Raw genomic sequence first — 55,923 nt, forward strand, 5'->3', positions numbered from 1 at the left:
CCGCGCAGCTTTCCTTGCCTTGCAGCACCTTTGCGCCACCAGCCTCCGGGAAGGGAAGCATGCCTCGGATGTTGTCGCCATCGAGCGGTTCGATCTTGATCACCCGCGCACCGAGGTCAGTAAGCAGCGTGGCGCCGTAGGGCCCGGCGAACATCGAACCGAATTCGAGGATCGTCACCCCATACAGGGGAAGCCCCGCGGCGACGTCGTCAGCAGCAGCGAGGCTGGGCGACTCCCGGCGCAACCCCCACACTGACGCATTGTGCTGCCCGACGCGCGGAGCTGGACGCAACGCCGTGAGTGGCTGGCCATCGGAGTGGATCAACGTCGACGGCTGGCGCACCGGGCCAAGCTCGGGGTCGTCCACAGTCACAGCGCGGCCTTGATGAAGAGTCTGGGGATGATTCAGTGACTCGCTGGGTGTGCGGAAAATCTCGGCACTTAGATTCTCGTTTGCATCGAAAGCCTGCTGCCACTCGGCAAGAGTGCGCTGTCTGACCCGTCCGATCATCAGGTCCCAGAATTCCGTGCGCAGTTCTTGCGTGGGCAGCATGGGAAAGCCCTCCCACTTCGGGTCCGCAAGTTCGGTCAACAGGTCGAGCTCGGTCAGCCACGCATGCATCAACCGGGGCGATACCTGGGCGAACTGCAACCAGCGACCGTCTTTGGTCGGGGCCACCAAGACCGAATACACCAGATGGATCAGCGGGCGGCTCTGTTCGTCGTACACGGCGCCCATTGGTTCGAAGGCGCCCGGGTACCGGTTGAGCACCAATTCGTTGAACCAGTTCCACGTGTCGTTCGCACCCACCCCCGTTACGAGATTGGATTCGACGACTTGACCGCGACCGCTGGAATCCCGCTCGATCAGTGCTGCCAGAATTCCTTGCACGGCGGCGTGCGCCGCTCCCCAAGAGGCATAGGTGGCCGAAACGTAGGCAGGCCCCTTTCGTGGTGTGACGCCACGCTTCTCGTGCATGATTCCGATTTTGGCCAGGACCAACGCTTCCCAGCCCTTGTAGTTCCGCCACGGCCCTTTCGATCCCCACCCGGTAATTGACGCGTGCACAAGTCTGGGGCAGCGCTGCGTCAGCAAATCGGGCGTGAGTCCGAGGCGGCCCCCGTCCGCCGGGCGCGCCGTTGTCACGAGCACGTCGGCGCTCTCTAGCAGCTGCCACAGTCGTCGACGGTCGGCAGGTTCGTGGACATCGAGCGTGACTGAACGTTTGCCGCGTAACAGTGCGGGCCATCCGGGGAGCTGCCGGACGGAGCTGCCGTCGGGCGGTTCCACCAGGATCACCTCGGCGCCGCAATCGGCGAGGAACTGCGAGGCGTATGCGCCCGCCAGGGTGGTGGACAAATCGACAACCAGCAAATCAGCGAGGGGCCGCTCCTGTGCCGGACTTGCTGCTGTCATAAACGCTCCTCAAGGGACAAGACGCATGGTGTGACATGTGTCATGCCAGCGTGGCACCCCAGAAGGTTAATGTCAAAGCATTATTAGTGGGCCTCTCCGGCCCCCCGGGACAGCGCCGTCGGAGGTCATACTGCAGGTCGAACGTCGCAGCCGATGGGCGTACAGCCCGCTCGCTAGTGATGTTTCTTTCACGACGAAATGCTAGCGACCGCAATATATCTCGATCTGCTCTTTGACATGCATCACTTGGACCATGCCTTGAGAGTATCTGGATCTCGCGGCACTGACCGTCTTCTTCGGCGACGTATGCCAGCCAGACTTTAGTCGTCGCGCGGATCCGATAGCAGGCCACGGGTTTCATATGACACCGGCGCGGTCAGCAAGCCGACCCATCCGTCGACATAGTTGTGCAACTGCGCATCGCCGAGGCGGCCGGATCGCGCCGCTTCCGCCAAAACGTTTATCACGCTGATATACAGCTGGAACGTGCGACCGCGGCGGACACGGTGCGGGATGTCCTGAAGCGCCGCTTCGACCAATTCTTCGAGCTTATCTTGCGTCCAGTCGTCGTCAACGTGATCGGGCCACAGGTCGGTCTTTGCGCGGGGATCCTCGGCAAGCCGCGCGAGGAACGGCGCAAACATCTCGCCCGCCTGGATACTGTCCGCCATCGGTCGGACGATTAACCACACCACTGCGCGCGGGTCCGCCTCCTTCCTTTCCGCCCGCATCTGCGCAAGCATCTTCTGCCGCAAAGCCCCGAGTCGGCTCTGACGGTGTGTGATGAGTGCGCGGATCAGCCCGTCGCGCGAGCCGAAGTGATAGCGAATTACCGATGTGTTCGCTTGGCCGGCGGCCTCCTGAATCTCGCGCAACGTCACTGCCTCAATGCCACGCGTGGCAAACAGCCGCTCGGCCACCTCCATCAGCATCACACGCGTCGACTCGCCCGACGCGTTACGACGCCGCGGCACCCTGGGTACGTCCCTATCGAGACTTGCCATCGTTCTCCTCTGCGGCGTCAAAGCGTCTTGCGCCGAACCATCTTTTGTCAGTTATCTCAGCATTCAATAATGTCCTATCATTAAAAGTAGCGTCGTTGGCATAGGTATATGCCCGCCATTAGAAAAGAGAACCCTTGCGGGGAAACGACGAAGACCTGAACCACTCGTGCGAATCCGCTATCCGGACCTGAAGTCAGGCAATGGCTTCCAAGCGGCGGCCGAACACATGTTCGGCACGAACAAGAACGCCGAGGGCGAAGGCGAAAACCCTCCATGTCGACTGTCACGTGGCCCAACGCGGACCACCGACGTCGCCGGACGGATCCCTCCGATGCGCCACGACTCGGCATCGACGTTCACGCACACCGGCGTCTGGAGAGGTCTCCAGTTCGCACGACCACATGACCGATGAGTGACGTGGTTCGCTGGGTTTGCTCGTGCTCGCCGCGGAAATGAACCGCGCGGGGTTCTCGGTCACCATCGGCGTGACATCATTGGTCGGCGCGGCGGCGCGCATTCGACGGCATGCGACCGTCCCTGTCTGCGGCCGCGACGGCGATGAAGAGACGACGCGCCTGTCGAGCCAGGCCATAAAGCTTTCGTCGTTGCCTTCGATCGACTTGAACGTGCCGCGCCGTCTGGCACGGTGTGAGCCGCACCACGGATGCTACGTGTAGCGGCCGAAATAATAGAACTGTTTTGATAATTTCAGGCACGACGCAGTCCGGCGGACCGGATGTGCGAGCACTCAGCGAGGAGCGAATCGCTGTGCGCCGTCAAGACGCATGACTTCACCGTTGACATACCCGTTGGTGAGCAGGAAGACCGCCGCGTCGGCGAACTCAGCAGGAGTCCCGAGCCGTTTGGGGAACGGCACATTAGCGGCAAACTTCGCGATCGCCTCTTCTCCGACCGACTCCATGATCGGCGTCTTCATCGTCCCGGGGGCGATTGTGTTCACCCGAATGCCGACGGAGCTGAGGTCTCGCGCGGCGGCGATCGTCAATCCGATCACACCGGCTTTCGCCGCAGCGTAAGCGCTTTGACCGATCTGACCCTCATAACCGGCGATGGATGCCGTGAGCACCAATGCGCCTCGTTCGCCGTCGGCCTGGGGTTCCGCGGCCGCGATTGAAGCGGCGACCAGCCGAGCGACGTTGTAAGTCCCGTTGAGATAGAGATCGATGGTCTTGGCGAAGGCGGCGAAATCAGCCGGGCTGTTGTCGCGTTGCACGATGCGTTGGGCGACGCCGAATCCTCCGTGGGCCACGACGGCATACCGCAGCTGGCCCAGTTGGTGGGCCTGTTCGATGGCTTCCCCGATCGAGTCTTCGCTCGTCACATCGGTAGTAACGAAGCTCGCGCGGCTGCCCAACTCGTCGGCGAGCGCCTTGCCCTTGTCGACGGCCAGGTCGGCGATCACTACACCGAGGCCTTCGGCGTGCAATCGCCGCACCGCGGCCTCACCGAGGCCGCCCGCGCCGCCGCTGACGATCGCGGACGCACCGTTGAATTTCTCGACTGTCACTAGTTCTCCTTTTAGTTGACTGCGCGGTCATAAATTGCCGATCACTAGGTCCCACGGATTGGCAGCAGTAAGGGCCATCCGGCCGAGCCGACGCTCATGCTCTGCGCGCGCGGTGTTACGGGCAACGGATGTTCAGCGGTGACGCCGATCGCGGCGCCATCGGCTGCGGCACGCACCGCAATCTCGCGCCCGATGCGACGGGTGGCACCGGTCACCACCAGCACGCGGTCCTTCAGAGTGCGAGAACCTGAACTGTGCACGGTCTTGGGCTCCTCTCGCCCGCTGGTACGGACGCACCGGCTCTTAAATGCTATAACTATATATCTTATTTGATCTACGATCGCGACGGTCCCGTCGCCCAGGAGCAAGGAACCATGAGCAACGTCATCTCGATCGGCACTTATGCCCCGACATGGTGCAAGGGCGACCGGCGCGTTAAGGGATTCGACGAGGACGCGCTCACCATGGCCGTGGCGGCCGACCGGGCCACCGACGCTAATGCTGTTGCCCGTCGCGTGGTCCTGGTCTCCCGCGACTTTCCTCTCATCGAAGGCGGCACCGGCGCTGTCCATGTTCGGCCGCCTCATCGAGGATCAGGTGGCGCGCACGTTTCAGATTCACGAGGCCCGCACCGTCTTCCTCAGGGTGATCAACTTCGCGAAGCCCCTGGTCTGCGCGGTCAACGGGCCGACGGTGGAGCTGCGCTGTCCGATCGCTCTGTTGTCCGACCTGCTGGTGATGCGGGAGAACAGCTACTTGGCCGACCCGCACGTCGCGGTTGGGCTCACTGCCGGGGACGACGGCGCAGCCATGCTGCCCTTGCTGATCGGCATGATGAAAGCCAAGGAGTGTGTGTCGCTTGGCAATCGGATCACGGCGCCGTTCGCGGAGAAGCTGAATCTGGTCACAAGGTCGTGCTCGGAGACACGGTGCTCGAGGAGGCGCTGGCACTCGGCGAGCGGTTCGCCGCACTGCCGCCGCAGGCTCTGCGGTCGTCGAAGGTGGCGCTGAATATGCACCTTGCCCAGGCTGCTCAAGGTGTCCTGGAGTACGCGCTCGCCGATCAATTGACGTCGTTCTCGACAGCCGAGTTCAAGGAACGAGTGCCGCATTCCTTGCTCGATCCAAGAAGTGGCCGCTAGTGGTCCGTCGGCGATGTGATCTGGCCGAGGGCGTCGAGTGACACGACGCCGGCTAGAACCGCGGCAGCGGCGTGAAGAGCTGCTCGACGCGGCAGCCGCATTGTTCGCGGAAATGCCGTATGAAGACGTCTTAATCGAGGACATCGCCGCGCGCGCGGGTGTGTCCAGGGCGTTGATGTACCACCATTTTCCGAGCAAGCGAGACTTGTACGTGGCAATATTAAAGCGCGCTAGCGACCGGTTCCTGGCACGCGTGAGCCCTGATCCGCTACTGCCGCTGGCAGAGCAGCTTGCCACCGGACTCGAGGCCCACATCCAGTCGTTTCTCGATCATCCCTTTGAAGCCATCGCGATCAACCGCGGCGTATTGTCGTATGACCCGGCAATTCAGGCGATCATCTCCGAGGAGCTCACCGTTGTGGGCCAACGCCTGATCGATCAACTCGTCGCGCAGGGACAGGCGCGCAGTGCCACCGAAATCGCTGTGGAGGGCTGGTTGGCGTTTGTTCGGTCAGCCAGTGTGAAATGGGTTCAGTCGCAGAGTATCTCGCGGGCTGAGCTTACCGACATGTGTTTGCGCGCATTCGCCTGCGTTCTTGGGCGCCCCAACACGGCGCATGTCCGACCGAAGGCATTCACTAGCACGCGCCTGCGCCGCAGAGCGATCGCAAGCGTCGCCAAGCTCACCACGGCGATCACCGCTGGGAGTGAGCATCGGAACGGCGACGCGTCGCTATTGGTGTGGAAGGCCACTGCCGACGACATCATTGCCAAAGTCCAACGCAGCCGCAATACGCTCCGCCAGGTCAAGGGGCCGACGGACCGCTAGCGGTAGGCGGTGACGCGCCCCGTCACCGCGGGCCTGCCGTCGTCTCCGACCGCACGTGCGTCGGCGACGGCAGTGCCGCGTCCGATGCCCACCGGACCCGCTACGCCACAAGACCGATTCTGCCGTCGATGACGCCAACGGCATTGTTGAGGAACGGGTCTACGTTCTGGCACAGGACTCGCAAAACGTCGGCAGGCGGCATGGGATCCACGGCCATCAGTTCTGCGAGAGAGGCATTTGACTCGGTCGCTCGCTCGCTTCTCTAGGGGTCAGTTCGATGCTAATTCGGTGGACACCGTCCACTCGGTGTCGCGATGCCGGAAGCGGTTGGACAGTCCGCTGACCGCATCGATGAGCACGCCCAGAGGGCCGACGGTCGGCAGGTTAGTGAAAGGATTGCCCATGTCCGCGAGCGGCATCCGCATCTCCACGACGGCGGACTTTCGATGAGCGATCAATACCTCGATCCCGAACCGCCGTAGGAGATGGATCGGCGTCTCGATGTCGTGGCCGGCTTCCCGGCTGACATCTGTCATTCGAGAAGGTCGACGACGGTGGACAATTCGGAACCCGACAGCACGAATTCCTCCGCCTTCTGCAGGTGCTTTTTCCACAGCTCGCCGGCCTTCTCGGCCTCGCCCGCCTTGATCAGGTCCAGCACCATGCGGTGTGTCTTCGCGGACCGGCGGACCGCCTGCTCTGCGCGAGCACCTTCGGTGGGCTGCAGCGAGCGATTCGCCTTCTCGACGATGTGGTGCAGCATATCGCTGACGATCTGCAAGGTCCTGTTGCCCGACAGCCGTGCGATAGCGGCGTGGAAGTCCGTCAGTTGGACCACGGCGTCGCTGCCCGGTTTCAACTGCTCCTCGGCTTCGACGATCTTCTCCAACTCCGCGATCACTTTTGCGTTGCGCTCTTTGGCCAGCTGCACGACCATCGGCGTCTCGAGAGCAATTCGCGCGTCGTAGACGTCTTTGAGCGTCACGCCCTCGTACTCGAGAATCACCCCGGCATAACGGGCAAGCGTCTCGCGTCGCGGTCGGGTGACACGGGCGCCGCCACGCACGCCACGCTGCACGACGATGAGTGACTCCGATTCGAGAACGCGGAATGCCTCGCGCAGCGTCGGCCGCGACACGCCGAACCGCTCCATGAGTTCTGACTCCGGAGGGAGCATCGTCCCTTCGGCGATCTCGCCGCGGATGAACATCCTGCGCAGCACCGTGGCCACGCGATCGGCCATCTTCGGCTCGCGAAGGCTGGTGACCTCCATATCGACCCTCCACCGTAGTCGTAATCAACTAACTGTTTGAAGGTTAGCCGAACGGCCCTGCTCAAACCGCTAATGCGCCCACTCAGTGAGCAAACTCATCGTCAAAAGCCCATCGCCCGACCCATCAGGTCTTTCATGATCTCGGTGGTGCCCGCATAAAGCCGCTGCACCCGCGAGTCGCGCCACCGCCGCGCCACCTCGTATTCGTTGATGTAGCCGTAGCCGCCGTGAAGCTGCCGGCACCGGTTCGGTGATCTCCCACTGCTCCTCGGAGGTCCACCATTTCAGGCCCGCCGCGGCGGCGTCGGAGAGGTGCCCTCGTTGATCGCAGCATGCACTGGTCGAGATACGTCCAGCGTCGGCGAGTGGGGCGTTCGTATCGGCGATTGCGAAGACGGTGGTCCAAGAAGGCACGGAACTGCGATTGCAGAGCCGCAATGTCGTCGGTCGGCCTCGTGAACCATCGATGCGTCAGCTGGCGTCGAGGTACGTGCCGTATTCGTCAAGGATCGATTCGATCTCGTGAGAAGGATGATCCCCGGATGGAGTCAACCTGGATCTTGTCAAATTCAAAAGGGTTTGTTTATTCCGCAAAAATATAGCGACCGGTTCGACGCTTGAGCAAGGCGACTGCGCAGTAACGCCAGGTGGCACGCGGAGGAAATGGACCCGAAGCTGCAAGGGGTGGCGGTGTGATTCGTTGCGGTCGTTTCCATTCTGGTGATGACGGCCGCGGCTCGGGACGACGATGGGCGCGTTGCCAACGGTGGCCCCGTCTCGGTGACGACGGTTATGTGGGCCCACTTCTCTCACGTGCAAACGTCCTGGCGTAATGGCGAGCTGCATTATCGACCGCCCGCAGGCGCGCGCTGCCGTGGCTGCCGCGATGTACTTGGGGATCCGGTACGCGATCAGTCGAGTCACTGTGGATCAACGCCACATCGACGTTCTGTCCGGTGGCCGTCTGATTGGAAAGCCGGCCGCGACAGTGCGCATTCCGACCGGAACAAGATGGCAGGCCGAGATAGCTTGCGGGATAACGAATCTTGCATGCCACGGGGCGTCGGCTGCGGGAGCGGTGTCTGCCGTCGTCGCTGTGCGGTGTTGGGTTTGCGGGCCCTGCGGATCACCTTGGGGACGAGATTATCCGCGTCAAGGTCGAACGCGCCCTGCATCGGGCGATCATGCCCCGACGGACCGACCCGATGACAAGGAGGATGTGATCAACTGGGAATCAAACAGTTCGGTGACCTCGCCGAAGTCGACGGAGACACCGTACGGCGATGGCGCGGGGCCTGCTCGGTCATCGCGTAGGACGACGCCGGGAACTTCGCCGCTGCTTCACTGCGCTCATACGGACTCATCCCGCTGGAGTTTTCCGAAATCGAAACCCGTGCGTCGCTCAATGTCGACACGAACAGCTTTGTCGACGAAGTTCGGGTGGCCGTGCACTATTACGCCTCGAATCTCGTAGTAGCTCTGATGCTCGTCGGCGACACAGCAGAGCTGTTGGCGTGCAACGGCATTTACGGCGACGGGATCAATCGGGTCCAAGCGCAGCAGCAGCGTTCTTGTGTGAAACTCACTATGAGTGAGGGTGGCCGTCGGCCAGCCATCGGCGTCGACGGTGCCGACCGCCATGATTTCGCATCGCGACAGAAAATCGTCGATCTCCTTCGCGTCCATGCGGATATCAGGCTTCGGCATTGGCGGCGACCACCCTCCGGGAGGGTCGGGACTGATCGACTTCGATTCGGTACACGACTCGCTTACCATCTTGCAATCGCTCGCGAACGGTGTCTATTACGGCATCGGGCACCTCTGTCGGGCCCGCTTTGGGTCGTGCGGGAATGAACGCGGTCGGATCAATAAGGCGGCTGCGGCCCCACAAGGCAACGCCCTCGGCGGGATCGTCGTAGTTGACGATGACAACGCAGACGCGATCGTCCGCTGCCAGATAGCGGGCTTTCGCGGCCCTGCGATAGGTCGTGAACTCGATGGCTCCGTCACGTGGAGTGCCGGTCATGGGGTATCCGATCACCGTGTCGTCGGGTCGCCTCATGAAGAGAAACATCGAAACCGGTTGGCCGTTCACGCACCATTCGGGGAATGCGACCGTCAATTGTTGGCCTCGGCGGGGTAGGTTGCGCTTGGTATTGCCTGAGTGGCCGAAGAATTTCTCGGAGTTCTCGTCGGTGATCCGATGCGTCGAATGCGTTGCGCTGCAATGCCTAGCGCCTTCAGGAGAGTTGGGGCTTTCGACAGGTTGTTGCCAGAGCTGGACTGATCGAGACGTCTTTCATGACGCTCACCGAACGCGATCTCCAAGCGAAGCCGCTGGCCTGCCTCCCCGAAATTCAATAGGTCGTGGTCGTCCTCGTCGAGCTTTTCGCGTGTTCGGACGGCCGGCGCTCTGTCGTCGCTTGCCATGGTCTTCCTTTCGGCGGATGGCAATTTGTGATGCTCAACTTACCTGGCACGAGGGCGGCCCGGGCACTTCAGGCGGATATCACGCCGATCGCGATGGGCGGGATTGCCCTCGCCTGACACGAAACCTCACGTGAGCGATTGCCATGCATTGCCTCATATGTGGGGGACTGGATGCTGTCGCGCGAGGAGTCAAGCGGGGTCGGTGTCCGATGGGCTTAAATGGCGATCCATTATTTTGTGAGAGCGCCGGGCTCTGCGACCGAGGCGAGGACGTCCCTTGGGTCGATGCCCGTCCGCTGTGGGGTGTCGGGGCTCCACGCCAGTGAAAGGACGTATGGCGGCGGCGGTTGGCGGAACCGGCGCACGGCGAACGCCGGGTCGTCGAATACCCGCCACGGCCCGCCGGCTTCCAGGCTCAGCGATGGAATCACACTGCGATAGGTGCGGATTCGGCTGGCCATCGCGGCAACGTCGAGGCTGTCGATGCGGTCGAATTGTGTGACGCCGTGGCAGACCATGAAGTCGTGCAGGTCGTTGAGCACTGAGGGAAATGGCGTATCAGGTGGCAGTGTCACGTCACGTCGGCTGATATCCGCCCAGTCGACGTGTTGACAAGCGGCCAGCGGGTCGTCGCCGCGCATGACAAGCACGTAGTCCAGTACGGCGATCGGCTGGTGCGGCAGGTGGTCGCAGTCGGGCGTCGGGTTCAGCAACGCGAAGTCCAGTGTGCCCGCCGCGAGCCGGCGCGGCAGCTGGCCCGGTTCAACGAGCTCAATTTTGACATCCCACATTGTTAGGTTGCGCAGAGCAACCACCGTGCGGTCGAGCACGGCTGGCGGCGAAAGATGGAATGCACCAATCGTTATAGCACTCGCACGATGCCGGAACGATCGTGCGTAGTCGCTCAGGGAATCAGCGTGACGCAGTATTTCCGCGGCGCGTTCGCGAAGCGCCGAGCCTGCGGCGGTGAGGCGCACGTTGTGGTGGCCGCGGATGAACAGGGCCACCCCGAGCTCGCTCTCCAGCGCCCGCACCGCTCGGCTGACCGGTGCCGGACTCAGATGTAGACGCTGGGCTGCCCGGCCGAAGTGCCGCTCCTCGGCAACCGAAACAAAACAGCGCAGGTGGTGAAGTTCCACTGCGCCAGTTTGACACTCGATACGCCTTGCGCGTTGCGGTTCGGGCAACGTCGTGATGTGCAAAACGCACTGGACAACGGTGGCGGCGGTTTCGACGATATGTGCCATGCCAACGCCATTGACGTTCGATGTGACGGCCGGGGTCGGGACCGGTGAGCGGCTGGTCCAGTCGGCATGGGTCTTCCTGCCGCCGCGGCCCGCCGATGCGGTCGCCGCCCTGTTGTGTCTGCCCGGCGGACTCTATGACAAGCACTATTGGCACATGCAGATTGACGGGCACCCCGGCTACAGCTTCGGAGAGCACCTGGCCGAGGCTGGCTTTGTCGTCATCGCCCTGGACCATCTCGGTGTCGGCGAGAGCACTGACCCGACCGCATCCGGCCAGCTAGGGCTGGAGTTGCTGGCCGCCGGCGACGCGGAGGTGGCCCGGCAGGTCCGTGAAGGCCTGCGTAACGGCGACCTCATCGACGGCGTTTCGCGGGTGGCTGCTCCCCTGGTCGGTGTGGGCCATTCAATGGGCGCATGCCTGACCACGATGGTGCAGGCCAACACCGGTATCTACGACGCGGTGGCGCTGCTCGGCTACGGGGTGCAGATCGCCAACGTCTTTCAAGAAAGGATTGATGCCGCCGATCTCGAGAGCCGTGTTAAGCAATCGATGTCGCTGGCTTGCCAGCTCTCGGGTGCCAGTCCGCTGGACAGTCACATGAACGTTCCGCGGTTAGATCTTGAGGACATGTTCTATGCCGGGGAGGTACCACAGCGGGTAATCGACGCCGACACCGCCGCGCAGAGTCGGGTGCCGGTGCGCGCAGGTGCAGAGGTCGCCACGCCGGGGTTCGTCGAGCGCTACACGCCACAAGTGAATGTTCCGGTGTTCCTCGCATTCGGCGCAGCGATTGACGTGTCGCCCAATCCATACATCGAACCTGCCAACTACACCGGCTCTGCCGATGTGACACTGCACCTGGTGCCAAAATCGGGCCACTGCCACAACTTCGCCAGCCACCGGCGCGAGTTGTGGGATCGCATCGCCGCGTGGGTTCCTACAGTGACTTGAGGGTCGTCTCATGCCTGGGACGCCCGGCTGGCGGAAGCGCGCTGGGCGAAAACGTCGGACGGGCTATTCCCTCTTACCCGCTGCGACATCGCGGCCGGTGCGAATCCACGCGGCCACGGTGAGCAGATAGTTGCCGGTGGCGCACCCCTCAGGGTCGCATGCGCGGGCACCCCAGTCATTCCGACCAGTCCGGTGACCGCCTCGTGATTAGCCCCTTCGAGGCTGCCTGCGTATGGGCTGCCGACATCCGACCACTGCACACCCACATCGCGAAGCGCGCGGCCGATCGCAACAGCGCCCATCTCCACCGCAGACCGGCCCTCGTAGCGACCGAAAGGACGGAGCCCGACGCCGATGATCGCGGTCTCTGACGTGCTGCTCGTGGTACTCGTTCGACGGTCCGGTTTGGACTCTTGCAGACAGGAAGTCTATAACTATATATCGGATTCGAAAGGGTCAGGGCGTTGAGCATTGCACTACTGCTGGAGATGGCCGTTTCCGGCGATCCCAATCGTCTGGCCGTGGTCGGCGGTGGTACACGGCTGACCACGTCGGAGTTGAGCCGGCTCGCGAGCGGGGGGGCCGGAGTCATCGGCGCGTCCGGCGTTCAGCACGTGGCCTATGTCGGCACCGGCGGGCTCACGCTGCCGTTGCTGATCTTCTCGTCGGCGCGGGCCGCAGTTCCGTTCACGCCGTTGAACTACCGATTGAGCGCGGACGGTTTGCAGCAGTTGATCGAACGTCTGCAGGCGCCGCTGGTGGTCGCGGACCCGCCGTATGTGGAACTGGTCGCGGGTGCGGGTAAGCGGGTGGTGACGTCGGAGGAGTTCATCGAAGCCGCTCGCGCGGGCGAACCCCTTGAGGAGTTCGCCGATCCCGATGATGTGGCGATCGTTTTGTTCACCTCAGGTACCACTTCTCAGCCCAAGGCCGTGGAGTTGACACACAGCAATCTGACCGGTTACGTCACGGGCACGGTCGAATTCGGTTCCGCTGACGCCGACGATGCGGCACTGGTGTGTGTGCCGCCCTATCACATCGCCGGCGTTGGTGCGGCGCTGTCGAATCTCTACGCAGGCCGACGGATCGTCTACCTGTGTAAGTTCGATCCGCGGGAATGGTCACAGTTGGTGCGCGACGAGCGAGTGACGACTGCGACGGTGGTGCCGACGATGCTCGACCGCATCATCGCCGAGTTGGAGGCCAGCCCGACGGATCTCCCGACGCTGCGCACTCTCGCGTACGGGGGCTCAAAGGTTGGGCTACCGCTGGTCCGTAAGACCATGGACCTGCTGCCGCATGTGGGCCTGGTCAACGCATACGGACTCACGGAAACAAGCTCGACCATCGCGGTTCTCACACCGGAGGACCACCGCACGGCCCACGGCTCGACGGAGGCGGCCGTGGCGCGCCGGCTCGGGTCAGTCGGCAGGCCGGTGCCCGGGATCGAGGTCCAGATCCGCGACGAGGCGGGCACTGTACTCCCACCCGGTCAGACGGGGGAGTTGTTCGTACGGGGGCCACAGGTATCGGGCCGATATACAGGAATCGGTTCGGTGCTCGATGACGGCGGCTGGTTTCCCACCAGGGACCGCGCGATGCTCGATGACGACGGCTATCTGTTTATCGGTGGCCGATCCGACGACACCATCATCCGCGGTGGTGAGAACATCGCCCCTGCGGAGGTCGAGGACGTGCTCGTCGAGCATCCCGACGTCCACGAGGTGGTGGTGGTCGGCGCGGATGACCCGGAATGGGGGCAGATCATCGTCGCGATCGTGGTGCCCGAGCCGGGCGCGCAACCGGATGTCGAAGAGATGCGCGAGTTCGTTCGCAAGACGCTACGGGGGTCACGCACCCCTGACCGCATCGTCACCCGCGATGTTTTGCCGACAACAGCGACAGGCAAGGTGCTCCGCCGCGAAATCGTTGAAAGTCTACGGATTGCGGCTGAACAGCATTAGTCACGAAAACCAAGGAGCTGCACATGATCAAGAACGGAACCCGGCTGCAGAGCCAGGTATGCGACACACAGGTCATCGTTGTGCGGTCCGCCGACAGTCTCGATGACTTGCGGTGTGGGGGATTGCCGATGGTGTCCCTCGACGCCGAGAAGTCACCGCACGCCGACCTGGACCCGGCTTTCGCCGGCGGCAGCACGATGGGCAAGCGCTACGTCGACGACGCTGGCGCCGAAGTACTGGTCACCAAGGCCGGAGTCGGGGCCTTGAGTGTCGGCAACACTTCGCTGGCGCTCAAAGAGGCAAAACCGCTGCCCGCCAGCGATTAGTCAATCGCGCGGAGTTTGTCCCGTACTCCGCAGTAGCTTCACCTTCGGCGCCATTGCCGGTCAGCTAGGTGTCCTGAGCCACTCTGCGCATTGCGCCACTCACGCCGAAACTGAGGTTGCGCAGGACAAGTGCGAGAAACCCTGGACACACCCTCAGTTTCGACGTTCTCGCAGGGCTGGCGCGCCCGGTCATTAGACCAAGAGGCTCAAAAGCACGGTACCGATCTTGAGATTAACGAAAGGGGGGAGACCGCTGCGGGGGTATTACGGCGCGACTTCCTGCTCACACCTACATCGGCCGGCAGCTCATAGCGCTGCGGTGACCTTCTTGACGACATCCTGCAACATGTCGCGCAGGTCGTCGTCGGTGATTCCGCTCAGGCGGGCGTCGGCTGCGCATCCGTAGATTCCGGCGGTGAGTAGCGTCAGATCAGAACAGCTCTTTTGCGCGCCGAGCAGCAGGTCGGTGAAGCTGTCGACAGTGTGGCGCAGATCCGGGTGGGTGTTGATCAGCTCGGTCATGGCTGGATCGCCGTAGATTGGGACGGTGGTACTGGTGGCCGCAGCGGGTGCGGGTGCATCCGCTGCCTGCCCCGCGGCCCAAAGTCGAGCGTTTGCAGAAGGATCCAGCAGTCGGAGTAACGCAATGAGAGCGTTGACCGCAGTCCTTGCGACGAACCTCGCCCTCAGTGCTGGTGGCCGCACCCACGCCCGCCGGGCATCTATGCCGCGCCTTTCCATCACGCCGACGCCCCTGCCAACGACAGCGCAACGGCCTCTGCGCGCCGACGCGACCTGGCCCCAGATGCGTTCCCCGTCTGCGCCGGCGGCCAAACCGACGACCGGTGGGTAACGGGTGGTGTCAGGCTCCGTTTCGCCATCGCGTGCGAGTGGGATACACCACCCGATTCGGGGTGGCCGTCGAGGCGCCCGGTCAAGCTACGCCAAAGGCTCATCGTTGTCCTCTGTGTCGTCACGCACCGAACAATCGACCACTTCGCCTGTCAACCAAACGGGATCTGCCGCCTCATGCCGCCCTGAGCTGTGGGATTACCTCCTCCGACAGCCAGCGAAGCGAGTCCAAGTACTCACCCAGTTCGCTCACCGGGGCGGGCGGCACCCAAGTATCGGTCACGCCCAGGGTGGCGAGTTGCCCACAAGCGTCGACGACGCGCTGCGTTTCGGCCGACGACACCGAAGCCTGGTCATCCAGGGGCACATGGCCGGTATCGTCCAAACCGATGAGCAGCGCCATCAGTGAGTAGAACACTGTCAACGGCCGACCGTCGAACTCGGCGAACGACCGAAGACGGTCAAGCTTTTCGGGTATCTGACCTGGCGGCGTCAACCATGGCGCCCACCCATCGCCGAATCGCGCTGCGCGTCGCAGTGCGGCATCGGCGTCGCCGGCGACCCACACCGTCGGATGCGGTTCTTGGATTGGTTTGGGCTCAAAGGTTATGTCAGCAAAATTGACATACTTGCCGTCGAAGCTCGGCGCTTGGTTGTGCCACAACTCGAATATCGCAGCCAGGTACTCGTTTGCCCGCGCACCGCGCTCCTCCCAGGGGACACCGACTGCGCGGTACTCGTCAGGCTGCCATCCCAAGCCCACCGTGACGGCCGCGCGACCGCCGCTCAGCCAGTCCAGCGTGGCCAAGGACTTGGCAAGCACGATTGGATTGTGTAACGGCAAGATCGTCACCATCGAGCCAAGTTTGATTCGCCTCGTCGCGCCCGCCATGATCGCTTGTGCGGTGGTCGAATGCACAAAGTGTCGTCCCGTCGTCTCTGCGTGGTCGGCAGCGACAACGAAATGCTCTGGGATCAGAAGACCCTCGAACCCGCACTCGTCGGCAACCTGTGCGATACGGACGATGTCGGCACCCGTAAGCGTCGATTCCCACGGCTGTGTGATCGCGGGCGTGTCGACACAGCCGGGCAACAAAACGTGAAACTTCACAACCTGGCTCCTGTTCCTCGACCGATTGATGCGTCATCTCGCACAGGCCGCATTGTCGGCGCCAGCGGCCGGCTGGCCAGTTCAGCCACCAACTTTCACGAGCTGGTCGGTGACGACGCGGAATTCATCGTTGAGCGACAATGGGATAAGGCACTCGAAAACGTTGCCCGCATGCCAGCGGCGCGCACTCGCTGCGCGGCCAATTCCGATGGCGTATCCCGAGGTTGGCCGACAAAGCCCGACGAGTGATCCGGGTCACTTGCATTATCAGTACAATAATTATCCCTTTGCAAGGTGTCAAATGGTGTGATCTCTGCTCCCGCGAACGATTGTGTCGGTTCCGTAGGAGAAGCAATCCCGAACGCGCGGTGCGTTTGCGGGGGCGACAACCGGGGCAGAGATGGCGGCGTGCCAGCAACGGCGCCACAGACACATCGGTGGGGCGCCACCGCCGGCATACCTGTGTTGTGGTGCGCCTATTCAGCGGGCCCGCTGTACTTCTCGATCAGAGATTGCTTGTAGAGCTTGCCCGCATCGCTGCGCGGCAGGCGGGTCTCGAAGCGGATCTGTCGCGGGCACTTGAAGTGCGCAAGCCGGCTTCGCAGCCATTCCAGCAACTCGTCGGCGAACTCGTCGGTCGTGTGCAGGGGGTCTACTGTTTCGACCACGGCGGCGACCCGTTGGCCCATCTCGGGGTCGGGAATCCCGAAGACGGCGGCGTCGGCGACGCGCGGGTGGCTGACGAGGAGGCTCTCAGCCTCCTGCGGGTAGATGTTGACGCCCCCGGAGATGATGGTGTGGTGGCGCCGATCGCTGAGATAGAGGTAACCGTCCTCGTCGAGGTGTCCGACGTCGCCGACCGTCGCCCACCCGTTCGGGTTGTGCGACGCGGCGGTTTTGACGGGATCGTGCAGATAGTCGAACGCGAAACCGCCCTCGAAGTAGATGTCTCCGGTCTGGCCGGCCGCCAACTCGCTACCGTCCTCGCCGAGGACGTGAACCGTGCCCATTAGCGAGCGGCCCACCGAGCCGGGATGCTGCAACCACTCCTCGGCGGTGATGAAGGTGATTCCCGCGCCCTCCGAAGACGAGTAGAACTCGTCGATGATCGGACCCCACCAAGCGATCATCTGTCGCTTGATCTCGGGCGGGCACGGCGCCGCGGCGTGCACAACGCGCTCAAGACTGGACAGGTCGTAGGCGTCGCGGACCTCGGCCGGCAGCTTCAACATCCGGACGAACATTGCCGGCACGAACTGCGCGTGAGTGATGCGGTAGCGCTCGATGCAGGCCAGTGCCTGCTCGGCGCCGAACTTCTCCAGTACCACGGTGGTCGCGCCGAGCGTCTGCACACACATCGACCACATTGACGGTGCGGTGTGGTAGAGCGGGGCTGGGCTCAGGTAGACGGACCGGTCGGTAATGCCCACCGCGTCAAGCAGCGGGGTGAGCACGTTCGGCGCAACCGACGGCGCCACATGTGGCAACTTCCGCCGAATACCCTTGGGTCGGCCGGTAGTCCCTGACGAGTACTGCAGTAGGTCGCCTTCGAACTCGTCGGCAATAGGCGTGTCGGGTTCACCGGCAACGCATTCAGGATAGGAGACCCAATTGGGTAGCGTGGTCCCGGTCATCAATCTGAGCGGGGCCGGAACGTCGGTCAGGTACTCCTCGAGCTGTTCGCACTGTGCGCTCATCGCGGCCGAGCCCGCAATCGCCTTGGCTTCGCTGTTGCTCAGGATGTAGCCCATTTCGGGGGGCGTCAGGTGCGTGTTCACCGGTACGTAATAGAGGCCGGCGCGCCGGGCCGACCACATCACGGCGTGCATGTGCTCGTTGTTCTCCATGACAAGCGCGATGGTGTCGCCCTCACGCAATCCATGTCGGCGCCAGTAGTGCGCCAGTCGGTTCGCTCGTGCCTCGAGTTCTGCGAAAGTCAACCGAATCCCCGACGGGTCGAGCACGATCGCCGGTTTGGCCGACGATGTGTGCGCGCGAATCTGCATCGTGCTACCGATCCGCCGGGTCCTCGACGAGCGTCAGCAGCGCCGCGCGTTCCTCCTCAGTCCACGGACGAGAACCCCGTCGGTCTAAGTGGAGTACGACCTGTACCGTTCGGACCGTCGCGCATTTGCGTCCTTCGTCGGTCGCGATCTCGTTGACCGTCGTCAACGAGGAGGTACCGATGGATTCGACTATCGACGTCACGCACACGACATCGGAGATCTCGACTGAGCTGTGGTAGTCGATGCCGTTGTGCACGACGACGATCTGTCCCCACGCGTCGGGTAGCGTGGCCATTAGATAGCGTGCCCGCGCCTCTTCGGCGTAGACCAGGAACACGTTGTTGTTGACATGTCCGACCGGGTCAAGGTCCGTCCAACGTGGCTCGATCCGCAACGGCGGCGGCAGGGCTGTCATAGCCAAATAATCTACCTGAATGCAGGTGGATATCGGCGGCGCACCGATCCGGAACGGGGGAGATGGCCGGCGTCACCCCGCGCGATATCGACGTCGCCGAAGTGCATGACTGCTTCAGCGGTGTCGAGTTGATCAGCTACGAGGATCTCGGTTTTGCGGAGCGGTTCGAGGCCTACAAGCTGATCGAGGGCAAGGTCACAATGATCGCCGCCGACGACGCCGTGCTCGATGAGGCGCTAGCGCTGGGTGAGAGACTTGCCGCGCTACCAGCGCAGGCGTTGCGTGCCTCGAAGGTGGCGATGAACATGCATTTATCGCGTGCGGCCCTGGGCATACTGGAGTATGCGCTGGCCGAGGAGTACACGTCGTTCTCCACTCCACAGTTCCAGGAGCGGGTGGCGGCCTTCCGTAGTAGGTCGGAACGAAAGTAGAAGGTGGGCAGGTTTATTCGAGGAGGTCGACGACGGTCGACAATTCCGAGCCGCTGAGGACGAACTCCTCGGCCTTGCGAAGGTGTCGCTGCCACAGTTCGCCGGCCTTGTCGGCCTCGCCCGCCTTGATGAGCTCCAACAACATGCGATGCGTCTTCGCCGAGCGGCGAACCGCCTGCTCCGCCTGGCTGGTTCCCGTCGGTTGAAGCGAGCGGTTCGCGGTCTCGACGATGTGGTGCAGCATCGAGCTGATGATCTGCAACGTCTTGTTGCCTGCCAACCGGGCGATGGCCGCGTGGAAGTCGGTCAGCGTATCGATCGCCGCCGTGCCTGGCGTCAGCGCGGCCTCCCGCTCGATGATCGCCTCGAGTTCCGCGATGACCTCCGACTTGCGGTCCTTGGCCAGCTGAACGACCATCGGCGCCTCGAGTGCGACGCGCGCGTCGTAAACGTCCTTGAGCGTGACCCCCTCGTACTCGAGGATGAGGCCGGCGTACCGTGCCAGCGTCTCCCGCCGCGGCCGGGTGACCCGAGCACCCCCGCGAACGCCGCGCTGGATGGTGATCAACGACTCCGACTCGAGGACGCGGAATGCCTCCCGCAGCGTGGGTCGGGATACGCCGAAGCGCTCCATGAGCTCCGATTCGGGCGGCAGCATCGTGCCCTCGGCGAGTTCGCCTCCGATGAACATCTTGCGAAGGATGGCGGCGACCCGATCGGCCATCTTCGGCTCGCGAAGATTGGTGACCTCCACGGCGCACCCCTTCGTTGTCGTAGTAGTCAGTAACCCATCGCCCGGCCGACCAGATCCTTCATGATCTCAGTCGTGCCTGCGTACAGCCGCTGGACGCGGGAATCCCGCCACAGCCGGGCGATCTCGTACTCGTTGATGTAGCCGTAGCCGCCGTGCAATTGCAGGCAGCGGTCGACGATTTCCCACTGCACTTCCGAGGTCCACCACTTCAGACCGGCGGCGTCCTCGTCACTGAGCGTGCCGTCGTTTACCGACAGCACGCACTGGTCCAGATAGCACTGCGCCGCATCCAATTTCGTCTGCATCTCGGCGAGGAAATGACGGTTCACCTGGAACGTGCCGATCGGCTGTCCGAACGCCGTGCGCTCCGACGCGTACGCCTTGGTCAGATCGAGCGCTCTGCGGGCCGCGGGCAACGCATAGCACGCGACGCCTACCCGCTCGCTGGGAAGGTTCGACACGAGGTGATAGAAGCCCCGGTTCAGCTCGCCCACCAGATTCTGCTTAGGTACCCGCACGTCCTCGAAGAACAGTTCCGCGGTGTCGGCGGAATACTGGCCGATCTTGTCGAGCTTGCGGCCCCGGGTGAAACCCTCCATCCCGTCCTCGATCATCAACAGGCTGATGCCCTTGTGCCGCGCGGACGGGTCCGTCTTGACGGCGGTCAAGACCAGCTTCGACTGCAGCCCGTTGCTGATGAAGGTCTTCTGCCCGTTGACGATCCAGTGGTCACCGTCGTCGCGCGCCGTGGACTTGATGCCCGCCAGATCCGATCCGGCACCGGGCTCGGACATCGCGATCGAGCCGATGTACTCGCCGGAGATGAACTTCGGCAGCCAACGCTCCTTCTGTTCCTCCGTGGTGAGTCGGTCCAGATACGGCACCAGGATGTCGTTCTGCACTCCGAGGCCGATACCGACCGAGCCGGTCATGAACATCTCTTCGGAGATGATCTGGTTGAAGCGGAAGTCCTTGACGCCCAGCCCGCCGTACTTCGGGTCGAACTCCCAGCCGATCAGGCCGTGTTCGCCGGCGGCCAACCAGGCTTCGCGGCTTACTTTGCCGTCGCGCTCCCAGTCGTCGACGTATGGCACGCATTCGCGTTCGAAGAAGCGGCGTGCCGTCGCCCGGAAATCATTGTGAACTTCCTCGAAGATGTTGCGGCGCATAAATTTCCTTCGATCCGCGCTAGGTCCAGGAGATGAGGTTGGGCAGGGCTCGGTCGCCCGCGTCGACGTCGAACAGGTACTCGGCGAGCTCGGTTTCCAGCCGGTCGTGATCACCGCACAGGGCGTCGAGCTGGAATCCCCGCGATACGTAGCGGTGCAGTCGGTGCTCGGCCGTCAGGCCGATCGCGCCACAGACTTGCAGCGCGACGTCGGCGACGGCGCGGTGCGCCCGTCCGGCGGCCGTCTTGGCGGCGAGTGCGGACAGGCGCCCGCCGAACCGCCACGACTGGTCGAGAAGTGCTCGAGCCCCGGCGATCTGCGCGGCAGCCTCAGCGAGCGCGTGGCGGGGGGACTGCAGCGATCCGATCGAGACACCGAATTGCCTACGGGCGCCAACCTGCTCTGTCGCGATGTCGAGCGCGCTCGTGGCGAGGGACAGCAGCTCGGTGCCCAGCGCGCGTTGAGCGGCTGCGACGGCGCGGCGCCACTCGTCGGTCGCCTTGGTGAGGGCGATGTCCAGTGCACCCTCGACCCTGGTCCAGTGCACCGACGGGTCGAATGTGTCGATGCGCTCTGCGCGGAGCAGGTCGGCATCGACCACGCCGATCGACACCGTGCCGAGTTCACCGGAGACGGGCACGACGAGTCGTCCGGCGGGTGGCCCCAGCACCATTCCGGTGATGCGGTTTCCGCCGGACGCCGGCGCGGATCCATTCGCCGGCTCGGGCAGCACCAGTCCGTCCACGGCGCCGTCGACGAGGGCGGCGAGTTCGGCGATCATCACGCGGGCAAGGCAATTCGTCGTGGCGAGCGAACGGCCCTGCGCATCAAAGAGCAGAGCGGATGCGGCGATCGGGTACTCGGCTTCGATCTCATCCCAGCCGAGTGGCCGCAACTCTGGCTCGATCGCGACGTGAGCATGCCGCCCCGCGATGTCCTCGAAGAGTCGTGACACGGCTTCGGAGACCATGGTCCACGACTCGTCGAGCGCTTCGTCGTCCGCGTGAATGGGGGTGCTCATCGCTTCTCCTTCGGCAGTCCGAGCAAATGATCGGCGATGATGCCCCGCTGAACCTCGGCGGCGCCGCCCATGATGGTGGCGGCGCGGGAGTACCACCACTCGGCCCGCGCGGTGTCGAGTTCATTCGACTTCGGTCCCGACGGCCCCGCCATCATCCAACTGCGTCGGACGTCGAGGATCAGGTCGTTGGCGGCTTTCTCCGCCTGTCCGAACAACAGCTTGTCCACGCTGCTGTCCGGCCCGATGAGCTCGCCCCCCGCGATCCGGCGCACGGTGGCGGCGGTGCGGGCTTGTGCGGCCGCCACATCGACATACACCCGCGCGAAGCGCTTGCGCATCTCGTCGGACGCTCTGTCGGCGACCATGTGGGCGCGCAGCCGGCCGAGCTCCGTCAGCACCTTGTTGAGCACTGCGTAGCCGTACATGCCGCGTTCAAATTGCATGAGGAACATCGTCAGCGCCCAACCGCTTCCGACCTCGCCGAGCAGGCGTTCGGGCGGAACGCGAACGTCATCGAAGAAAATCTCGGCGACCTCCCGTCGCCCGCTCGCGAGCGCGATGGGCCGCACCGTCACCCCCGGAGTGTCGGTGTCGACGAACAGCATCGTCAGGCCGCGGTGACGCGACTCCGGGTCGCCGGTGCGCACCAGCAGGAAAAGGCGTTTGGCCGTGCCTCCCTGACTGGTCCAGATCTTCTGGCCGTTGACGATGAATCCGCCGGTGCCGTCGTCGACCGCCCTGGTACGCAACGATGCCAGGTCGCTCCCCGACTCGGGTTCGGAGAAACCCTGTCCCCACCACTCGTTGCCGGCCAGGTAGTCGGGTAGATGGCGCTCCGCTAGTTGCGGGGCGTACTTGAGCAGGGCCGGCCCCATGACTTCGAGCGACCACTGCTGAGCCGGAATGGGAATCATCGCGAATCTCAGTTCGTCGTAGTACACGGCGCGATGGATCGCGTCGCCGCCGAAGCCACCCACGGCCTCGGGCCAGCCCCAGCGGTTCCAGCCATCCTCGAAGAGTCGTGCCATCACCTCGCTGTCGTGCGCCATCTGGTCTTCGGCGTTGTCGAACACGGCCGTCCGCCAACGGACCGCCTCGGAGGACTCGCGCAGATAGTGCCGGAAGTCCAGCCGGAACCGGGCGACGTCGGTCACGTAGCCGCTGGTGAAGCCCCCCGGCGCGGACTGCGTCGAATGTGACATCGGGATTCCTTACGCTCTGGACACTCGGCCGAATAATCAATCAGATAAATAGTTATCGATTTTACATCGATCATTGAACCCTATTGCTACGCGGTCGGCAATGGGCCGGCGAGTCCTCTCGATGCGACGCCGAAGAGCCACGACATCGCCTGTCCCAATTCGGCGAAGTCGAGCGAGGCGCCATCCTTCGCGTAGCAGGCGGTCGACATGCTGGTCATCGGCTGGGACGGGGCCTTCCGTCGGATTAAAAGTATAGATAATATATCTATATTAACCGACGGCTGTCAGCTCACTTCGATGACCATGGCCGCACCCATGCCGCCCCCGGCACACATCGACAGCACGCCGATGCCGCCGCCGCGCCGCCGTAGCTCGTAGGCCGCCGACGTGACCATCCGGGCCCCCGTGGCGGCGATGGGATGCCCCAGGCTGATCCCGGAGCCGTAGACGTTGACGATTTCCTCGTCGAGCCCCAGTTCCCTGGTGCAGGCGACGGCTTGCGCGGCGAATGCCTCGTTGATCTCGAAGAGCGCGACGTCGTCGATCGCGAGCCCAGCGAGGTCCAACGCTTTCGGGATCGCGTAGATCGGGCCACTGCCGGTGCGGTTGGGCTCAACGCCGACCGCGCTCCACGACAGCACATGCGCGAGTACGTCGGCCGCGGTGTCGGGCCTGGTCAACGCCACCACCGCGGCGGCGTCGTTCAGTCCGGACGAATTGCCCGCCGTCACCGAGAAGCCGTCGATCTCGGGATGCAGCACTTTCAGCCCGCTCAGAGTCTCCATGCTGGACTCGCGACGAGGGTGCTCGTCGCTGTCGAAGGCGACGGTCGAACCGTCGGGCCGAAGCACGGTCACCGGGACGATCTCCTCGACGAAAGACCCCTCATCGATGGCCTTGACGGCGCGTTGATGGCTACGCAGAGCCCATTCGTCTTGAGCGGTTCGCGATACCCCGTACTGAACGGCGCAGTTGTGCGCGACGGTGATCGACATGTCGACAGCGGGCGCGTCGGGTGTCGGGGGATGCGACAACGACATCCACGGATCGTCGTAGTCGGCCGGCTCCTTACCGGAGGTGAAGGGCTTGCGCTTGCGGACCATCGGAGAGGTCGAGTGGGACTCGGTTCCCCCGGCAAGCACACTGGTGTTCATGCCGGCGGCGATCTGCCCGGCGGCTACCGCGATGGCGGTCAGGCTGGAGGCGCATTGCCGGTTGACGGCCATTCCGGCAACGTTTACGAGCCCGAGCTCCACGGCCACGTAGCGCGCGATGTCGCCGCCACCCTGCAGCACCTCGGCGAGCACCAGGTCCTCGAAGTCGGAGGGCTCGAAACCTGACCGCTCGATCGCGGCGGAGATGACGGGCTTGGCGAGCTCGCGGGCGTCGACGTCGACGAGCGTGCCTCGACGGGCCGTTCCGATCGCCGTGCGCGCTGCGGCCACGATGGCGGCTTTGGGTGTTGTCGCTGTCATAGTCGTCCTTCACGGTAAAAGCGGGATTCTCCCCGGCGGTGACTTCGGCGAGCCTATACCGTTAAATAGATAACCGAATGGTGCGTCGGTGAAAGCGAGGTTGTCGTGAAGGTCATTACGTCCATCGACGAGGCGATCGGATTGGTGGGGGCAGAGCTGGGGGTGAGCGACTGGCTGGTCGTTGATCAGGACCGGATCGATGACTTCGGAACGACGACACTCGACCGGCAATGGATACACGTCGACGTCGAAAAGGCCGAGCAGGAGAGCCCGTACGGCGCCACCATCGCCCACGGCTTCCTGACGCTGTCGCTCATCCCGGGCATGAGCAAGGCCAACTATCGTGTGGAGAAGGCCAAGATGGGCATCAATTACGGCTTGAATAAAGTGCGTTTTCTGTCTCCGGTCAAGGCGGGCAGTCGAATTCGGCTGCACTCGGCGCTCGTCGACGCAGCCAAAGTGGACGAATCGACCGTCAACCTCACGGTGCGCCACACAGTAGAGATCGACGGCGTCGACAAGCCCGCGGCGGTGGCCGATCTTATTGCCCGCTTCGTGTTCTAACGAGAGTCCGTGAGCATCTCGTTGCGGTTGGAGATGGCTCAGTGCGGTCGGCTGGCCGACAGCGGTCGCACCGCACTCGTGTCTGGTGAACTGAGGCTCTCGGTGTCCGAACTCAGCAGGCTGGCCGAGGGTGGCTCGGGTGTGATCGCAGCCTCGGGCGCGCGGTGCGTCGCCTACGTCGGCAGCGGCGGGGCAATGCTGCCGCTGCTGCTCTTTGCCTCCGCGCGGGCCGCGGTGCCAGTCATTCCGCTCAATTACCGGCTCTCGGCCGCCGGCCTGCGTGCGCTGATCGGCCGGTTGTCAGCGGGCCGCAAGATGGTGTACCTGCCCATGTTTGATGCCGCCGAGTGGCTGCGCCTGATCGACGTCGAAGCCGTCACGTCGGCCACCGTCGTTCCGACGATGCTCGACCGCATCGTCACCGCGCTGGACGCAGCCGAGACGACATTGCCGACGCTTCGCACCCTGGCCTACGGAGGCTCGAAGGTCTCGCTGCCGCTGCCGCTGCCGCTGCCGCTGCCGCTGCCGCTGGTGCGCAAGGCGCTGACGCTGCTGCCGGAGGTGGGTTTCGTCAACGCCTATGGGCTGACCGAGACCAGTTCGACCATCGCCGTGCTCGCCCCCGACGACCACCGCGCCGCGCTGGCCTCAGACGATGCGACCGTGTGCGCCGGCTCGGGTCGGTGGGCCGGACAGTGCCGACGATCGAGGTACAGATCCGCGCCGAGGACGGGACCGTTCTCGGGCCGAACGAGCCCGGCGAGCTCTTTGTGCGTGGCGAGCAGGTCTCGGGCCGCTACACCGGTATCGGCTCGGTGCTGGACGAGCAGGGTCGGTTCCCGACCAAGGACGTCGCTCACCACGACGCCGACGGGTCCTGTTCATCGGCGGCCGCTCCGACGACACGATCATTCGCGGGGGCGAGAACATTGCCCCGCCGAAATCGAGGACGTGCTCGTCGAGCATCCGCACGTGCACGACTGCGCGGATCACGCACGCCGGACCGTGTCGTCTTCCGCGACGCGCTGCCCACCAACGCGACCGGCAAGGTGCTGCGCCGCGAACTCGATCGCGAATTCAACGAAGCGACAAAGGAGCCCGCATGATCAAGAACGACGCCCGCCTGCAGAGCCAGGTCTGCGACACCCAGCTCATCGTGGTGCGCAGCTCCGAGGCCTTCGATGATCTACGGGTCGGCGGCGCACCCGCGGTCCCCATGCCGCCCGGCACGCAGGACCCAAAGGCGGATTCCAAATACACCGTCGACGACGCGTTCGCCGGCGGCACCGTGATGGGCAAGCGCTACGTCGCCGCCAACGGTGCTGAAGTGCTGGTCACCAACGCCGGCAAGGGATCGTTGTCCGTCGGCACGACACCTATGAAGATCAAGGAAGCCAAGCCGCTTCCCGCCAGCGACTGACCCGGCCGTGGAGCAGAGCAGCAGGAACCCAGGTGAGTTGACGGTCGGCGACATCGTCGTCGACAATGCCCTGCGCCACCCCGATGTGGTGGCCTACCGGCACAAACAACGCGTGCTCACTCACCGCGAGCTCCGCGAGCGGGCAGAGCGCCTGGTGTCGGCGCTCATGGCTGCGGGGGTCGCCCGGCAGGATCGCATCGCCGTCTACAGCCGCAATTCAATCGAATTCGGGGAAATCACCGCCGCGACACAGCTGAGCGGAATCATCCTCGCGGCGATCAACTTTCGATCGTCCCCGGTCGAGGTAGAGGATGCGCTGGACCGCGTCCGGCCCGCGGTGATTTTCGTCGCGGCCGAGTTCGCCGGCGTGCTTGACGAGTTATCCCCCCAGCTCACGTGGTCGCCGTTGATCGTGTGCATCGGTGCTCGACGGTCCAGCCTCGTCGACTATGAGGATTTCATCGACTCGGCGCCCGCCCGGCAACCCCTCCACCGCGCCCGCGCGGACGACATCGCCTGTCTGCTATTCACCAGCGGTAGCACTGGACCGTCGAAGTGCTGTGTGCTGGGCCAACGCGAGCTCCGTCGGGTCTTGTATGCGATGAACGCCGAGATGGCGACGGGCTCGCACGATCGTGGGCTGATCAACATGCCGATGTGCCATGTCGGTGCCCTCGGCATCATCGGTGGGCTGCACGCGCGGGGCGGAACGGTGGTGCTGCAAGACCAGTTCGACATCGCCGGCGCGGTTCAACTGGCCGCCGCCGAACGGATCAGTGTGCTCCACCTCGCTCCCGTCATGCTGCAGGCGCTGCTCGAGGCGCTTCCAGATGGCAGCCGGGCACTGGAGAGCGTTCGCACGGTGGTCTATTCGGCCGCGCCGATGAACGGCGCCACACTGGCGCGGGCGATGGCGGTGATGCCCCAGGCGGGATTTCTGAACCTCTACGGTCAGACCGAGGCCATCGTCTCGGGGTTGCCGCGCGAGCTGCACGACCCGGAAGCGACCGACAATCGACTGCGCTCCGTCGGCTATCCGTTCCCGGGTGTGCGGGTACGAATCGTCGGAGACGACGGACAAGACGTGAATCCAGGCTCTCCCGGCGAGATCGTGGTCCAGTCCGACGCGTTGTTCCGCGGCTATTGGGACGACGCGGCCGCGACGCTCGCGACGCTACGGGACGGCTGGTGCCGTACCGGGGACGTCGGCAGGTTCGATGAGCGCGGACTGCTTTATCTCGTCGACCGCAAGAAGGACGTGATCATCACCGGCGGTGAGAACGTGTACTCGCCTGAGGTCGAGAACGCGATCGGCGAGCTGCCCGAAGTCGCCGGTTGCGCCGTGGTGGGCGTACCGGATCCGCGGTGGGGCGAGGCGGTGTGCGCCGTTGTCGTGCCCAGGCCGGGGGCAACCGTGACGCTGGAACAGCTTCAGGCGGCGGTTCGGCTGAGCCTCGCCGGTTACAAGGTGCCGCGGCGTCTGGTTGTCGCAACCGAACTACCGGTGCTCGCGAGCGGAAAGTTCGACAAGAAGCGGTTGCGGACCGAGCTGGCAGCCTATGGGAATCAGGCAAGTTAATCCCGGGCGGCCACTACAGCTTTTTGGGCGGACCGTTCGGCACACGCCCGCGGCGGTGGTGTCGGTGTTCTCGTCGCGGCGTCGACGCGTTACGCTGGCGACTATTCAGCTCAACTAATTAGATGTATCGTCACCTTATTAAGTAGTCTCGATTCGGCGGCCAAGAGGGATCACGATCATGAAAGTTCGGCTCGAACAGGCGAAGTGCGTCGGGCACGCTCAGTGCTATGCGGTCGACCCCGACCTTTTTCCTATCGATGACTCCGGCTACTCGATCCTGAAGGACCACGTCGTCGACCCCGGTGATGAGGCTGTCGTCCGCAATGGCGCTGCCGCCTGCCCGGAGATGGCGATCATCATCGAAGAGGATTGATGAGCCGGATGACAATCGAGGACCGGCTGCGCCGGATCGAGGACACCCTGGAGATCCAGCAGTTGCCCATCCGCTACGCGATGGCCATCGATGATCGCGACGTCGATGCGTGGGTGGAACTGTTCGTTCCCGACGTGCGGGTAGGGCGCGATCGCTACGGTCGGGACGCGCTTCGCGATGCGCTGGTCTCGATGGTGAGCCAGTTCTATCGGTCGATGCACCAGATCGTCGGCCATCGCGTTGAACTCCTCGACGATACGCATGCAGTCGGCAACGTCTACTGCCGTGCCGAGCACGAGGTCGGAGCGCGGTGGATTGTCATGGCGATCCGGTACGACGACGAGTACCAGCGCGTCGACGGGCGGTGGTTGTTTACTCGCCGGCGCGAAAACCATTGGTACGCGGCGGACCACATCGAGCGACCGCAGGCGGTCGCCTTCGAGGGATGGTCGGTCGCAGGTGCGCCGAACCTGCCCCGCGCCACATCGTGGACGGACTTCTGGGCCGGTGTCGACACCAGTGAGCTGACCTCCCAGCCCGTCGCGCCCGGAGTGAAGGCGAAGTGACGAAGCTGTTGGATGGCAAGGTCGCCGTCGTCACAGGTGCCGCCTCGGGAATCGGACGCGTATGCGTGCGGGCTTTGGCACGTGCGGGAGCCGCAGTCGTGGTGGCGGATGTCAACTTTGGCGGCGCCGGGGCGGTCGCAAGCGAAATCATCGCGGAGGGCGGCCGAGCCGAACCGGTGGCTGTCGACCTCGGGGACGCCGGCCAGATTGCGGCGATGATCGAGCGAGCCGTTTCACTGTTCGGGCGCTTGGACATCCTGCACAACAACGCCGCCGCCACGCACCTGGCGAGCACCAGGGACCTCAATGTCGCCGACATGGACCCACAGGTGTGGGATCAAAGCCTGCGGATCAACCTGACGGGCACCATGCTGGCGACGAAACTCGCTCTGCCGTATCTCATCGCTGCGGGTGAGTCGAGCATCGTGAACACCTCCTCCGGGGCCGGCCTGGCGGGCGACATCGGGCACACCGCGTATGGCGTTTCGAAGGCGGGCATCAACGCGCTAACGCTCTACACGGCTGCGCAATACGGCAATGCCGGGGTGCGGTGCAACGCAATCGCGCCCGGGTTGGTGGTCACGCCGGCAACGGAAGAGACCTATGCGGGCCCGATGAAGGAGTTCATGCTCCGCCATCACCTCACACCCCGACTCGGGCAGCCGGACGACATCGCGGCACTCGTCGTTTTCCTGTGCTCGGCACAAGCGGGGTTCATCACCGGACAGGTCATCAGCGTGGACGGTGGCTTGGGCTCCCATCAACCGTATTTGGCCGATGTAAAGGGCTCGGTGTAGCAGCCATGGGTTCACCTCAACGCTCGGCGATCGACGTAGGCGTGTACTTCGACCTGCGCAATCCGGCGCAGTGGGCGCAGGACCCGTCGAGGCTCTACGGTTTCACACTCGAGATGTGCGAAGAGGCCGAACGCCTGGGCGCCTCGTCGGCGTGGTTTTCCGAGCACCACCTGTTCGACGACGGCTATCTGACCAGCCCGCTGACGATGGCGGCGGCGGCCGCCGCACGCACTCGGCGCATCCGGTTGGGCACCGCGATCCTGATCGCCCCGTTGCACCACCCTGCCGAGATCGCCGAGCAGAGCGTCGTTGTCGACATCCTGTCCGGTGGGCGACTCGATCTCGGGGTGGGTACCGGTTACCGCGTTCCGGAGTTTGATCTCTTCGAGGCGTCAATGGTGGCGCGTTACAAGCAGACCGACGACGCGGTGCGGCGCCTACGTCAGCTATGGGGGCCGGGCGGGGTTCGCCCGTCGCCTGTGCAACAACCGGTGCCGGTCTGGATGGGCTACCAGGGGCCCAAAGGGGCGCGGCGAGCAGGCCTGCTGGGAGAGCGGCTGCTGTCGGCAAATGGCGCGCTGTGGAGACCGTACGCCGAGGGTCTCGCCGAGGGCGGTCACCCCGTCTCGTCGGGTGTGATGGCCGGCGGGATTCAGGGCTGCGTGACAGAGGATCCCGAACGTGACTGGCCGATGGTGTCCAAACACCTCGCCCACCAACTCGACTCGTATCGTAAACACATGGTGGAGGGAACCGGCGCCCCGACGCCCAGGCCGGTCGATGTCGAACGTTTGGTGCGGCAGGGCCGCGACGGCCCTCTCAACTCGTTCATGTACGGCACGCCCGAGACCGTGGCGGGCCAGATCCGGGAGTTGACCGCGGGCGCGCCGGTACAGACCGTGTTTCTGTGGGCGTCGATCGGTGGCATGGCGGAAGCCGATGTCGCGCGCAATGTCCAAACCATCTGCACGCGGTTGGCTCCGCTGCTGGCCGGCGCCGGGGCCGAAGGCGAATAACCGTGTGCGCCAGCGCCGGTATATAGTTAGTTCATTTAGGTCATTGTCGACCGTTGGGAGTGCATGTGAACACCCAGGCATACGGGGTATGGGCGCAAGCTGTCGAGAATTTGATGAGCTATCGGTATCTCGGATGCCGGTCGGTGCTGGGTGAGGGCTACGACGCACTCGGTCGGATGCCGGTGCGCAGCGATCTTCGGCATGGCGAAGGCCTGCTGGCGGCACCGGTCGCGATTGCCATGCTCGACACGGCCGGTATTGCGGTGGATCGGCACTGGCAACTGGCACTCACACACATCGGGATCCAGTTGTGTGGACCGGTGGGCGAAGATGTGGACGCCGTGGCCGTGTGCGGGACGATGACACGGCGGGCGCGCAGCCAGATCTTCACCGAGGCGCGGATCACCGCGGAAGACGATCCGCACCGGCTCCTCGGCCTCGGGACCGCCGACTGGACGATGATCTCGCCTACCGGTACGGGTTTCGAGTACATCGACCCCGGCCCCGGGGTGCCCGACACCGGCGACCTCCCGCCGCTCGCCAGCGCCTACAGTGCCCGGCTAAAGGGCGATGGACGGTTTGTCATCGAGGAGCTCACGCCCGAACTCGGCGGCGTGCTGCTGCACCACGGTCCCATCATTGTCGCGCTCGAGGCCGCCGCGCTTCACGCGGCGGGGCGGGTTCGACGCGTGCAGAGCCTCGACGTGCGCATCGTGAAGGCGGGTCGGACCGGTCCGTTCGTGGCGAACGCGTCGGTCGAGTCCGACGTAGCGGGCTCCATTCTGGTCAGTGCCCGGCTGCACCAGGGCGACGACGAGGCCAATGTCGTCGCCACGGCACTCCTGCGGGTCGTCGCGTGATCATCGGCCAGCCCGACCCACAGCAGGTCGCCGACATCATCGCGATCAACCACCTCGCGGCCTCCTACTCGGAGGCGATGTGCCGCTTCGCCGTCGAAGAGGCCGTCGAAACCTATGCCGAAAACGGTGTTCTGTCGACACCCACCACCGAGGACGCGGTCGGTCGCACGGCCATCGCCGAAACGATCGGGCGCACCGTCTCGGGGTTGGACTTCGTGTTCCAGACTTTGCACCAGGGTCTCGTCGAGGTCCACGGCGACACCGCGATGACCTACTTCACCATCACCGAGTGGGCGCGACGCACGGCGGACGGCCGCGGCATCTTGTTTCTCGGCGTCTACCGCGACGACGTCATACGCACCGCTGTCGGCTGGCGATTCGCCCGGCGCCGGCTGCTACCCCGGATGGTGGGCCGCCCCGAATTTCTGACCGGTCGGTTACACGACATCGCTCTCTGACGAAAGGCGCACGACCATAATGGGATTACTCGATGGCAAGGTGGCCTTCATCACCGGCGCTGCGCGCGGGCAGGGACGCAGCCACGCTCTGCGACTCGCTCAGGAGGGTGCGGCGATCATCGCCGTAGACATCGCCGACCGGGTGTCACAGCACGAGGGATATCCACCCGCAACGGCGGCGGATCTCGAGGAGACGGTCAAGCTCGTCGAGAAGAACGGCGGGCGCATCGTCGTCGGGACCGCTGACGTCCGGGACTCGGAGGCGCTCGGGCAGGTGTTGGGGCAGGGCGTTGCGGAATTCGGTGGGCGGTTGGACGTGGTCGTGGCGAATGCGGGCGTCGTGAGTTGGGGCCGCTTCTGGGAGATGTCCGACGAGCAGTGGAAGTCCATGATCGACGTCAATCTCACCGGCGTCTGGCGCACCTTGAAGGCAGCGGTTCCGCATATGCTGGCCGCGGGCAACGGCGGGTCGATCATCACCATCAGCTCCGTGGCTGGGTTGAAATCCCTTCCTGGACAAGCTCACTACAGCGCAGCCAAACACGGAGTCGTGGGGTTGACGAAGTCGGCCGCAATTGAGTTGGGCGAGTACGGCATCCGGGTCAACTCCATTCATCCCTGGGGAGTTTCCACAGTGATGGCGACCGAGGACACTCACATGGGTGAACTGTTGTCCGCGCACCCCAACTACGGGATGTCCTACGCCAGTGCGCTGCCCGGCCTTCCCTTGGCCGAACCGGACGACATCTCCGACGCGGTCGTCTATCTGGCGTCCGAGCTCTCCCGCGCGGTCACCGGAACTCAGCTCACCGTGGACATGGGCGCCACTAAAATGTGAGCGCTGCGTGGGGTCGCATCTGGCGCGACCCGAAATGCGGCTGGCCATCGATGAAATGCTCGCGCGCATTCCGAATTTCTCGATCGCGCCGGACGAGACGCTGGTGTACGACAACATCTCGGTGCGCAGCGTCATCTACTTGCCCAACGTGTTCGAACCGTCGGCGGCCGCTGCCGTCTGAGCCGAGACGTCGGCGGCGTGTGTTCTTGAAGACGGTCAGGCGATGTCGCCGGCCAGATCCAGCACGACGGCCGAGAGATTCCTGCCCCACCGGTCCAGGGCGTATCCCGTCGCGGGATACCCGTTGGTCAGGAAGGCGAAGCTCAGGCCGGTGGTGGGATCACAGAAGGACTGCTGCAGCGGCGCGCCACCGTGTCCGAACGTCGCCGGGGATCCGGTCGCCGGCATCCATCCGGTTTGCCACGACTCACCGCGGACCGTGACGAACAGCCCGATGGACACCGGATAGTCGGTCCCCCCGTGTTCGATTGGACCGTGCACCGGTTCGGTGACATGTGCGCGGCAACCTTCGGCGACGGCCGCTCGCGACCACACGTCGGAGTGCAACATGCCTTGATAGTGCATCGCGACATCCGCCGCCGTGGCGACCACGCTATGCGATGGCTCGCCCCTGGCCAGCACTTCGGCGGGGTCGAGGTACCACGGACCCCAGGGGTCCAGTTCCTCGGATGGATCACCGAGCAGAACCATGGGCGCCACGTCGCCCTGCTCTTCGATCGGCACCGCGAGCTGCGCTGTCAGTCCGAGCGGTCCCACGATGTGCTTGTCCAGATACTCCGGCAATGGCAGCCCAGTAAGCGACTCGATCACCTCCCAGATCACCCAACCCGACGACGTCAGCGCGAACTGCAGGTGTCCGCGGGTTTCGGGATCGGGCTGCCACCGCGCCATGGCCTCAAGGCGCGACGCCCGCGTTGCCATCCGCTTGGCGCCTAACGGTGCATAGGCGAGGCCCGCCCGGTGAGTTGCGATGTCTCGCAGCGTTATTCCGTCGCAGAAGCCTGGTATCCATGTCGACACCGGTGTGCCGATGTCGACGCCATATTTGTCGATGACCTTCCAGAGCGCGCCGGCCACGAATGGTCGGCTCGCCGACTGCAGCCGGTAGCGAGTGGTCGGGTCGGCATCGCCGAACGTCTCGAAGGCGACGAGCCCGCCACCATATCCGACCGCCACTTGCGCGCTGGGAAGTCGTCCGTCCGTCACCTCGAGCGCCACCCGTTCGAGCAGCAGCGAGACCTTGGCGGCAGCAGAGGGCGTCTGGGCCATTTCTTCCATCAAAATAATCTAACCATATGCGATGCGTGCGCGGGGCGATGTATCACGACGAATTGCTTCGGGCGAGCAACCTTTACATGTATAGTTCAAGGCCGTGGCTGTGAACACCAGCGAGATCGCCGTTTCCGCGCCCGATTCCGAGCGCATTCTCGACGAATTCGATGTCGCGTTGCTCGCGGCCGCCGACGGGTTGGCCCCGCTACGGGAGCCCGCAGCCGATATGGCCCATGCGCTCGAGCAGTCGCGGCGCATGATGAAGTGGCTCTACGACGGGGGCTGGAGTCGATGGGGCTGGCCCGAAGCGGTTGGCGGCATTGGCGGTTCGCCGCTCGTCCGGTGCCAGATTCTGGAACGACTGGCACTGGCGGGTTACCCGATTCCGGAACACCTGCTCGTGTTGGAAGTGGTCGGGCCGGCGGTCGTGAACCACGCGCCGCGGTTAGCAGCGGCGCGACTTCCCGCAGCGCTACGCGGTGACGAGCTGTGGTCCCAGGGCTTCTCCGAGCCCGAGGCGGGCAGCGACCTCGCGGCCCTGCGCACCAAAGCCGTCGCCAGGGACGACGGCACCTACGTCGTCAACGGGCAGAAGATCTGGACGTCCTACGGCGCCTTCGCCGACCGCATCGTGCTGCTGGCGCGCAGTGGCGCGGTGGCCGACCGCCACCGCGGCCTGGTGATGCTCCTGGTCGATCTCGGCTCACCCGGTGTCGATCGCCGACCCATCGCGTTGGCCAGCGGCCGCGAAGAGCTCGCCGAAATCTTCTTCACCGACGTCCTCGTCAAGCCGGACCGGGTGATCGGCGGGGATGGCGCCGGGTGGGCGGTCGCCATGGATCTGCTGCAGTACGAGCGCGGAACCTACGCATGGATGCGGATGGCGATCGCGACCGCCTATCTTCAGCAGCTCGTGCGCGCCCTGGACCGCGAGGAAGGCGCACCGGACTCGCGTCGTGCCGCGATCGTCGGACGGGCTTATTTAAACCTCATGGCGTTGCGTGCCCGCACGGCAACCACATTGGGCCGGCTCGCAGCGGGCGAGGAGGTGGGCGCGGAGACCAGCGTGGACAAACTTCTTCTGTCGACGGCGGAGCAGGATGTGCTCGACGCCGCCATGGCTCTGCTCGGACCGGACATCCTGGTCGGTGACGACGACGCATCGGCGGCGTGGCGGGAACGCTGGTGGTACTCCCGCGCCGCCTCGATCTACGGCGGTGCGCGCGAGGTGCAATACAGCATCATCGCCGATCGAATCCTCAAGCTGCCGAGGGAGAACGAACGTGGACGCTGAGACGAGGGAGCTGCTCAGGGGCTCCATTCACGACCTCTTCGAAACCGATGCAGGCGGCGATGTCGTCGCCGGACTAGACGAGCTGGGCTGGAGTGAGGTTGTCGCAGACGATCCCGCGGCGGCGCTCGACATGCTGTTCACGGAGCAGGGCTTGCTCGGGCGGGCGTCGGCGATTCTGGACACGGTCGCTTTCGCCGAGTACGACGGAGTGAAAATCCCCGTCGTGCACCCGATTAACTCCCGCGCGTCGGCTCGCGTCATCGACGACCGGATCGAGATCGACGGAGTGCTCCTCGCCAACCCCCACGGACCGGTCGGCGTGGCAACGCACGACACCGGCTTCCTCGTCGACCTCGCCGCGCAGCAGTCCGCCGTAACAGCCGTGGCCGGGTTCGATGCCCGCTCCGGCCTCCGGCGAGTTCGGCTCACGATGGCATGCGACGGCGTGACGGAGACCGACCTCGATTGGACGCCTATCGTCGCGGCGGCCGAGCGAGCGCTGTCGTCAGAACTCGTCGGCAACGGTTCGGCGATGGTGCGCCTCGCGGCCGATCAGATCACCGGGCGCTTTCAGTTCGGACGGCCGATCGCTGCGAACCAGAGCCCTCGACATCGGCTGGCCGAGAGCTACGCGCTGCTGCGCGGCGCCGCCGAGTTGAGCGCGGTGGCGTGGCGCACGGGCAGCGGCGCAGATGCGCGAACGGCCAAGGCCTACGCCGGCTACGCGGTCGACGCGGCGAGCCGCGCTTGCGTTCAGGTTTGTGGTGCCATCGGATTGACCGCCGAGCACCCCCTGTCCGGCCACGTCGCCCGCAGCCGCATCCTGGACGCCATGTACGGCGGCTGGGCCGACTCGATGACCGACATCGGTGGACAATTCGTCGCCTCGGGATGCCTACCACCCCAGGCCCGGCTATGAGCAGCTCCGCACCGCACGCCGAGTTCTCGACACCCGAAGACGCCGTCGCCGTCGTAACCATCAACCGTGCCGACCGGCTTGGCGCGTACACGCCGCAGATGTGCGCCGAGCTCCAGGAGGCCATTCGGCGGGTTCGGCTCGATGACGACATCCGCGTCCTCGTGTTGACAGGCAAGGGCCGGGGTTTCTGCACGGGCGGCGACGTATCTCCCGATGCCGGCTTCGCCGACGTACTGGCGCACCAGATCGGGCGGGCGCGGGAGCTACGCGAGGACGCCCACGCCGTCATCACCGCGCTGAACCAGCTCGACAAGCCGGTGATCTGCGCCGTGAACGGCATAGCGGTCAATGGTGGGCTCGCCTTTGCCCTCGCCTGCGATCTCCGGATCGTCGCCGCTAGTGCGCGACTGGGCGACACCAGCGCGTGCGCTGGCTTGCTCCCGGATGAAGGCGGAGCATGGCTTTTCCCGCGGGCAATGGGGTACGACAACGCATTTCGGATGGTCGCGCTTTCCGAGATCTACGATGCCGGAGAGGCGCAGCGGCTTGGCCTCGCGACGGAAGTGGTCGAGGACGAGCGGTTGTGGCCGCGAACGATGGAACTCGCCCGCCAGTTCAGAGCTGCTGCGCCACTGGCCGTGCGCGCGGTCAAGTTCATGATGCGGCGGGCGCTCGAGAACACCCTGCAGACCTCGCTCGGCGACGCTCAGCAGGCCGTCCTGTGGGTGGGACCCAGTGCCGACGCAAAGGAGGGCAAGGCGGCGTTCTTGGAGCGCCGTCCGCCGAGTTTCACCGGACACTGACCAACCCACGCCGGCGTGAGGAGCCTACTTTACGGCGTCAGGTATACATGTATAGTCGAAGACATTGGAAGAAATCGGACGGCGAAAGGACATCCGCCATGGCACTCATCGAGAACACGGTCGGCGAACTGCCCTACCAGCTGACCGACTTCGACCAGCACTCGTACGAAGCGGAGGACTGCTTCACCCGCTTCATGCCGAAGGCCAAATTGGACACCGCTGTTCGGCCGATCGTCGCGCCATCGGGACGCAAGGTGCTGCTGGCCAACGATCAGATCGTCACCGCGCTCGAGAACGATCTGAATCAGGCTTATGTGCCGGGCTCACTTATCGAGATGCTCAAACATCGCGCCGCTGGTGACGCCGCCGACACCGACCGCTTCTACGAACCTTTGCAAATCGAGTACCTGGACCGGGATGCGCGGCTGGCGCAACTAACCGAACAGCAGATAGAACGGGCGATCATGTACCCCGGTGGCTGGACGCTCATGGCCGAGCAATACCTGCGCGGCATCGATCCGCTCTACGACAACATCGAAGCCTTCAACAAGTGGATCAACGAGGACTGGGGCTTCAACTTCAAGAATCGGATCTATGCCCCCGCGCTTATGTCCATGCGCGACCTGGACCGCGCATGCGAGGAACTCGACCGGGTTCTCGACGCGGGCGCGCGGTTCATCGTGCTGCCGGCTGGGCCGGCGTACGGACGCTCGCCGGGTGATCCGTACTTTGATCCGTTCTGGGCGCGGGTCAATGAGGCCAAAGCCGTTGTGTGCTATCACATCGCGGAGTTCTACTATCAGGACAACATCGCCTCCGATTGGGGCTGGGGCCTGGTTCCGCCGTTCCAGTTCTCGGCGTGGCAGTGGCAGAACACGTACGGGGAGCGACCGATCACCGATACGATCTCGGCGCTCATCTTCGACAACATCTTCGGTCGCTACCCCAATATCAAGGTGCTCGTCAGCGAGTTCGGCGCCGAATGGGTGCCGCACTTCATCCGCCACATGGACAAGAGTCGTGGGATGGCGCGCAACGGCCGGTGGCTCGGCGGCCAGCTGACGGAGCGCCCCAGCGCGATCTTCAAGAAGCATGTTCGGGTGGTGCCCTACCCCGAGGACGACACCATGGCGATGATCGAAAAGCTCGGCACCGACGAGACCCTGCTGATGGGGTCGGACTGGCCGCACGCGGAAGGTCTGCGCGAGCCCGCCGACTTCTACAATAAGGTCGAGGGCCTCGATGATGTGAAGAAGCGCAATTTCCTGCGGGAGAACGGCATCAAGCTGACCGAGGGCACCAATTAGGCGTTTGTGTGAACAACGAACTCACGTTGCTCGACGCCTTTTGGCGGTGGACCTCCGATGCGCCGGGCCGACCGGCGCTGGCGTACTTCGACACGGTGCTGACGTACGGTGAAGTCGACACTGCCAGCGACGGTTTGGCGGTTGCGCTCGCGCAGCAAGGTTTCGGTTTTGGTGACCGCGCGGCGCTGTGTCTGCAGAACGTGCCCCAGTACGTCATCGCGCTGCTGGCCATCTGGAAGCTCGGCGGCGTGGCGGTGCCGATCAACCCGATGCTCACGCCGGGCGAGGTCGTGAAACTCACGGACGATGCCACGCCCCGGGTGCTGATCGCGCTCGACGAGTTGTACACAGGAGAGCTTGCGGATGCCCTCGCCGGACGGTCGGTCGAGCAGGTGATCACCACCAGCGCAGTCGATTGGCAGCATCCGAGCGACGACCTGCACGCCCTCATCGCCGAACACCCGGGTCAGTGCCCAGATCGTCGGGTTCCGGTGTGCTCGGACGTCGCGGCCATCACGTACACCTCGGGTACGACGGGAAAGCCGAAGGGCGCCATGAACACTCACGGCAACATTGCCACGGGTGGGAAGAGTTACCGTGAATGGTTTGCGCTCGCCGACCGCGACTCGGTGCTCGGAATCGCCCCGTTGTTCCATGTGACGGGGCTGACCGGACACATCGCTGCTGCGATCGCCGCGGGCGGTGCGCTGGTGCTGTGCAACCGATTTCGTCCCGACGTCGTCCTGCACGCGGTTCGCCGTCACCGGCCTACGTTCACGGTGGGTGCGCTCACGGCGTTCATCGCCCTCGTCGAGTCCGACGCGACACGGGCGGATCTGGCCAGCCTGACCACCATCGCCTCGGGCGGGGCGCCCGTGGCTGCCGGGGTGCTGGAGCGCTTCCGGGATCGCTTCGGCACCTACATCCACAACGTCTATGGGATGACGGAGACGACCTGCCCGGTGCTCGCTGTGCCCATGGGCGAACAAGCACCGGTCGATCCCCAGACCGGTGCGCTGGCAGTCGGCAAGCCGATGCCGGGCGTCGACGTCGTCGTGCTCGATGACGAGGGCCGGCAGCTGCCGCCCGGTCGAATCGGCGAAATTGCCGTGTCCGGACCGCAGGTCGTGCCGGGTTACTGGAATCAGCCGGATCAGACGGCAGCGGCGTTCCGAGATGGGCGACTGTTGACGGGCGACGTCGGCTACGTCGACGACGCGGGCTGGTTCTATTTGGTGGACCGCACGAAGGACATGATCGTGGCCAGCGGATACAAGGTCTGGCCGCGCGAGGTCGAAGACGTGTTGTACACGCACGACGCCGTCCGGGAGGCTGCTGTCGTCGGTCAACCCGATCCCTATCGAGGCGAGACGGTCAAGGCATTCGTTTCCTTGCGCGAGGGCCACGTCGTAGACGCCGACGCATTGATCGAGTTCTGCCGACAGCGCATGGCCGCCTACAAGTACCCACGCAGCGTTGCGATCCTCGACGAGATACCGAAAACGGCGACCGGCAAGATCATGCGGCGCGTCCTGCGCTCCGAGCGGGCCTGAGCTGCCGGCCGCGGTCTCAGCGGCTCCGGCCAGCGGCCTTGTTTCGGGCGCGCGCAACCGCATCCCGGTGTTCGTCGGAGCCCATGCTCACCAGTTCGCCGTCCAGCCCGCGCGCGAACGCGTGCTCGAGCTGGACCTCCAGATAGGAGTTCAGCGCCCGTTTCGTCTGCCTGAGCGCGGCCGGCGGCATGCTCGCCAGTTTCGTTGCGAGAGTGAGCGCTTCGTCCAGCAGGGACTGCGCCGCTACCGTGCGGCTCGCCAAGCCGAGCCGGACTGCCTCGTCCGCGGGGATACGGCCCCCGAGAAACAGGTACTCTTTCGCCCGCGACAAGCCGATGAGAGTCGGCCACGACATGCCCCCGTCCCCGGGGACGAGGCCCATACGCAGATGCGGATCGGCGAGGAAGGCGCCCTCGGCGATGAGCACGATGTCCGAGAGGACGGCGAGGCTGCACCCGAGGCCTACCGCGGGCCCGTTCACGGCCGCCACCACCGGGAGGCGGCAACGCACCATTCCCTCGATGATGGCCCTGCCCTCGGCCATGGTCTGCGCGCGCATCGCCTCGTCGTCGATGTTCTCCTGCATGTAGCCGAAGTCGCCTCCAGCGCTGAACGCCTGCCCGGCACCCGTGAGGACGACGGCGCGCGCATAGGCGTCCTCATCGAGGTGACCCCACACCTTCGCGAGCGCTCGGTGCATGGGCCGATTGGCGCCATTGAGGTCGTCGGGACGGTTGAGGGTCACCAGCCGGATCGGTCCGGCGGCCTTCACGAGGATCCCCTCAGGGAGTCCGTAGTCCACTTCTTCGAAGGTGGGCATCGGTCTCCTCGTCGGTAGCAGCCTCTTACGACGTATAGTTTACGTGTATATCACGCCCGCCGTTTGTGGTCGTAATGATCGAGCAGTGCCGATACCGCCTGCTCGAACGACGATCGGTCGTGTAGCGCCTTCATATAGGCGGCGAGTTCCGCATCGTCGGCCAGCTCCGAGTGCACCTCGAAGTTCGGACTCGTCTCGATCAGGAGCCGGCCCACGCTGAGCTGATGCAATCCGGCATAGGCGACATTCGCTTCCGCCCTGGTCAGGCCGGCACGTTCGAACTGCCTCAGGCAGAACGACACGATTCGCCGCGCGTTGGGAAGCATCTTGCGCGTCAGCAGAACGGTTGTCATGCCCGGCACGCTGCGCAGCGCCTCGTGAGTGTCGATGGCCGTGTCGATGAGCAGCTGACGCCAGTCGCCGGTGTCGGGGTCCGGGAGTTTGATCTTGGCGAGGATCTGATCGCCGACCAGGCGCACGATTTCGTCCTTGTCATCCACGTGGTGGTAGAGGGCCATTGCCGACACGCCGAGCTTCGCGGCGACCGTGCGCATCGTGAGCGACTCGATGCCCTCGGTCCGGATGAGGTCCGCCGCGACGGAGGCGATCAGTTCGCGTGTGAGCGGTGCCCGCTCGACTGGGGTTAGCCGCTTGGCCACGCAATGACCATACGCGTATAGGAGGCATGTCGGTGGATTACGCCGAGGGCGGCAATCGGGTTGTCGCCAGGTGCATTGCCACGAGGCCGCCGCCGTCACTATCAGTCATACTATTATGCTGTTAGCCGTGAATTCAGACGCCAACGATCCAGTCCTTGTTGAGCAACGCGACCGCATCCTCATCATCACGATCAATCGCCCGCATGCGAAGAACGCGATCGACGCCGCGGTGAGCCATGGTCTCGGCGCGGCCACCGACCGGCTGGACGGCGATCCCGCGTTGTCAGTCGGCATCATCACGGGTGCTGGCGGATCATTCTGTGCCGGAATGGATCTCAAGGCCTTCGCGCGCGGGGAGAGCGTCGCGGTGGAAGGCCGGGGCCTCGGCTTCACGGAACGGCCTCCGGTCAAACCGCTGATCGCCGCGGTCGAAGGTTACGCCCTCGCGGGTGGCACCGAGGTGGCCCTGGCCACCGATCTGATCGTCGCGGCCGATGACGCCACCTTCGGCATTCCCGAGGTGAAGCGCGGCCTGGTGGCGGGCGGCGGGGGATTGATCCGGTTGCCGCAGCGGATACCGGCGGCGATCGCCATGCAACTGGCGCTGACCGGCGCTAACCTCCCGGCGCGCCGCGCGCACGAGTTGGGGATGGTCAACGTGCTGACCGGACCGGGTGGCGCCCTGGGCGGAGCGATCGCGCTGGCCGAGGAGATCACCGCCAACGGGCCGCTCGCCGTCGCGGCGACCAAGCGGGTGATGATCGAGTCGCGCGAATGGCCGGCCGATGAGGTATGGCGCCGCCAATTCGAAATCATTGGACCTGTTTTCGCGTCAAACGACGCCAAAGAGGGCGCGGTAGCCTTCGCCGAGAAGCGGCCACCCAAATGGACGAACAGCTGACCGGTCCACTTCGTGATCTGTGCGTCGTCGAGCTAGCTTGTCCACCGCCCGGGAGTCCAGACTCGTTACCGCCGGGCCTCTTTCGGCAAGCCGAGTACGCGCTCGGCAAGGATGTTGCGTTGCACCTCGGATGTCCCGCCGCCGATCCGCAATCCGAACGATTCGAAATACTGCTCGACCTCGTCGAGATTCGCCAGCACACCGAATTTGCGGATCCTGTGGTTCAGCTCGGTGGCGACCAACTTCAGCGCGCTGCTGGCAGGGCCGGGCTCGCCGCCCTGTTGTTGCTCGGAGACGGTCTTGTACAGCAGCGCCCGCACGGCGAACACGTCGTCGGCGAGCTCCTGTAGGCGATCCATCAGGGCAGGATTGTCCGCATGGGTTTCGGCCAGCTGCGCCACGATCCGCTGCAATCCGATGACGGTGGCCGCGAATGCCGTGCTGCGCTCGAACAGCAGCGTGGTGGTCGCCACCTTCCATCCCGCGCCGATTTTTCCGAGGACGTTCTCCAGCGGGATGCGCGCGCCGTCGAAGAACACCGCGCAGAATTCGGGTCTGCCGGTGATCGCTGTGATCGGACGCACGGTGATTCCCGGTGTGCGCATGTCGGCGATGAGATACGTCAGCCCGCCGTACCGATTCGAGGCATCAGTACGCACCAGCAGTTCACACATATCGGCATTGTGGGCGCGGGAGTTCCAGATCTTCTGTCCGGTTACTACCACATGGTCGTCGTCGACCACACCCCTGGTCGTGATGGCCGCGAGGTCAGACCCGGCGCCGGGTTCGGAGAAGCATTGAGCAAAAATCAGATCGCCCGTGAGGATGCCGGGCAGCCAGCGGCGGCGTTGCTCCTCAGTGCCTTCGGAGATGATCGTGGGGCCGGCGTGGCCGATCCCGACGAAGAACGGTTCGCCACCACGCCCGCCCGCGCGTTGGTGTTCCTCGTGAAAAATCAACTGCTGCATCGGGGTCGCGTCCTGGCCGCCATATGCGGTCGGCCATGCGATACAAGCCAGGCCGGCTCCCGCAAGCCGCTTTTGCCACAGCCGCTGGGCCGCTAGATAGTCCGCGTCGCGGTCGTCGCCGACCGACGCGCAGGCCGCGAGCTCAGGAGCCGGGTTCGCCATGAACCATCGACGTAAGCGATCGCGAAATTCGTTGTCGTCCAGATCGGTCAGAGCTACCGTGTCAGATACCGTCATTGCCGCCGGCTTTCCACGAGTCGTGCGACCTCTTCGCGGTTGACCTTGCCCGAATCAAGGCGCGGGATGGCGTCGACGAATGCGATGCGACGAGGCAACTCATATGCGGCAAGCACGGCGCGCAGCGCCCGCCGGATCGTCTCAGCGTCAGCGGTTGCGCCGGGCTGCAGCACGACAGCTGCGACCGGAACCTCGCCCAGCCTCTCGTCGGGAACACCGGCAACCGCGGAATCTGCGATCTGCGCGAGATCGTTGAGGGCCGCCTCCACCTGGGCGGGATAGATGTTGAATCCTCCGCACACCACCATGTCTCGTACCCGGCCGACGACGAACAGGAATCCGCCGTCATCGATGAATCCGAGATCGCCGGTGCGCAGCCAAGTTCCGGGGCTAGTGGGTTGACCGTCGGCACCCAGATAACCCGACATGGCCGATGCGGCGCGCGCCGATATCTCGCCGACCTCACCGACCGGCACCGGTGCGCCGTCGGGGCCGAGGATCGCGACCTCTACTCCGGGTGCGACCCGGCCTACGGTGCCGTCGGGGCGCTTACCCGCGGCGACGTCGGCGGGCCGCTCGAAGGCAATCGCCCCGGCGAACTCGGTCTGCCCGTAATTACGCAGCACGGGTACGCCGTATTTCTGTTCGAATGCACGACGCGTCGCTTCGGGAATCGCTGCGGTACCGACGATCACGTAGTCCACTCCAGGCAGCCCGCTCGCACCGTCGGACGCAGCCAGCTCCCACACCATCGCTGGCGTCAGGCCCAGCACACCGAGGCGATACCGCTCGACCAGGTCGAATACCCGCTCGGGCGAAAACTTTTCGACGAGCAGCGCCGGTTTACCAAGCCACCATGCGGTGAGCATGCCAAGGAAGCCGCCCATGTGAGCGATTGGTACCAGTACGATGCGCGGTCCACGTGCAGGCTGTCGCGGGGGGCGGCCGTCACCGTCGAGCCCATTGCCCGTAGCGATCCCCGCCACCGATCCGCGCAAGGCGGAGAACGTCAACGACGCGCCCTTCGGCGTGCCGGTGGTGCCCGACGTGAACATGACCACCGCCTCGCCGACCGGTGCGCCGTCACGAACCTCGGTGTCGGCGAAGTCGACATCCAGACCACCGCAGGTGGCCGGCGTCACCAGTGCGGCCGCCGACGTCTCGGCCAGCCGCCGCCGCACTTCGGACTCCGGCACCATCGTGCTTGCGGCGACGACAGAACACCCCGCGCGCCACGCCGCGTGGATCGCGACGACCGAGGCCGCGTTGTTGCCCAACCGCACCAGCACCCTGGTGCCCGGGGTCAGCTGCTTGGAGACCCGCTCGGACGCCTCGGCGAGCTGCCCGAACGGGTACTCCAACCCGTCGACGATCAGGGCCGTGCTCGCCGGTGCCAGTCTCGCCAGCCGGCCAAGGATGTCCTCCACGCCCGTCTGGCCTGATACCGGCGCCGCGCTCATGCTTGCCCTTCCTCGCAACGTTGTCGCTATGACGACCGTACGAGCTCCGGACCCGTTTGCGCCGGTCCAGAACTGAGAACGGCATTTGCCCGCCAAAACGCCCGTAGATATTGCGCTCACGGTTACCGGCCTAGTTCCCTGGAATGCGTGAATTTCGAAATGGATGGCGACGTCCTGGCGCTCGCCGACGCCATTGCGGAGTTCTTCGCGCGGCGGAGCGATGCCGAGGCGATCACCGCAGCGTCGATGACGTCTCGAACCGCCGATCGTCAGCGGTGGGCGGCCCTGTGTGAGATGGGCCTGCCGGCCTTGCGGGTACCCGAACCTGCCGGAATCGGCGCGCGCCTGTTAGAAGCCACTGTCGTCGCCGAGAAGGTGGGCGCGGTCCTGGTACCCGAGCCTGCCGCGGCGACGATCGTCCTTGCCTCGGCGTGGAGTGCTCATGAGCAATCCACGGGCTTTCTCGATGCGCTGTGCGGTGGCTCGAGGATCACCGCACTGTGCGGTTTCGACACGGTCGAACTATCCGAAGCGGGGGTCGTGAGCGGACGAGCCTGTGTTCCTGACGACGACGAGACCGACGCGGTCGCGCTGCCGGCGCGGGACTGTGGCGCAGGCGAGTCGGCGATCGTCGTGCTGGACACGGCGGCGCTGCCGCCGCCGGTCCGCCGGTCGGCTGCGGACCCGACGAGACCCACCGCAACGGTCGATCTGGAAGGCGCGCGCCCGGTCGACATCCTGCGGATCGGCGACTGGACCGCACACCGGCGTGAACTGGCGTTGCTCACCGCGGCCGAACTCGTGGGCGGCATGCAGGCCCTCCTGACCAAGACGATCGATCACGCCAAGGGCCGTCAGCAGTTTGGCCGTCCGATCGGCAGTTTTCAGACCATCAAGCACCGGCTCGCCGACATGTACATCGCGACCGAACAGGCGCGTGCGGCCGTGCAGTTGGCGGCGGTCGCCTGTGAAGACGGTGCCGACACCGCCTCGGCCACCGTGGCGTCGGCCGCGCGCTGGGTGCCGCGTGCCGCGATCGAGGTCGCTGAGACCGCAATTCACCTTCACGGGGCGATGGGGTATTCCTGGGAGACCGGCGTGCACCTGCATTTGCGACGTGCACTGACCACCCGACATGACTTCGATAGATCGAAACTGCTTGCAATAGGAGCTCTTTCACCACTCGTGGAGGCGGTGTGATGTCAGGGTTCAGGGAAGAGCTGCGCGCTTTTCTTCGGGCGAACGACCCTGGGCGCGCACCGAAGGATCCCGCAGAGCGGCTGGCCTGGCAGCGTCGGTGGTCGGCATTGCTGGTCGACGAGGGTATCGCTGCGCCGTCGTGGCCAAAGCGCTGGGGCGGCATGGAACTGTCGCTGACCGGGCAGGTGATCTATCACGAGGAATTCGCCAAGGTGCGACGGCCCGCGCACCCGGGGGCAGGAATCTTCGTGGTGGGCCCGACGATCATCCAGCACGGCACCGACGAGCAACGCGAACGATTCCTGCGCGCTGGTCTACGCGGCGATAGCATCTGGGTGCAAGGCTTTTCCGAACCAGAGGCGGGTTCGGACCTGCCCAGTCTGCGCACTCGTGCCGATCGCGACGGCGACGCGTACGTCGTCTCCGGGCAGAAGATCTGGATCACCAATGCGCGCAACGCCGATTGGTTGTTCGCCTTGGTGCGCACCGGGTCGCGCGAATCGCGCCAAGACGGGATAAGTTACCTGCTGATCGACATGGCATCACCGGGTGTCACGGTGCGCCCCCTTCGTGACATGACTGGCGGCTCGTCGTTCTGCGAGATATTCCTCGACCAAGTCCGTGTTCCCGTCGCGAATCGAGTCGGGCAGGAAAACGAGGGCTGGAAGATCGCCCGCACGAGTTTGGGCCACGAGCGATCGACGGCAGGTGTCGCGCAAGGCATGCGATATCGCCGGATCGTCGACGAAATACACGCTCTGGCAGCGGAACTGGGCCGCACAGGCGACCCACGGGTCCGCCAACTGTTGGCCGGCATCGAGATAGACGTGCGGCTGGTCGTCCTTAACAACACCCGGACGCTGAGCACGGTACTCGCCGGGTCCGACCCAGGGCCGGTGTCCTCGATCGGCCGGTTGATGTTCACCGAGTTCGAAAAACGGCTGCACGAACTGGCCGTCGACCTGATCGGTGCACCCGCGATGCTGTCGCCGGATGACAAGCACTCGGTGCAGCGTGGCCGCTGGGTAACCGGTTTCCTCGCCACCAGAGCCTCCACGATCGGTGCGGGTACCGCAGAGATCCAGCGCAACACCATCGCCGAGCAAGTACTGGGGCTGCCGCGCGACGACATCGTCGGTGCGAACGCCTGACACGAGCCACATCCTTCACCCGCCAACCAGGAGCCCTCCATGACCCAAGCCACGAACACGGACACCACGTCGGAAAAGTTCAAGGAAGCGACGTCGGCCGAGATCGACGACGCCGATATCGCCAAAGACCGTGCGGCGCTAAGGGTGTGGGCTGCCGCGCGCAGTCAGGAGCTCATCGCTACCGCTACCCCCGAGGCGATCCGCAACTTCGCGCACGGCTACGGCGACGACAATCCGCTCTACACCGACCCGGACTACGGCCGGGCGACGCGATGGGGCGGCCAGATCGCGCCGCAAATCATGGCCGCTGTCCTCAACGCGCCGCTACGCGGCGACAAGCTGCCGAAAGAACTGCGTGGCGGCAGCTATCGCGGGATACATGCCTTCGTGTCCGGCGGGACATGGGAGTGGTATCGCCCCGTCTATCCCGGTGACACCCTGTACAGCTTCTCAGGGCTGGAGTCCGTCGAGGAGAAAACGTCGGACTTCGCCGGGCGATCGGTGATACGTGTGCTGCGAGACGTGAAGATGAACCAGCACGCCGAGGTCGTGGGCGTCTACCGAACCTTGGTGATCTACACCGAACGCAAGAAAGCCCGCGAGAAGGGCAAGTACAGCGCGATCGAAGATCCGTCCTACACCAAAGAGGACATCGCCGCGCTGGACGAGATCTACGCTGCCGAAAAGGTGCGTGGCGCCGAACCGCGGTACTGGGAGGACGTCGTCGTCGGCGAGGAGATGGGGACGATGGCCAAAGGACCACTCACTACCACCGACATGGTGGTATTCCATGCCGGCGGTTACGGTTTTGTGCCCTATGGGCTGAAGACGGGTAGGTTGGCGTACCAGAACCGCCGCCGAATCCCGGCGTTTTACATCGACAACGAGTACGGCGTGCCCGACGTCGCACAGCGCGTGCACTGGGATTCCGAATGGGCCAAGGCCATCGGCAACCCAAGGGCCTACGACTACGGCGTGTTGCGTGAATGCTGGATTCACCACTTCCTCACCGACTGGATGGGCGATGGCGGCTTCGTGGTCCGTCAGCACGACGAGATCCGGAAGTTCAACTACCAGGGCGACATTCAGTACCTCACCGGTAAGGTCGACGGCAAGCGGCAAGAGGATGGCCTGATGCTGATCGACGTCGCCGTCGAGGTGCAGAACCAGCGCGGTGACACCACGGCGCAAGCCGATGCGACCATCAGCCTCCCCAGCCGAGAACTCGGCGCCGCCATGCTGCCGGATGCGCCGAAGGATCTGCAGCGGGACGCCGTGCGCATTTTCGAGCGCCACGGCGAACTACTGAAGTCCAACAATGCGTGACGCTTCCGCGGGGATCACGGCGGCGGTGGTCGGTTCCGCGTTGATCCTGACGTTGAACCGGCCAGACAAGGGAAATGCGTTGCGGCAACAGGAATGCGCGGCGTTGCTCGGCGAGATCCGGGCGGTCGATGGTGGTGGCGACGTGCGCGCGATTCTGATTCGCGCGGAAGGTCGCAACTTCTGCGCAGGCGCGGATCTGGTCTCTGCGAACGCCGATCAGGGCAAACCCCGCACCGGCCACTTGACCCGCTCGTTGGAGGCCGGTGCCCACGGACTCATCTCTGCGGTGTGGAACTGCCCCGTGCCGACCATCAGCGCCGTGCAGGGCAAGGCGATCGGACTGGGTCTGCATCTGGCCGTGGTGTGCGATTTCGTCGTCGCGGCCACCGATGCCGCGTTCGTCGAACCGTTCTGCAAACGTGGCTTTTCGGTGGACAGCGGCGGGTCGTTCCTGCTGCCCCGGTTGGTGGGTTTGCGCAGGGCCCGCCAGATGCTCTTCCGGGGCACCGCAATCGATGCGGCGACGGCCGTGGAATGGGGTTTGATCGATGCCGCCGTCGCGCCGGATGCCCTTGAGCAGGTGGCCGAAGAGTTGGCGACGGAACTGGCCTCGGGGCCGACGTATTCGCTCGGTCACACCAAAAAGCTGCTCAACAACCCCGCGTTAGACGGGCTGGACGCGGCGCTGTCGCAGGAGACCAAATCTGTCGAAGCCACCGTGCGGAGTGCCGATTTCAAAGAAGGCCTCCGTGCGTTCGTCGAACGACGCGAGCCGGATTTCACCGGCAACTGAGCGCGGAGGGATGATGAGTTTCACGCTTACCGAGGAACAACACGAGTTGACCGGCGCCGCCGCGGCGTTCTTCGACAAGCGCTCGCCAGAAACCGAGGTGCGGCGCCTGATGGCCGAAGGCGGCGCAGCGGATCCGGCGGTGTGGTCACAGATGGCCGGGCAACTGGGCCTCCCGGGTCTGATCGTGCCGGAGGCATACGGTGGCGGTGGTTTCCGATTCCTCGATTTCGCGCTGGTCGCAGAGCGCGCCGGCGCGGCGCTGCTGGTCGCGCCGTTGGTGTCGACTGTGGCGGCGGCAGGCGCGGTCATGCTTTCCGAGGACGACGAACTCAAGACCCAGTACCTTCCGGGGTTGGCGTCGGGCGATTGCATCGGGACGTTGGCCATCGCCGAGCAGTCCGGAAGCTGGGGTGCATCCGCGGCGGAGGTGACTGCGGAGGCAGGCGTTGGCGGCGGGGTCCGATTGACAGGCGTAAAGATGTACGTCGTCGACGGACAGCACGCCGATATATTGATCACCTCGGCGCGGTCGCCGCTCGGCACTGTCAATCTCTACGTAGTGGAGGCAAACTCACCGGAGGTGACTGTCACGGCGCTGAGCACGCTGGACATGACGCGGCCCCAGGCACGCGTCGAGCTCGCCTCCGCTCCGGCTCGCCCGTTGGCCGGCGACGCCGACGGTGAGGCCGTGTTCGAGCGGGCCATGGCGATCGCGGCGATCTTAGTGGCCGCCGAACAGGTTGGCGGAGCCCAGCGCTGCCTGGACATGGCGGTTGAGTATGCGAAGGTCCGCATCCAGTTCGGCAGGCCGATAGGAAGTTTCCAGGCCATCAAGCACAAGTGCGCCGACATGCTCGTGGACGTGGAATCGGCCCGATCGGCGGCCTACTACGCGGCCGGTGTTCTCGATGACGGCAACGACGAGGCGTTAGTAGCCGCGGCGCTGGCCAAGGCACACTGCTCGGCGGCCTATACCCGTGTCGCGGGGGAGAACATCCAAATCCACGGTGGGATCGGCTTCACCTGGGAACATCCCGCCCACCTGTACTTCAAGCGTGCCAAGACGTCGGAGATCCTCTTCGGCGACCCGGCATGGCAACGCGAACGGTTGGCGGCGCTGGTCGGAATCTAATGCATGCCGAGGGCGCGGCTGATGAACGGCATCACGATATGCTCCAACTCTTCGCGGGGAATGGGGCCGCCCGCGGCAGCCTGGTCGGCGGTCATGCCTGCGACCAAAAAATAGATCGCCTTCGCATCGGCGATGGGGTCGTCTGAGTGAAAGTCGCCGCCGTCCTTGCCTGCCCGAATGGCCTCGGCCAGCGGTGCGATCAGGCGCTCGGTGACGCGCTCGAGTTCGTCGGGATACTCGGGCAGCAGCTCCCGCCAATGCGACGCGAACAGCGACGACGGCTTCGCTAGGTCTTCCAGGTACGCCATGTCGATGGTCGCGGCCAACCATGCGCGGACCTTCTCCGGCGGGGTACTCGCTGCGTCGGCAACTCGGCGCAGGTGAATGGCCGCCCCACCGACTTCGTATTCGAGCAGCGCGAGCAACAGGTCGCTCTTCTTGTCGAAATACCGGTAGAAGCTTCGCGTCGAGAGCTTCGCCTGCCGAAGCACGCTTTCGACTTTGAACCCCCACCAGCCGCTGCGCTGGAGCACCTCCATCGCCGCCGTCAGCAGTCTGCTGCGTTCGTCCTGAGCCTTCTGTGTGGTCACGGTGGCCGACGCCATCGTCATTCTCCGATCGCCATTCTTGGCTACAGGGTAGCCACCCGAAGTCCCGTTTTCAGCTACGGCACTGGCTGAGGGGCTTTTTCCGGCGATAACGTGACGTCATGGCCCTCGACCACCGGTTACGGCAGAATCTGACGCTGCCCGCGATCTGCGCACCCATGTTTCTGGTATCGGGCCCGCAGTTGGTCACCGAAGCGTGCAAGGCGGGCATCGTCGGCGCGCTGCCGAGGCAGAATGCACGCGGGATCGAGGTTTTCGACGCCTGGTTGCGCGCCATCCGCGAGGAACTCGACGTGTATTCGGAAACGAATCCGACAGCGCGGGTCGGGCCGCTGGCGGTCAACCTCGCGACGTTCCTCGATGAGGACGAGCTGGCCGAGAATCTGGGCGTGTGCGAGCGCTACGGCGTCGAGATCATCATCTCGGCGACCGGCAATCCCGCGACGCTCGCGCGACGGGTGCATGACATGGGCCGAGTGATCTTCCACGACGTGACGACGATTCGATTCGCGGAGAAGGCGATCGCGGCTGGCGTCGACGGACTGACCTGCATCGGCGCCGGCGGAGGCGGGCATTCCGGGACGATCAGCCACCTCGTGCTGATTCCCAAGATAAGAAGCATGTTCGACGGCGTCATCGTGATGGCTGGCGCGGTCTCCAATGGCGCGGTGATTCGCGCCGCAGAGATCCTCGGTGCTGACTTGTCGTATCTCGGTACGCGTTTCATCGCCACCAGGGAGTCGATGGCCGCGGACGAGTACAAGGCCATGATCTTGCGCGCCTCCTCCACGGACCTGCTGTACACCCCAGACATCGCCGGAGTGGGGGCCAACTGGATGACGGAATCGATGACCACGGTGGGGCTCGACCCGTCCGCTCTTCCCAAGCCTGCCGTAGCGGGCAAGATCAATCACACACACCTACCCGACGGTGTGAAGCCCTGGAAGAACCTTTGGTCGGCGGGGCAGGGTATCGACCTCATCGACGACATCCCTACGGTCGCAGAGCTTGTCGCCCGGCTACGGCGTGAGTACGTCGCGGCATGCAGAACCCCCGATATGGCTGACGTCGCGCGACTGGTCGACGAAGCGCTGGCCTGAGAGGAGCACGATGGATGCGCCACCCGAAGGTGAGGTCTTGTTCCACGTTGCGGACCACATCGCCCACATCACACTGAATCGGCCCGACCATGGCAACGCCCTGACACCGGCAATCCTGAAGTGGTTCCAGCAGGCGTGGCGGCATATCGCAGAGGATCCCGCCATCCGTTGCGTGCTGATCACCGGGGCCGGTGAACGACACTTCTGCACCGGTGCCGATCTGAACGGCGTCAACCAGCGCGGCGGTGTCGGCGTGGGACTCGGACGAATGAGCGAAGACGTCGGACTGACATCGCGCCACAACAACGTCTGGAAGCCCACGGTGTGCGCGGTGAACGGCATGGCGGTGGGCGCCGGACTGCATTTTGTCGTCGACGCGGACATCATCGTCGCCTCCACGAACGCGGTCTTTCTGGACAGCCACGTCAATGTCGGGATGGTCGGTGGTCCTGAAAACGTGGGGTTGGCTAAACGGTTGCCACTGGGCACCGCGTTGCGAATGACCCTGCAGGGCAGAGCCTTCCGGCTCTCTGCCCAACGCGCATACGATCTCGGGCTGGTAGATGAGCTGACCGAGCCGGGGGAACTGCTTGCGACCGCGCGGCAGATCGCCCACGACATCACCCTCAACTCGCCGCACGCAGTGTCACTGTCGCAGCAGGCGGTCTGGGCTTCGCTCGAGATGCCCTACTCGCAGGCCGTCGAGTATGGCTTCGGTTTGGTCAAAACCCAATGGCACCACCCGGATTTCACCGAAGGGTTCCGTGCGTTCGCCGAGAAAAGAGCGCCGAACTGGAAGACCGATTAGCCAACGATGACGGCGCCCGACTTCCTTGCGCTCCTGGACCGGCCCGACCCACGCGGCGTTGCGCTGGAGGACTCTCGGCGATCGATGAGTTACCAAGAGCTCGCAACCTCGGTCCAACAGATGGCGGCCGGTCTGGCTCGGCTCGGGGTGGACCTGGGAGATCGTGTCGCGGTGATGCTGCCGAATTCGGTTGCTTCGGTGGAGGTTTACCTCGCGTGCGCGATGACGGGCGCGATCTGGGTAGGTGTCAACCCCGCCGCTCCTGAGGCCGAACGTCAACGGCAGCGCGCGCTCGTCACGCCCACGCTGACGATCACCGAGCAGGACCTGCCGTCGCTGGCGGCCGACGACACGTTCGACGCCCCACCTCCCGATCCCTCGGTGCCGTGCGCGATTGGCTTCACCAGCGGAACCACCGGCACACCAAAGGCGTTCGTGCACAGCCGGTCAGCAGTGTCCCTCCTCGCCGCGGTGCTGGCTGAAGCCCAGTTGCGTGCGGACGACAGGATCGGCGTCGTCCTTCCGATGAGCATCCACAATCTGATCGCCGTTGGCGCGCTGCCCGCGCTGTTCGCCCAAGCCACCTGCGTGGCGGTCGAGCGAATGAACGCGCGTGGCGTCGCCTACGCGTGCCGCGACCGTAAGCTGACCATGGTGAACGCGCTCGTTCCGGCAACTATTTACGACCTGGTCCACGACGACGAGATCACCGCGGACATGCTGGCCTCACTGCGGGTGGCAGGGACGGGGGCCGCGGGACTCTCGGAACCGCTGCGCAGTGCTTTCGAATCGAAGTTCGGTCGTCGGCTCATCGGCTCCTACGGCATGACCGAAGCGCCGGGAGTCGTATGCATCGAGGACCCCGAGGTACCGCATGCCGCGGGCTCAGCCGGCAAGCCACTGCCACACCTCGCGGTCCACGCGTGCGACGAGCATGGCCGCCGGTTGGTCGTTGGTCAGCAGGGCGCACTGACGGTGTCCGCCGCCGTAAGTGGAGCCTGGGCCAACATGTACCTGCCGGCCGCGGGCACGTGGACGCCGGACGGGTTCGCACCCCGGCCGGGCGCTGAAAGGTGTCTCCGTACAGGGGATTACGGCTGGGTAGATGCCGATGGGGCGGTGCACGTGAACGGACGCACCGCCGATGTGATCGTCCGCGGCGGGGTGAACGTCAACGCGGCCGAGCTCGAGAGCGTGCTCGGCCAGCTGCCTGGAGTGCGCGACGTTGCCGTGGTCGGGGAGGACGACGAGAGGCTGGGCCAACGCATCGTCGCATACGTCGAGACGGCGCCAGGGGGCACCGTGGACATCGCCCAGGTGCGTCTGCAAGCCCGTGAGGTGCTGTCTCACAGCAAGGTTCCGGACGAGTTCGTCATCACCCGGCTGCCACGCAACCCGATGGGAAAGGTCGTCCGAGGTCAGTTGAAAGGTGGCAGCTGAACGTGGGACAGCTTGACGGCAAGGTGGCCGTGATCACCGGTGCAGGAACAGGACTCGGGGCGGCGACCGCGACGCTGTTCGCGCGGGAAGGCGCTGCGGTCACACTGGTCGGCAGACGTGCGGAGAAGCTCGAGGAGGTCGCCGGTGTCATCGAAGTGAACGGTGGGCGCGTGCTGGTCGTGGCCGGTGACGTGGCCAAGCCCGACACCGCGAACCGCGCTGCCGCGCAATCGATCCAAGCGTTCGGCGGCGTCGACATTTTGATCAACAACGCCGGACTGCACGCGGCGCCCCATCCGCTGCACGAGACGCCGCTCGACGAGTGGGACAGCTTCCTGGCCGTCGATCTCACTGGCCCCTTTCTATTCACCCGGGCGGTGCTGCCGTCGATGATGCAACGCCGCGACGGTGCCGTCGTCAATGTCGGTTCCATGGTGGCGTTGGTGGGCTTCAAGGGCAGTGCCGCCTACGCAGCCGCCAAGGGCGGCCTGGTCTCGATGACGAGGACCACTGCGGTCGACTACGCGGCGTACGGTATTCGCGCGAACTGTGTGTGCCCCGGTGGAATGGAGCCGGTCGAGTACGGCAACCTCACCGACGAGCAGCTCGCGCAACTACGCGACGCCGTAAGCCTCTCCGGCGGACCGCTGTTGGACCGTCTTGCCAATGTTGGTGAAGTCGCGCAATTCCTGCTGGTGCTCGTCGGGCCCAACGGTAGAGCGCTGACCGGCGCCGTGATTCCGTTCGACGGCGGATTCACCGCGAAGTAGTGCTCAGGCGCCGGGCAGACGCTCGTTGCTCAGCCGTTCGCCCGGCGTGAAGGTCGCGGGCACGTTGATCCACCCGTTGATCACGCCGATGCTCGGATAGCGACGGGCACCATCATGGTTCACCTTGTAGTCGGGCATGCGCGCCAGCACCCTGCGCACCATGGTGGCCAACTCGATGCGTGCGATATGTGAACCCAGGCAGCGATGGATTCCGATGCCAAATGTGGTGTGCCGGTTGGGAAATCGATCCAGAACTACCTCGTCTGGATTGTCGAAGGCCGATTCGTCCTGGTTTGCCGATGCCCAACTCAGCAGGACCCTGTCGTTGGGCTTGAGCTCCACGTCACCGACGGTCACCGGCT

58 protein-coding genes and 4 pseudogenes (2 of these 62 cut by a window edge) are annotated in these 55,923 nt (G+C 64.7%); 35 read left to right on the forward strand and 27 right to left on the reverse strand.

Annotated elements, in window-relative coordinates:
• A protein-coding gene (locus tag AC5Y5E_RS16410; protein WP_083169613.1) for a CaiB/BaiF CoA transferase family protein crosses the window boundary here: on the reverse strand, positions 1–1,417 show its 5' portion. It extends 1,040 nt beyond the left edge of the window; only the first 1,417 of its 2,457 coding nucleotides appear in the window; the start codon lies at positions 1,415–1,417; its stop codon lies off the left edge, out of view.
• 320 nt (positions 1,418–1,737) lie between these two features.
• Positions 1,738–2,421: a TetR/AcrR family transcriptional regulator gene (locus tag AC5Y5E_RS16415; protein WP_083169611.1), complete on the reverse strand. Its 684-nt coding sequence runs from the start codon at positions 2,419–2,421 to the stop codon at positions 1,738–1,740.
• A 431-nt stretch (positions 2,422–2,852) separates the two neighbouring features.
• Between AC5Y5E_RS16415 and AC5Y5E_RS16420 the strand changes: the two genes are divergently transcribed.
• Positions 2,853–3,098, forward strand: coding sequence for a hypothetical protein (locus AC5Y5E_RS16420; protein WP_499903998.1), 246 nt, complete (start codon positions 2,853–2,855; stop codon positions 3,096–3,098).
• A 71-nt stretch (positions 3,099–3,169) separates the two neighbouring features.
• On the opposite strand, the gene AC5Y5E_RS16425 is transcribed toward AC5Y5E_RS16420, so the two are convergent.
• Complete coding sequence (locus tag AC5Y5E_RS16425; protein WP_083169607.1) at positions 3,170–3,949, reverse strand: SDR family oxidoreductase; 780 nt, start codon at positions 3,947–3,949, stop codon at positions 3,170–3,172.
• A 374-nt stretch (positions 3,950–4,323) separates the two neighbouring features.
• On the opposite strand from AC5Y5E_RS16425, the pseudogene AC5Y5E_RS16430 reads away from it, so the two are divergent.
• The 3 genes and pseudogenes from AC5Y5E_RS16430 to AC5Y5E_RS16440 all read left to right on the forward strand — a co-directional run.
• Positions 4,324–4,518 (forward strand): annotated as a pseudogene (locus AC5Y5E_RS16430) (hypothetical protein); the annotation flags it as partial.
• 1 nt (position 4,519) lies between these two features.
• Positions 4,520–4,960 carry an enoyl-CoA hydratase/isomerase family protein gene (locus tag AC5Y5E_RS16435; protein WP_232078541.1) on the forward strand — a complete coding sequence of 147 codons (441 nt, stop codon included), beginning with the start codon at positions 4,520–4,522 and terminating at the stop codon, positions 4,958–4,960.
• A 168-nt stretch (positions 4,961–5,128) separates the two neighbouring features.
• On the forward strand, positions 5,129–5,920 hold the full coding sequence (locus tag AC5Y5E_RS16440; protein WP_426626866.1) for a TetR/AcrR family transcriptional regulator: 792 nt from the start codon (positions 5,129–5,131) through the stop codon (positions 5,918–5,920).
• 269 nt (positions 5,921–6,189) lie between these two features.
• On the opposite strand, the gene AC5Y5E_RS16445 is transcribed toward AC5Y5E_RS16440, so the two are convergent.
• The 7 genes and pseudogenes from AC5Y5E_RS16445 to AC5Y5E_RS16475 form a co-directional block, all read right to left on the reverse strand.
• A complete protein-coding gene (locus AC5Y5E_RS16445; RefSeq protein ID WP_083169603.1) occupies positions 6,190–6,456 on the reverse strand; it encodes a hypothetical protein in 267 nt (88 codons plus the stop codon).
• Positions 6,453–7,193 (reverse strand): FadR/GntR family transcriptional regulator, encoded by a 741-nt coding sequence (locus AC5Y5E_RS16450; protein WP_426626867.1) that lies wholly within the window; start codon positions 7,191–7,193, stop codon positions 6,453–6,455. Before AC5Y5E_RS16450 ends, AC5Y5E_RS16445 begins: the two co-directional genes overlap by 4 nt.
• Positions 7,194–7,294: 101 nt before the next feature.
• Positions 7,295–7,545, reverse strand: a pseudogene (locus AC5Y5E_RS16455) (acyl-CoA dehydrogenase family protein); the annotation flags it as partial.
• A 998-nt stretch (positions 7,546–8,543) separates the two neighbouring features.
• Entirely contained in the window at positions 8,544–8,900 is a 357-nt protein-coding gene (locus AC5Y5E_RS16460; protein ID WP_083169597.1) for a pyridoxamine 5'-phosphate oxidase family protein, read from the reverse strand.
• On the reverse strand, positions 8,887–9,315 hold the full coding sequence (locus AC5Y5E_RS16465; protein ID WP_142274864.1) for a pyridoxamine 5'-phosphate oxidase family protein: 429 nt from the start codon (positions 9,313–9,315) through the stop codon (positions 8,887–8,889). The genes AC5Y5E_RS16460 and AC5Y5E_RS16465 overlap by 14 nt, the downstream gene beginning before the upstream one ends.
• Positions 9,312–9,623 carry a hypothetical protein gene (locus AC5Y5E_RS16470; protein ID WP_426626868.1) on the reverse strand — a complete coding sequence of 104 codons (312 nt, stop codon included), beginning with the start codon at positions 9,621–9,623 and terminating at the stop codon, positions 9,312–9,314. The genes AC5Y5E_RS16465 and AC5Y5E_RS16470 overlap by 4 nt, the downstream gene beginning before the upstream one ends.
• 230 nt (positions 9,624–9,853) lie before the next feature.
• Positions 9,854–10,870 carry a LysR family transcriptional regulator gene (locus AC5Y5E_RS16475; protein ID WP_426626869.1) on the reverse strand — a complete coding sequence of 339 codons (1,017 nt, stop codon included), beginning with the start codon at positions 10,868–10,870 and terminating at the stop codon, positions 9,854–9,856.
• Here AC5Y5E_RS16475 and AC5Y5E_RS16480 point away from each other — a divergent pair.
• Positions 10,869–11,822, forward strand: a complete 954-nt coding sequence (locus AC5Y5E_RS16480; RefSeq protein WP_426626870.1) for an alpha/beta hydrolase — start codon at positions 10,869–10,871, stop codon at positions 11,820–11,822. The two genes, AC5Y5E_RS16475 and AC5Y5E_RS16480, sit on opposite strands and share 2 nt — an antisense overlap.
• Before the next feature lie 66 nt (positions 11,823–11,888).
• On the opposite strand, the pseudogene AC5Y5E_RS16485 reads toward AC5Y5E_RS16480, so the two are convergent.
• Positions 11,889–12,241, reverse strand: a pseudogene (locus AC5Y5E_RS16485) (hypothetical protein); the annotation flags it as partial.
• 69 nt (positions 12,242–12,310) lie between these two features.
• Here AC5Y5E_RS16485 and AC5Y5E_RS16490 point away from each other — a divergent pair.
• Together AC5Y5E_RS16490 and AC5Y5E_RS16495 are read left to right on the forward strand one after the other, a co-directional pair.
• Complete coding sequence (locus AC5Y5E_RS16490; protein ID WP_426626959.1) at positions 12,311–13,786, forward strand: class I adenylate-forming enzyme family protein; 1,476 nt, start codon at positions 12,311–12,313, stop codon at positions 13,784–13,786.
• Between the two features lie 23 nt (positions 13,787–13,809).
• The gene (locus tag AC5Y5E_RS16495) at positions 13,810–14,112 is read left to right on the forward strand and encodes a hypothetical protein (RefSeq protein WP_083169594.1); all 303 of its coding nucleotides are present in this window, start codon (positions 13,810–13,812) and stop codon (positions 14,110–14,112) included.
• Positions 14,113–14,418: 306 nt separating this feature from the next.
• On the opposite strand, the gene AC5Y5E_RS16500 is transcribed toward AC5Y5E_RS16495, so the two are convergent.
• From AC5Y5E_RS16500 to AC5Y5E_RS16515, 4 genes are all read right to left on the reverse strand, one after another.
• Complete coding sequence (locus AC5Y5E_RS16500) at positions 14,419–14,634, reverse strand: hypothetical protein (RefSeq protein ID WP_083169593.1); 216 nt, start codon at positions 14,632–14,634, stop codon at positions 14,419–14,421.
• Positions 14,635–15,139: 505 nt separating this feature from the next.
• Positions 15,140–16,075 (reverse strand): TIGR03619 family F420-dependent LLM class oxidoreductase, encoded by a 936-nt coding sequence (locus AC5Y5E_RS16505; protein WP_083169592.1) that lies wholly within the window; start codon positions 16,073–16,075, stop codon positions 15,140–15,142.
• A gap of 476 nt (positions 16,076–16,551) precedes the next feature.
• Positions 16,552–18,081, reverse strand: a complete 1,530-nt coding sequence (gene fadD4, locus AC5Y5E_RS16510) for a fatty-acid--CoA ligase FadD4 (RefSeq protein WP_426626872.1) — start codon at positions 18,079–18,081, stop codon at positions 16,552–16,554.
• Positions 18,082–18,085: 4 nt separating this feature from the next.
• Entirely contained in the window at positions 18,086–18,496 is a 411-nt protein-coding gene (locus AC5Y5E_RS16515) for an acyl-CoA thioesterase (protein WP_083169590.1), read from the reverse strand.
• A 29-nt stretch (positions 18,497–18,525) separates the two neighbouring features.
• Between AC5Y5E_RS16515 and AC5Y5E_RS16520 the strand changes: the two genes are divergently transcribed.
• A complete protein-coding gene (locus AC5Y5E_RS16520; RefSeq protein WP_372510065.1) occupies positions 18,526–18,927 on the forward strand; it encodes a thiolase C-terminal domain-containing protein in 402 nt (133 codons plus the stop codon).
• A gap of 13 nt (positions 18,928–18,940) precedes the next feature.
• Here the strand turns inward: AC5Y5E_RS16520 and AC5Y5E_RS16525 are convergent, their stop codons facing one another.
• From AC5Y5E_RS16525 to AC5Y5E_RS16545, 5 genes are all read right to left on the reverse strand, one after another.
• Positions 18,941–19,681 carry a FadR/GntR family transcriptional regulator gene (locus AC5Y5E_RS16525; protein WP_426626873.1) on the reverse strand — a complete coding sequence of 247 codons (741 nt, stop codon included), beginning with the start codon at positions 19,679–19,681 and terminating at the stop codon, positions 18,941–18,943.
• Positions 19,682–19,707: 26 nt separating this feature from the next.
• Positions 19,708–20,850, reverse strand: a complete 1,143-nt coding sequence (locus AC5Y5E_RS16530) for an acyl-CoA dehydrogenase family protein (RefSeq protein ID WP_499903999.1) — start codon at positions 20,848–20,850, stop codon at positions 19,708–19,710.
• Between the two features lie 19 nt (positions 20,851–20,869).
• Positions 20,870–21,871, reverse strand: a complete 1,002-nt coding sequence (locus tag AC5Y5E_RS16535; RefSeq protein ID WP_232078289.1) for an acyl-CoA dehydrogenase family protein — start codon at positions 21,869–21,871, stop codon at positions 20,870–20,872.
• Positions 21,868–23,073 (reverse strand): acyl-CoA dehydrogenase family protein, encoded by a 1,206-nt coding sequence (locus AC5Y5E_RS16540; protein ID WP_083169587.1) that lies wholly within the window; start codon positions 23,071–23,073, stop codon positions 21,868–21,870. The genes AC5Y5E_RS16535 and AC5Y5E_RS16540 overlap by 4 nt, the downstream gene beginning before the upstream one ends.
• Positions 23,074–23,357: 284 nt before the next feature.
• Positions 23,358–24,548, reverse strand: a complete 1,191-nt coding sequence (locus tag AC5Y5E_RS16545) for a thiolase family protein (protein WP_499904000.1) — start codon at positions 24,546–24,548, stop codon at positions 23,358–23,360.
• A 105-nt stretch (positions 24,549–24,653) separates the two neighbouring features.
• Here AC5Y5E_RS16545 and AC5Y5E_RS16550 point away from each other — a divergent pair, with 105 nt between their 5' ends.
• From AC5Y5E_RS16550 to AC5Y5E_RS16605, 12 genes and pseudogenes are all read left to right on the forward strand, one after another.
• Positions 24,654–25,112 (forward strand): MaoC family dehydratase, encoded by a 459-nt coding sequence (locus AC5Y5E_RS16550; protein ID WP_499904001.1) that lies wholly within the window; start codon positions 24,654–24,656, stop codon positions 25,110–25,112.
• Positions 25,113–25,121: 9 nt separating this feature from the next.
• A pseudogene (locus AC5Y5E_RS16555) lies at positions 25,122–26,218 on the forward strand (class I adenylate-forming enzyme family protein).
• A complete protein-coding gene (locus AC5Y5E_RS16560) occupies positions 26,215–26,532 on the forward strand; it encodes a hypothetical protein (protein WP_083169583.1) in 318 nt (105 codons plus the stop codon). Before AC5Y5E_RS16555 ends, AC5Y5E_RS16560 begins: the two are co-directional and overlap by 4 nt.
• Positions 26,533–26,569: 37 nt before the next feature.
• Entirely contained in the window at positions 26,570–28,111 is a 1,542-nt protein-coding gene (locus tag AC5Y5E_RS16565) for a class I adenylate-forming enzyme family protein (protein WP_499904002.1), read from the forward strand.
• A gap of 178 nt (positions 28,112–28,289) precedes the next feature.
• Positions 28,290–28,484 carry a ferredoxin FdxE gene (gene fdxE, locus AC5Y5E_RS16570; RefSeq protein WP_067925972.1) on the forward strand — a complete coding sequence of 65 codons (195 nt, stop codon included), beginning with the start codon at positions 28,290–28,292 and terminating at the stop codon, positions 28,482–28,484.
• A complete protein-coding gene (locus AC5Y5E_RS16575) occupies positions 28,484–29,050 on the forward strand; it encodes a nuclear transport factor 2 family protein (RefSeq protein WP_067925969.1) in 567 nt (188 codons plus the stop codon). Before fdxE ends, AC5Y5E_RS16575 begins: the two co-directional genes overlap by 1 nt.
• A complete protein-coding gene (locus AC5Y5E_RS16580) occupies positions 29,047–29,847 on the forward strand; it encodes an SDR family NAD(P)-dependent oxidoreductase (protein ID WP_167528566.1) in 801 nt (266 codons plus the stop codon). The genes AC5Y5E_RS16575 and AC5Y5E_RS16580 overlap by 4 nt, the downstream gene beginning before the upstream one ends.
• 5 nt (positions 29,848–29,852) lie before the next feature.
• Entirely contained in the window at positions 29,853–30,863 is a 1,011-nt protein-coding gene (locus AC5Y5E_RS16585; RefSeq protein WP_231984263.1) for an LLM class flavin-dependent oxidoreductase, read from the forward strand.
• Positions 30,864–30,928: 65 nt separating this feature from the next.
• The gene (locus AC5Y5E_RS16590) at positions 30,929–31,723 is read left to right on the forward strand and encodes a hotdog family protein (protein WP_231984264.1); all 795 of its coding nucleotides are present in this window, start codon (positions 30,929–30,931) and stop codon (positions 31,721–31,723) included.
• Positions 31,720–32,181 (forward strand): nuclear transport factor 2 family protein, encoded by a 462-nt coding sequence (locus tag AC5Y5E_RS16595; RefSeq protein ID WP_426626878.1) that lies wholly within the window; start codon positions 31,720–31,722, stop codon positions 32,179–32,181. Before AC5Y5E_RS16590 ends, AC5Y5E_RS16595 begins: the two co-directional genes overlap by 4 nt.
• A 19-nt stretch (positions 32,182–32,200) precedes the next feature.
• Positions 32,201–33,019: a mycofactocin-coupled SDR family oxidoreductase gene (locus AC5Y5E_RS16600; protein ID WP_426626879.1), complete on the forward strand. Its 819-nt coding sequence runs from the start codon at positions 32,201–32,203 to the stop codon at positions 33,017–33,019.
• 7 nt (positions 33,020–33,026) lie between these two features.
• Positions 33,027–33,200, forward strand: a complete 174-nt coding sequence (locus tag AC5Y5E_RS16605) for a hypothetical protein (protein WP_158086201.1) — start codon at positions 33,027–33,029, stop codon at positions 33,198–33,200.
• A 35-nt stretch (positions 33,201–33,235) separates the two neighbouring features.
• Here AC5Y5E_RS16605 and AC5Y5E_RS16610 read toward each other — a convergent pair whose 3' ends face one another.
• Complete coding sequence (locus AC5Y5E_RS16610) at positions 33,236–34,318, reverse strand: serine hydrolase domain-containing protein (protein ID WP_426626880.1); 1,083 nt, start codon at positions 34,316–34,318, stop codon at positions 33,236–33,238.
• 94 nt (positions 34,319–34,412) lie between these two features.
• On the opposite strand from AC5Y5E_RS16610, the gene AC5Y5E_RS16615 reads away from it, so the two are divergent.
• From AC5Y5E_RS16615 to AC5Y5E_RS16635, 5 genes are all read left to right on the forward strand, one after another.
• Positions 34,413–35,606, forward strand: coding sequence for an acyl-CoA dehydrogenase family protein (locus AC5Y5E_RS16615; RefSeq protein WP_499904003.1), 1,194 nt, complete (start codon positions 34,413–34,415; stop codon positions 35,604–35,606).
• Positions 35,596–36,525: an acyl-CoA dehydrogenase family protein gene (locus AC5Y5E_RS16620; RefSeq protein WP_083169573.1), complete on the forward strand. Its 930-nt coding sequence runs from the start codon at positions 35,596–35,598 to the stop codon at positions 36,523–36,525. The genes AC5Y5E_RS16615 and AC5Y5E_RS16620 overlap by 11 nt, the downstream gene beginning before the upstream one ends.
• Entirely contained in the window at positions 36,522–37,328 is an 807-nt protein-coding gene (locus AC5Y5E_RS16625) for an enoyl-CoA hydratase/isomerase family protein (RefSeq protein WP_083169571.1), read from the forward strand. The genes AC5Y5E_RS16620 and AC5Y5E_RS16625 overlap by 4 nt, the downstream gene beginning before the upstream one ends.
• 98 nt (positions 37,329–37,426) lie before the next feature.
• Entirely contained in the window at positions 37,427–38,635 is a 1,209-nt protein-coding gene (locus tag AC5Y5E_RS16630) for an amidohydrolase family protein (protein ID WP_083169569.1), read from the forward strand.
• 8 nt (positions 38,636–38,643) lie between these two features.
• Complete coding sequence (locus AC5Y5E_RS16635; protein ID WP_426646471.1) at positions 38,644–40,188, forward strand: class I adenylate-forming enzyme family protein; 1,545 nt, start codon at positions 38,644–38,646, stop codon at positions 40,186–40,188.
• Positions 40,189–40,204: 16 nt separating this feature from the next.
• Here the strand turns inward: AC5Y5E_RS16635 and AC5Y5E_RS16640 are convergent, their stop codons facing one another.
• Positions 40,205–41,008, reverse strand: a complete 804-nt coding sequence (locus AC5Y5E_RS16640; protein ID WP_426626883.1) for an enoyl-CoA hydratase/isomerase family protein — start codon at positions 41,006–41,008, stop codon at positions 40,205–40,207.
• Positions 41,009–41,058: 50 nt separating this feature from the next.
• The gene (locus AC5Y5E_RS16645) at positions 41,059–41,766 is read right to left on the reverse strand and encodes a TetR/AcrR family transcriptional regulator (protein ID WP_499904004.1); all 708 of its coding nucleotides are present in this window, start codon (positions 41,764–41,766) and stop codon (positions 41,059–41,061) included.
• A gap of 16 nt (positions 41,767–41,782) precedes the next feature.
• Here AC5Y5E_RS16645 and AC5Y5E_RS16650 point away from each other — a divergent pair, with 16 nt between their 5' ends.
• Complete coding sequence (locus AC5Y5E_RS16650; protein WP_499904266.1) at positions 41,783–42,568, forward strand: crotonase/enoyl-CoA hydratase family protein; 786 nt, start codon at positions 41,783–41,785, stop codon at positions 42,566–42,568.
• 65 nt (positions 42,569–42,633) lie between these two features.
• On the opposite strand, the gene AC5Y5E_RS16655 is transcribed toward AC5Y5E_RS16650, so the two are convergent.
• Positions 42,634–43,773: an acyl-CoA dehydrogenase family protein gene (locus tag AC5Y5E_RS16655; protein ID WP_067925927.1), complete on the reverse strand. Its 1,140-nt coding sequence runs from the start codon at positions 43,771–43,773 to the stop codon at positions 42,634–42,636.
• Positions 43,770–45,233, reverse strand: coding sequence for a class I adenylate-forming enzyme family protein (locus tag AC5Y5E_RS16660; protein ID WP_499904005.1), 1,464 nt, complete (start codon positions 45,231–45,233; stop codon positions 43,770–43,772). Before AC5Y5E_RS16660 ends, AC5Y5E_RS16655 begins: the two co-directional genes overlap by 4 nt.
• A gap of 147 nt (positions 45,234–45,380) precedes the next feature.
• On the opposite strand from AC5Y5E_RS16660, the gene AC5Y5E_RS16665 reads away from it, so the two are divergent.
• From AC5Y5E_RS16665 to AC5Y5E_RS16685, 5 genes are read left to right on the forward strand one after another with little or no spacing between them, the layout of a single operon-like run.
• Complete coding sequence (locus AC5Y5E_RS16665; RefSeq protein WP_499904006.1) at positions 45,381–46,433, forward strand: acyl-CoA dehydrogenase family protein; 1,053 nt, start codon at positions 45,381–45,383, stop codon at positions 46,431–46,433.
• The gene (locus AC5Y5E_RS16670; protein ID WP_067925921.1) at positions 46,433–47,584 is read left to right on the forward strand and encodes an acyl-CoA dehydrogenase family protein; all 1,152 of its coding nucleotides are present in this window, start codon (positions 46,433–46,435) and stop codon (positions 47,582–47,584) included. Before AC5Y5E_RS16665 ends, AC5Y5E_RS16670 begins: the two co-directional genes overlap by 1 nt.
• A 39-nt stretch (positions 47,585–47,623) precedes the next feature.
• Positions 47,624–48,910, forward strand: a complete 1,287-nt coding sequence (locus tag AC5Y5E_RS16675; RefSeq protein ID WP_083169559.1) for an FAS1-like dehydratase domain-containing protein — start codon at positions 47,624–47,626, stop codon at positions 48,908–48,910.
• A gap of 25 nt (positions 48,911–48,935) precedes the next feature.
• Positions 48,936–49,703: an enoyl-CoA hydratase/isomerase family protein gene (locus AC5Y5E_RS16680; protein ID WP_499904007.1), complete on the forward strand. Its 768-nt coding sequence runs from the start codon at positions 48,936–48,938 to the stop codon at positions 49,701–49,703.
• A gap of 13 nt (positions 49,704–49,716) precedes the next feature.
• Positions 49,717–50,835, forward strand: coding sequence for an acyl-CoA dehydrogenase family protein (locus AC5Y5E_RS16685; protein WP_067926130.1), 1,119 nt, complete (start codon positions 49,717–49,719; stop codon positions 50,833–50,835).
• Here the strand turns inward: AC5Y5E_RS16685 and AC5Y5E_RS16690 are convergent.
• Positions 50,832–51,440, reverse strand: coding sequence for a TetR/AcrR family transcriptional regulator (locus AC5Y5E_RS16690; protein ID WP_067926127.1), 609 nt, complete (start codon positions 51,438–51,440; stop codon positions 50,832–50,834). The genes AC5Y5E_RS16685 and AC5Y5E_RS16690 overlap by 4 nt on opposite strands.
• 185 nt (positions 51,441–51,625) lie before the next feature.
• Here AC5Y5E_RS16690 and AC5Y5E_RS16695 point away from each other — a divergent pair, with 185 nt between their 5' ends.
• From AC5Y5E_RS16695 to AC5Y5E_RS16710, 4 genes are read left to right on the forward strand one after another with little or no spacing between them, the layout of a single operon-like run.
• Positions 51,626–52,543 carry an NAD(P)H-dependent flavin oxidoreductase gene (locus AC5Y5E_RS16695; RefSeq protein ID WP_249025993.1) on the forward strand — a complete coding sequence of 306 codons (918 nt, stop codon included), beginning with the start codon at positions 51,626–51,628 and terminating at the stop codon, positions 52,541–52,543.
• Between the two features lie 10 nt (positions 52,544–52,553).
• Positions 52,554–53,351, forward strand: coding sequence for an enoyl-CoA hydratase/isomerase family protein (locus AC5Y5E_RS16700; protein WP_067925914.1), 798 nt, complete (start codon positions 52,554–52,556; stop codon positions 53,349–53,351).
• Between the two features lie 6 nt (positions 53,352–53,357).
• On the forward strand, positions 53,358–54,791 hold the full coding sequence (locus AC5Y5E_RS16705; protein WP_067925911.1) for a class I adenylate-forming enzyme family protein: 1,434 nt from the start codon (positions 53,358–53,360) through the stop codon (positions 54,789–54,791).
• Positions 54,792–54,814: 23 nt separating this feature from the next.
• A complete protein-coding gene (locus AC5Y5E_RS16710; RefSeq protein ID WP_426626887.1) occupies positions 54,815–55,561 on the forward strand; it encodes an SDR family NAD(P)-dependent oxidoreductase in 747 nt (248 codons plus the stop codon).
• A gap of 3 nt (positions 55,562–55,564) precedes the next feature.
• On the opposite strand, the gene AC5Y5E_RS16715 is transcribed toward AC5Y5E_RS16710, so the two are convergent.
• A protein-coding gene (locus tag AC5Y5E_RS16715; RefSeq protein ID WP_067925904.1) for a cytochrome P450 crosses the window boundary here: on the reverse strand, positions 55,565–55,923 show its final stretch. It continues 886 nt past the right edge of the window; only the last 359 of its 1,245 coding nucleotides appear in the window; the start codon falls outside the window, past its right edge; its stop codon occupies positions 55,565–55,567.

The organism is Mycobacterium sp. NGS54 (genome assembly GCF_059812465.1).

What these genes read in the sequence shown, in the direction of transcription:
- AC5Y5E_RS16495 (WP_083169594.1), top strand. Translation starts at nt 13,810, where the DNA reads ATGATCAAGAACGGAACCCGGCTGCAGAGCCAGGTATGCGACACACAG.
- AC5Y5E_RS16450 (WP_426626867.1), bottom strand. Translation starts at nt 7,193, where the DNA reads ATGGAGGTCACCAGCCTTCGCGAGCCGAAGATGGCCGATCGCGTGGCC.
- fadD4 (WP_426626872.1), bottom strand. Translation starts at nt 18,081, where the DNA reads ATGCAGATTCGCGCGCACACATCGTCGGCCAAACCGGCGATCGTGCTC.
- AC5Y5E_RS16600 (WP_426626879.1), top strand. Translation starts at nt 32,201, where the DNA reads ATGGGATTACTCGATGGCAAGGTGGCCTTCATCACCGGCGCTGCGCGC.
- AC5Y5E_RS16655 (WP_067925927.1), bottom strand. Translation starts at nt 43,773, where the DNA reads ATGACGGTATCTGACACGGTAGCTCTGACCGATCTGGACGACAACGAA.
- AC5Y5E_RS16660 (WP_499904005.1), bottom strand. Translation starts at nt 45,233, where the DNA reads ATGAGCGCGGCGCCGGTATCAGGCCAGACGGGCGTGGAGGACATCCTT.
- AC5Y5E_RS16585 (WP_231984263.1), top strand. Translation starts at nt 29,853, where the DNA reads ATGGGTTCACCTCAACGCTCGGCGATCGACGTAGGCGTGTACTTCGAC.
- AC5Y5E_RS16650 (WP_499904266.1), top strand. Translation starts at nt 41,783, where the DNA reads ATGCTGTTAGCCGTGAATTCAGACGCCAACGATCCAGTCCTTGTTGAG.
- AC5Y5E_RS16460 (WP_083169597.1), bottom strand. Translation starts at nt 8,900, where the DNA reads ATGCCGAAGCCTGATATCCGCATGGACGCGAAGGAGATCGACGATTTT.
- AC5Y5E_RS16545 (WP_499904000.1), bottom strand. Translation starts at nt 24,548, where the DNA reads ATGACAGCGACAACACCCAAAGCCGCCATCGTGGCCGCAGCGCGCACG.
- AC5Y5E_RS16490 (WP_426626959.1), top strand. Translation starts at nt 12,311, where the DNA reads ATGGCCGTTTCCGGCGATCCCAATCGTCTGGCCGTGGTCGGCGGTGGT.
- AC5Y5E_RS16685 (WP_067926130.1), top strand. Translation starts at nt 49,717, where the DNA reads ATGAGTTTCACGCTTACCGAGGAACAACACGAGTTGACCGGCGCCGCC.
- AC5Y5E_RS16705 (WP_067925911.1), top strand. Translation starts at nt 53,358, where the DNA reads ATGACGGCGCCCGACTTCCTTGCGCTCCTGGACCGGCCCGACCCACGC.
- AC5Y5E_RS16690 (WP_067926127.1), bottom strand. Translation starts at nt 51,440, where the DNA reads ATGGCGTCGGCCACCGTGACCACACAGAAGGCTCAGGACGAACGCAGC.
- AC5Y5E_RS16415 (WP_083169611.1), bottom strand. Translation starts at nt 2,421, where the DNA reads ATGGCAAGTCTCGATAGGGACGTACCCAGGGTGCCGCGGCGTCGTAAC.
- AC5Y5E_RS16435 (WP_232078541.1), top strand. Translation starts at nt 4,520, where the DNA reads ATGTTCGGCCGCCTCATCGAGGATCAGGTGGCGCGCACGTTTCAGATT.
- AC5Y5E_RS16480 (WP_426626870.1), top strand. Translation starts at nt 10,869, where the DNA reads ATGCCAACGCCATTGACGTTCGATGTGACGGCCGGGGTCGGGACCGGT.
- fdxE (WP_067925972.1), top strand. Translation starts at nt 28,290, where the DNA reads ATGAAAGTTCGGCTCGAACAGGCGAAGTGCGTCGGGCACGCTCAGTGC.
- AC5Y5E_RS16470 (WP_426626868.1), bottom strand. Translation starts at nt 9,623, where the DNA reads ATGGCAAGCGACGACAGAGCGCCGGCCGTCCGAACACGCGAAAAGCTC.
- AC5Y5E_RS16530 (WP_499903999.1), bottom strand. Translation starts at nt 20,850, where the DNA reads ATGCGCCGCAACATCTTCGAGGAAGTTCACAATGATTTCCGGGCGACG.
- AC5Y5E_RS16475 (WP_426626869.1), bottom strand. Translation starts at nt 10,870, where the DNA reads ATGGCACATATCGTCGAAACCGCCGCCACCGTTGTCCAGTGCGTTTTG.
- AC5Y5E_RS16700 (WP_067925914.1), top strand. Translation starts at nt 52,554, where the DNA reads ATGGATGCGCCACCCGAAGGTGAGGTCTTGTTCCACGTTGCGGACCAC.
- AC5Y5E_RS16670 (WP_067925921.1), top strand. Translation starts at nt 46,433, where the DNA reads ATGTCAGGGTTCAGGGAAGAGCTGCGCGCTTTTCTTCGGGCGAACGAC.
- AC5Y5E_RS16500 (WP_083169593.1), bottom strand. Translation starts at nt 14,634, where the DNA reads ATGACCGAGCTGATCAACACCCACCCGGATCTGCGCCACACTGTCGAC.
- AC5Y5E_RS16515 (WP_083169590.1), bottom strand. Translation starts at nt 18,496, where the DNA reads ATGACAGCCCTGCCGCCGCCGTTGCGGATCGAGCCACGTTGGACGGAC.
- AC5Y5E_RS16610 (WP_426626880.1), bottom strand. Translation starts at nt 34,318, where the DNA reads ATGGAAGAAATGGCCCAGACGCCCTCTGCTGCCGCCAAGGTCTCGCTG.
- AC5Y5E_RS16640 (WP_426626883.1), bottom strand. Translation starts at nt 41,008, where the DNA reads ATGCCCACCTTCGAAGAAGTGGACTACGGACTCCCTGAGGGGATCCTC.
- AC5Y5E_RS16560 (WP_083169583.1), top strand. Translation starts at nt 26,215, where the DNA reads ATGATCAAGAACGACGCCCGCCTGCAGAGCCAGGTCTGCGACACCCAG.
- AC5Y5E_RS16625 (WP_083169571.1), top strand. Translation starts at nt 36,522, where the DNA reads ATGAGCAGCTCCGCACCGCACGCCGAGTTCTCGACACCCGAAGACGCC.
- AC5Y5E_RS16540 (WP_083169587.1), bottom strand. Translation starts at nt 23,073, where the DNA reads ATGTCACATTCGACGCAGTCCGCGCCGGGGGGCTTCACCAGCGGCTAC.
- AC5Y5E_RS16535 (WP_232078289.1), bottom strand. Translation starts at nt 21,871, where the DNA reads ATGAGCACCCCCATTCACGCGGACGACGAAGCGCTCGACGAGTCGTGG.
- AC5Y5E_RS16630 (WP_083169569.1), top strand. Translation starts at nt 37,427, where the DNA reads ATGGCACTCATCGAGAACACGGTCGGCGAACTGCCCTACCAGCTGACC.
- AC5Y5E_RS16675 (WP_083169559.1), top strand. Translation starts at nt 47,624, where the DNA reads ATGACCCAAGCCACGAACACGGACACCACGTCGGAAAAGTTCAAGGAA.
- AC5Y5E_RS16575 (WP_067925969.1), top strand. Translation starts at nt 28,484, where the DNA reads ATGAGCCGGATGACAATCGAGGACCGGCTGCGCCGGATCGAGGACACC.
- AC5Y5E_RS16445 (WP_083169603.1), bottom strand. Translation starts at nt 6,456, where the DNA reads ATGACAGATGTCAGCCGGGAAGCCGGCCACGACATCGAGACGCCGATC.